This is a genomic window from Paratissierella segnis (assembly GCF_014385195.1).
In the GTDB taxonomy this organism is placed as follows: Bacteria; Bacillota; Clostridia; order Tissierellales; family Tissierellaceae; genus Paratissierella; species Paratissierella segnis.
Genome location: NZ_JACRTG010000020.1, coordinates 1 through 57671, shown reverse-complemented (window position 1 = coordinate 57671; position 57671 = coordinate 1). Strand labels below are relative to the sequence as shown.

The 57671-nt window shown below is 30.7% G+C and carries 64 protein-coding genes and 1 pseudogene (1 of these 65 running past the window's edge); 64 read left to right on the top strand and 1 reads right to left on the bottom strand.

Annotated features, from left to right (window positions below; genetic code table 11):
- From mltG to sigK, 6 genes and pseudogenes are all read left to right on the top strand, one after another.
- Positions 1 to 512: the end of an endolytic transglycosylase MltG gene (gene mltG, locus H8707_RS09530; RefSeq protein ID WP_262429921.1), read on the top strand. The gene continues 523 nt to the left of window position 1, outside the view; the window shows 512 of its 1035 coding nt (coding positions 524-1035); the start codon falls outside the window, past its left edge; its stop codon occupies positions 510 to 512.
- Positions 513 to 581: 69 nt separating this feature from the next.
- Positions 582 to 1229, top strand: a complete 648-nt coding sequence (locus H8707_RS09525) for an O-methyltransferase (RefSeq protein ID WP_262429920.1) — start codon at positions 582 to 584, stop codon at positions 1227 to 1229.
- Positions 1230 to 1235: 6 nt separating this feature from the next.
- Positions 1236 to 2465, top strand: coding sequence for a peptidase U32 family protein (locus H8707_RS09520; protein ID WP_262429919.1), 1230 nt, complete (start codon positions 1236 to 1238; stop codon positions 2463 to 2465).
- 4 nt (positions 2466 to 2469) lie between these two features.
- Positions 2470 to 3091: pseudogene (udk, locus tag H8707_RS09515) on the top strand (uridine kinase).
- A gap of 164 nt (positions 3092 to 3255) precedes the next feature.
- The gene (locus H8707_RS09510; RefSeq protein ID WP_262429918.1) at positions 3256 to 4908 is read left to right on the top strand and encodes a peptidoglycan D,D-transpeptidase FtsI family protein; all 1653 of its coding nucleotides are present in this window, start codon (positions 3256 to 3258) and stop codon (positions 4906 to 4908) included.
- A gap of 48 nt (positions 4909 to 4956) precedes the next feature.
- Positions 4957 to 5682 carry an RNA polymerase sporulation sigma factor SigK gene (gene sigK / locus H8707_RS09505; RefSeq protein WP_262429917.1) on the top strand — a complete coding sequence of 242 codons (726 nt, stop codon included), beginning with the start codon at positions 4957 to 4959 and terminating at the stop codon, positions 5680 to 5682.
- Positions 5683 to 5695: 13 nt separating this feature from the next.
- On the opposite strand, the gene H8707_RS09500 is transcribed toward sigK, so the two are convergent.
- Positions 5696 to 6433 (bottom strand): YhcN/YlaJ family sporulation lipoprotein, encoded by a 738-nt coding sequence (locus tag H8707_RS09500; RefSeq protein ID WP_262429916.1) that lies wholly within the window; start codon positions 6431 to 6433, stop codon positions 5696 to 5698.
- A gap of 288 nt (positions 6434 to 6721) precedes the next feature.
- Here H8707_RS09500 and H8707_RS09495 point away from each other — a divergent pair, with 288 nt between their 5' ends.
- The 58 genes from H8707_RS09495 (at position 6722) to H8707_RS09210 (ending at position 57554) form a co-directional block, all read left to right on the top strand.
- Positions 6722 to 8221, top strand: a complete 1500-nt coding sequence (locus H8707_RS09495; protein ID WP_262429915.1) for a GspE/PulE family protein — start codon at positions 6722 to 6724, stop codon at positions 8219 to 8221.
- A gap of 13 nt (positions 8222 to 8234) precedes the next feature.
- Positions 8235 to 9287 carry a type IV pilus twitching motility protein PilT gene (locus tag H8707_RS09490; protein WP_262429914.1) on the top strand — a complete coding sequence of 351 codons (1053 nt, stop codon included), beginning with the start codon at positions 8235 to 8237 and terminating at the stop codon, positions 9285 to 9287.
- Positions 9288 to 9297: 10 nt separating this feature from the next.
- Entirely contained in the window at positions 9298 to 10497 is a 1200-nt protein-coding gene (locus H8707_RS09485; protein ID WP_262429913.1) for a type II secretion system F family protein, read from the top strand.
- A 65-nt stretch (positions 10498 to 10562) separates the two neighbouring features.
- Entirely contained in the window at positions 10563 to 11006 is a 444-nt protein-coding gene (locus H8707_RS09480) for a type II secretion system protein (RefSeq protein WP_262429912.1), read from the top strand.
- A 283-nt stretch (positions 11007 to 11289) separates the two neighbouring features.
- Positions 11290 to 12045 carry a prepilin peptidase gene (locus H8707_RS09475; RefSeq protein WP_262429911.1) on the top strand — a complete coding sequence of 252 codons (756 nt, stop codon included), beginning with the start codon at positions 11290 to 11292 and terminating at the stop codon, positions 12043 to 12045.
- A gap of 74 nt (positions 12046 to 12119) precedes the next feature.
- Positions 12120 to 13181, top strand: coding sequence for a pilus assembly protein PilM (gene pilM, locus H8707_RS09470; RefSeq protein WP_262429910.1), 1062 nt, complete (start codon positions 12120 to 12122; stop codon positions 13179 to 13181).
- Positions 13178 to 13750, top strand: coding sequence for a PilN domain-containing protein (locus H8707_RS09465; RefSeq protein ID WP_262429909.1), 573 nt, complete (start codon positions 13178 to 13180; stop codon positions 13748 to 13750). The genes pilM and H8707_RS09465 overlap by 4 nt, the downstream gene beginning before the upstream one ends.
- On the top strand, positions 13725 to 15146 hold the full coding sequence (locus tag H8707_RS09460) for a LysM peptidoglycan-binding domain-containing protein (protein ID WP_262429908.1): 1422 nt from the start codon (positions 13725 to 13727) through the stop codon (positions 15144 to 15146). The genes H8707_RS09465 and H8707_RS09460 overlap by 26 nt, the downstream gene beginning before the upstream one ends.
- The gene (locus tag H8707_RS09455) at positions 15143 to 16972 is read left to right on the top strand and encodes an S-layer homology domain-containing protein (RefSeq protein ID WP_262429907.1); all 1830 of its coding nucleotides are present in this window, start codon (positions 15143 to 15145) and stop codon (positions 16970 to 16972) included. The genes H8707_RS09460 and H8707_RS09455 overlap by 4 nt, the downstream gene beginning before the upstream one ends.
- Positions 16956 to 17417, top strand: a complete 462-nt coding sequence (locus H8707_RS09450) for a type II secretion system protein (protein WP_262429906.1) — start codon at positions 16956 to 16958, stop codon at positions 17415 to 17417. Before H8707_RS09455 ends, H8707_RS09450 begins: the two co-directional genes overlap by 17 nt.
- Positions 17418 to 17425: 8 nt before the next feature.
- Entirely contained in the window at positions 17426 to 17824 is a 399-nt protein-coding gene (locus H8707_RS09445) for a hypothetical protein (RefSeq protein ID WP_262429905.1), read from the top strand.
- Positions 17790 to 18362, top strand: a complete 573-nt coding sequence (locus H8707_RS09440; protein ID WP_262429904.1) for a PulJ/GspJ family protein — start codon at positions 17790 to 17792, stop codon at positions 18360 to 18362. The genes H8707_RS09445 and H8707_RS09440 overlap by 35 nt, the downstream gene beginning before the upstream one ends.
- Positions 18352 to 19359 carry a hypothetical protein gene (locus H8707_RS09435; RefSeq protein ID WP_262429903.1) on the top strand — a complete coding sequence of 336 codons (1008 nt, stop codon included), beginning with the start codon at positions 18352 to 18354 and terminating at the stop codon, positions 19357 to 19359. Before H8707_RS09440 ends, H8707_RS09435 begins: the two co-directional genes overlap by 11 nt.
- A gap of 272 nt (positions 19360 to 19631) precedes the next feature.
- Positions 19632 to 20189, top strand: coding sequence for an elongation factor P (gene efp, locus H8707_RS09430; protein WP_262429902.1), 558 nt, complete (start codon positions 19632 to 19634; stop codon positions 20187 to 20189).
- Positions 20190 to 20213: 24 nt separating this feature from the next.
- The gene (locus H8707_RS09425; protein WP_262429901.1) at positions 20214 to 20546 is read left to right on the top strand and encodes a CD1247 N-terminal domain-containing protein; all 333 of its coding nucleotides are present in this window, start codon (positions 20214 to 20216) and stop codon (positions 20544 to 20546) included.
- 101 nt (positions 20547 to 20647) lie between these two features.
- Entirely contained in the window at positions 20648 to 21628 is a 981-nt protein-coding gene (gene spoIIIAA / locus H8707_RS09420; RefSeq protein WP_262429900.1) for a stage III sporulation protein AA, read from the top strand.
- A gap of 3 nt (positions 21629 to 21631) precedes the next feature.
- Positions 21632 to 22153, top strand: a complete 522-nt coding sequence (locus tag H8707_RS09415) for a stage III sporulation protein AB (RefSeq protein WP_262429899.1) — start codon at positions 21632 to 21634, stop codon at positions 22151 to 22153.
- A gap of 12 nt (positions 22154 to 22165) precedes the next feature.
- The gene (gene spoIIIAC / locus H8707_RS09410) at positions 22166 to 22360 is read left to right on the top strand and encodes a stage III sporulation protein AC (protein WP_262429898.1); all 195 of its coding nucleotides are present in this window, start codon (positions 22166 to 22168) and stop codon (positions 22358 to 22360) included.
- A 12-nt stretch (positions 22361 to 22372) separates the two neighbouring features.
- Positions 22373 to 22759, top strand: a complete 387-nt coding sequence (gene spoIIIAD / locus H8707_RS09405; protein WP_262429897.1) for a stage III sporulation protein AD — start codon at positions 22373 to 22375, stop codon at positions 22757 to 22759.
- A gap of 10 nt (positions 22760 to 22769) precedes the next feature.
- The gene (gene spoIIIAE, locus H8707_RS09400; RefSeq protein WP_262429896.1) at positions 22770 to 23927 is read left to right on the top strand and encodes a stage III sporulation protein AE; all 1158 of its coding nucleotides are present in this window, start codon (positions 22770 to 22772) and stop codon (positions 23925 to 23927) included.
- Positions 23928 to 24539 (top strand): stage III sporulation protein AF, encoded by a 612-nt coding sequence (gene spoIIIAF / locus H8707_RS09395; RefSeq protein WP_262429895.1) that lies wholly within the window; start codon positions 23928 to 23930, stop codon positions 24537 to 24539.
- Positions 24523 to 25095 carry a sporulation stage III protein AG gene (locus H8707_RS09390; RefSeq protein ID WP_262429894.1) on the top strand — a complete coding sequence of 191 codons (573 nt, stop codon included), beginning with the start codon at positions 24523 to 24525 and terminating at the stop codon, positions 25093 to 25095. Before spoIIIAF ends, H8707_RS09390 begins: the two co-directional genes overlap by 17 nt.
- Before the next feature lie 13 nt (positions 25096 to 25108).
- On the top strand, positions 25109 to 25735 hold the full coding sequence (locus H8707_RS09385; RefSeq protein ID WP_262429893.1) for a SpoIIIAH-like family protein: 627 nt from the start codon (positions 25109 to 25111) through the stop codon (positions 25733 to 25735).
- A 66-nt stretch (positions 25736 to 25801) separates the two neighbouring features.
- On the top strand, positions 25802 to 26191 hold the full coding sequence (locus H8707_RS09380) for an Asp23/Gls24 family envelope stress response protein (protein ID WP_262429892.1): 390 nt from the start codon (positions 25802 to 25804) through the stop codon (positions 26189 to 26191).
- A 96-nt stretch (positions 26192 to 26287) separates the two neighbouring features.
- Entirely contained in the window at positions 26288 to 26701 is a 414-nt protein-coding gene (gene nusB, locus H8707_RS09375; RefSeq protein WP_262429891.1) for a transcription antitermination factor NusB, read from the top strand.
- A complete protein-coding gene (locus H8707_RS09370; protein WP_262429890.1) occupies positions 26694 to 27668 on the top strand; it encodes a Kae1-like domain-containing protein in 975 nt (324 codons plus the stop codon). The genes nusB and H8707_RS09370 overlap by 8 nt, the downstream gene beginning before the upstream one ends.
- On the top strand, positions 27665 to 28867 hold the full coding sequence (xseA, locus tag H8707_RS09365; RefSeq protein ID WP_262429889.1) for an exodeoxyribonuclease VII large subunit: 1203 nt from the start codon (positions 27665 to 27667) through the stop codon (positions 28865 to 28867). The genes H8707_RS09370 and xseA overlap by 4 nt, the downstream gene beginning before the upstream one ends.
- A 5-nt stretch (positions 28868 to 28872) precedes the next feature.
- On the top strand, positions 28873 to 29121 hold the full coding sequence (gene xseB, locus H8707_RS09360) for an exodeoxyribonuclease VII small subunit (protein ID WP_262429888.1): 249 nt from the start codon (positions 28873 to 28875) through the stop codon (positions 29119 to 29121).
- Positions 29108 to 29977, top strand: coding sequence for a polyprenyl synthetase family protein (locus H8707_RS09355; protein ID WP_262429887.1), 870 nt, complete (start codon positions 29108 to 29110; stop codon positions 29975 to 29977). The genes xseB and H8707_RS09355 overlap by 14 nt, the downstream gene beginning before the upstream one ends.
- 676 nt (positions 29978 to 30653) lie before the next feature.
- The gene (locus tag H8707_RS09350; RefSeq protein WP_262429886.1) at positions 30654 to 31247 is read left to right on the top strand and encodes a hypothetical protein; all 594 of its coding nucleotides are present in this window, start codon (positions 30654 to 30656) and stop codon (positions 31245 to 31247) included.
- A 15-nt stretch (positions 31248 to 31262) separates the two neighbouring features.
- Positions 31263 to 32060: a TlyA family RNA methyltransferase gene (locus H8707_RS09345; protein ID WP_262429885.1), complete on the top strand. Its 798-nt coding sequence runs from the start codon at positions 31263 to 31265 to the stop codon at positions 32058 to 32060.
- Positions 32061 to 32074: 14 nt separating this feature from the next.
- The gene (gene recN / locus H8707_RS09340; RefSeq protein WP_262429884.1) at positions 32075 to 33769 is read left to right on the top strand and encodes a DNA repair protein RecN; all 1695 of its coding nucleotides are present in this window, start codon (positions 32075 to 32077) and stop codon (positions 33767 to 33769) included.
- Positions 33770 to 33985: 216 nt separating this feature from the next.
- Positions 33986 to 35236, top strand: coding sequence for a SpoIVB peptidase (spoIVB, locus tag H8707_RS09335; RefSeq protein WP_262429883.1), 1251 nt, complete (start codon positions 33986 to 33988; stop codon positions 35234 to 35236).
- 166 nt (positions 35237 to 35402) lie between these two features.
- Complete coding sequence (spo0A, locus tag H8707_RS09330; protein ID WP_262429882.1) at positions 35403 to 36197, top strand: sporulation transcription factor Spo0A; 795 nt, start codon at positions 35403 to 35405, stop codon at positions 36195 to 36197.
- Between the two features lie 140 nt (positions 36198 to 36337).
- Positions 36338 to 37291, top strand: coding sequence for a tyrosine-type recombinase/integrase (locus H8707_RS09325; protein WP_262429881.1), 954 nt, complete (start codon positions 36338 to 36340; stop codon positions 37289 to 37291).
- An 11-nt stretch (positions 37292 to 37302) separates the two neighbouring features.
- Positions 37303 to 37461, top strand: a complete 159-nt coding sequence (locus tag H8707_RS09320; RefSeq protein WP_262429880.1) for a hypothetical protein — start codon at positions 37303 to 37305, stop codon at positions 37459 to 37461.
- Positions 37462 to 39328: 1867 nt separating this feature from the next.
- Positions 39329 to 39508 (top strand): helix-turn-helix domain-containing protein, encoded by a 180-nt coding sequence (locus H8707_RS09315; protein WP_262429879.1) that lies wholly within the window; start codon positions 39329 to 39331, stop codon positions 39506 to 39508.
- A 69-nt stretch (positions 39509 to 39577) separates the two neighbouring features.
- Entirely contained in the window at positions 39578 to 40024 is a 447-nt protein-coding gene (locus H8707_RS09310; protein WP_262429878.1) for a hypothetical protein, read from the top strand.
- A 105-nt stretch (positions 40025 to 40129) separates the two neighbouring features.
- Positions 40130 to 40957 carry a phage major capsid protein gene (locus tag H8707_RS09305; RefSeq protein ID WP_262429877.1) on the top strand — a complete coding sequence of 276 codons (828 nt, stop codon included), beginning with the start codon at positions 40130 to 40132 and terminating at the stop codon, positions 40955 to 40957.
- Between the two features lie 90 nt (positions 40958 to 41047).
- On the top strand, positions 41048 to 41269 hold the full coding sequence (locus H8707_RS09300) for a helix-turn-helix domain-containing protein (RefSeq protein WP_262429876.1): 222 nt from the start codon (positions 41048 to 41050) through the stop codon (positions 41267 to 41269).
- Positions 41270 to 41345: 76 nt separating this feature from the next.
- The gene (locus H8707_RS09295) at positions 41346 to 42164 is read left to right on the top strand and encodes a hypothetical protein (RefSeq protein ID WP_262429875.1); all 819 of its coding nucleotides are present in this window, start codon (positions 41346 to 41348) and stop codon (positions 42162 to 42164) included.
- A 15-nt stretch (positions 42165 to 42179) separates the two neighbouring features.
- Positions 42180 to 42359, top strand: a complete 180-nt coding sequence (locus H8707_RS09290; protein ID WP_262429874.1) for a hypothetical protein — start codon at positions 42180 to 42182, stop codon at positions 42357 to 42359.
- 22 nt (positions 42360 to 42381) lie between these two features.
- Positions 42382 to 44250: a hypothetical protein gene (locus tag H8707_RS09285; protein ID WP_262429873.1), complete on the top strand. Its 1869-nt coding sequence runs from the start codon at positions 42382 to 42384 to the stop codon at positions 44248 to 44250.
- A gap of 16 nt (positions 44251 to 44266) precedes the next feature.
- Entirely contained in the window at positions 44267 to 44647 is a 381-nt protein-coding gene (locus tag H8707_RS09280; protein WP_262429872.1) for a hypothetical protein, read from the top strand.
- The gene (locus tag H8707_RS09275; protein WP_262429871.1) at positions 44647 to 45048 is read left to right on the top strand and encodes a hypothetical protein; all 402 of its coding nucleotides are present in this window, start codon (positions 44647 to 44649) and stop codon (positions 45046 to 45048) included. Before H8707_RS09280 ends, H8707_RS09275 begins: the two co-directional genes overlap by 1 nt.
- 7 nt (positions 45049 to 45055) lie before the next feature.
- Positions 45056 to 46609, top strand: a complete 1554-nt coding sequence (locus tag H8707_RS09270; RefSeq protein ID WP_262429870.1) for a phage terminase large subunit family protein — start codon at positions 45056 to 45058, stop codon at positions 46607 to 46609.
- 12 nt (positions 46610 to 46621) lie between these two features.
- Positions 46622 to 47041, top strand: coding sequence for a phage holin family protein (locus H8707_RS09265; protein ID WP_262429869.1), 420 nt, complete (start codon positions 46622 to 46624; stop codon positions 47039 to 47041).
- Positions 47028 to 48329 (top strand): phage portal protein, encoded by a 1302-nt coding sequence (locus tag H8707_RS09260; protein ID WP_262429868.1) that lies wholly within the window; start codon positions 47028 to 47030, stop codon positions 48327 to 48329. Before H8707_RS09265 ends, H8707_RS09260 begins: the two co-directional genes overlap by 14 nt.
- A 789-nt stretch (positions 48330 to 49118) precedes the next feature.
- Positions 49119 to 49502: a hypothetical protein gene (locus tag H8707_RS09255; protein WP_262429867.1), complete on the top strand. Its 384-nt coding sequence runs from the start codon at positions 49119 to 49121 to the stop codon at positions 49500 to 49502.
- 213 nt (positions 49503 to 49715) lie between these two features.
- Positions 49716 to 50846: an Ig-like domain-containing protein gene (locus tag H8707_RS09250; protein ID WP_262429866.1), complete on the top strand. Its 1131-nt coding sequence runs from the start codon at positions 49716 to 49718 to the stop codon at positions 50844 to 50846.
- 132 nt (positions 50847 to 50978) lie between these two features.
- A complete protein-coding gene (locus tag H8707_RS09245; protein WP_262429975.1) occupies positions 50979 to 51143 on the top strand; it encodes a sporulation initiation factor Spo0A C-terminal domain-containing protein in 165 nt (54 codons plus the stop codon).
- An 82-nt stretch (positions 51144 to 51225) separates the two neighbouring features.
- Positions 51226 to 51765 (top strand): NUDIX hydrolase, encoded by a 540-nt coding sequence (locus H8707_RS09240; RefSeq protein ID WP_262429865.1) that lies wholly within the window; start codon positions 51226 to 51228, stop codon positions 51763 to 51765.
- 122 nt (positions 51766 to 51887) lie between these two features.
- Complete coding sequence (locus tag H8707_RS09235) at positions 51888 to 52514, top strand: stage II sporulation protein M (RefSeq protein WP_262429864.1); 627 nt, start codon at positions 51888 to 51890, stop codon at positions 52512 to 52514.
- A gap of 24 nt (positions 52515 to 52538) precedes the next feature.
- Positions 52539 to 53378: a tyrosine-type recombinase/integrase gene (locus H8707_RS09230; RefSeq protein WP_262429863.1), complete on the top strand. Its 840-nt coding sequence runs from the start codon at positions 52539 to 52541 to the stop codon at positions 53376 to 53378.
- A 31-nt stretch (positions 53379 to 53409) separates the two neighbouring features.
- Complete coding sequence (locus H8707_RS09225; RefSeq protein ID WP_262429862.1) at positions 53410 to 54228, top strand: purine-nucleoside phosphorylase; 819 nt, start codon at positions 53410 to 53412, stop codon at positions 54226 to 54228.
- Between the two features lie 141 nt (positions 54229 to 54369).
- Entirely contained in the window at positions 54370 to 55677 is a 1308-nt protein-coding gene (locus tag H8707_RS09220) for a pyrimidine-nucleoside phosphorylase (RefSeq protein ID WP_262429861.1), read from the top strand.
- Between the two features lie 63 nt (positions 55678 to 55740).
- Complete coding sequence (locus tag H8707_RS09215) at positions 55741 to 56892, top strand: D-alanyl-D-alanine carboxypeptidase family protein (protein WP_262429860.1); 1152 nt, start codon at positions 55741 to 55743, stop codon at positions 56890 to 56892.
- Between the two features lie 74 nt (positions 56893 to 56966).
- Positions 56967 to 57554 (top strand): site-2 protease family protein, encoded by a 588-nt coding sequence (locus H8707_RS09210; RefSeq protein ID WP_262429859.1) that lies wholly within the window; start codon positions 56967 to 56969, stop codon positions 57552 to 57554.
- The last annotated feature ends 117 nt before the right edge of the window (positions 57555 to 57671 follow it).

Sequence of the window (57671 nt, the reverse complement as noted above, 5' to 3'; positions counted from 1 at the left end):
ATTTATTTCCATCAACTTATGAAATATATAAGGATGCAAAGGAAGAAGATATTGTATCAAAAATGTTAGATGAATTTGACAAGGTCTACAAAAAGGATATTATGAATAAATTGGATGAATTGGATATTTCACTTAATGAAGCGGTTACACTAGCTTCAATTGTTGAAAGAGAAGCAAAAGTAGATAGTGAAAGACCACTAGTATCTGCAGTATTTCACAATAGACTGGATAAGGGGATGATGTTGCAATCCTGTGCAACTGTACAATATATATTGGGCGAGAGAAAAGAAAATTTATCTACTGCAGAAACTCAAACACCTTCACCTTATAACACATATATTAATAAAGGCTTACCACCTGGACCTATAGCATCTCCCGGGGAGAAGTCTTTAATTGCAGCGGTAAATCCGGCAGATGTTGATTATTTATTCTTTGTTTTAACTGGTCCCGATGGAACTCATACATTTACAACAAACTATGAGGACCACATGAATGCCAAACCAAAAAAATAATAGGTGGAAACACCTATTATTTTGTGTTGACTATTATTTTAATAGCAATTAATCAAAAAGGATGATAAAATGAGCAATATTAATGAAGAATATATTGAAGAATACATAAGAAGCATAATACCTGATAACAATGAACATTTAAAGGAATTAGAAATATATGCTAAGGAAAATCATATTCCTATAATCGAACCGGAAGTTGCACAATTACTTAAGGTAATATTAAAATCTAAAAAACCTCAAAAAATTCTCGAAGTGGGTACAGCAATTGGATATTCTGCGTTGATTATGGCTGAAGCAACAGGTGGTAAATCCTCTATACATACTATAGAACGCAACGAAAATATGATTAAATTGGCGGAAGAAAACATCTCCATAAGTCCCTATGGAGATAGAATAAAAATCATAGAAGGGGAGGCAGAAGAAATACTCTCAAATTTAGATTACATCTATGATTTTATATTTTTGGATGCAGCCAAAGGACAGTATTTAGAATTTTTCAATCTTTCGATTAAACTGTTAAAACCGGGAGGACTTTTAGTTTGTGATAATGTGTTGTTTAGGGGAATGGTGGCTACGGATTCCTTAGTTGTAAGGAGGAAAAAGACTATTGTTAAGAGATTAAGGAGTTTCTTAAAATATATAAATGATATTGAAGGCTATACATCCTGTATTATGCCATTAGGCGATGGTGTAGCCATTATATATAAGGAGAGCTGATTAAAAATGGAAAGAGTTGAGTTATTAGCGCCGGCAGGAGACTTAGAAAAGCTTAAGATGGCTGTTGTATATGGTGCAGATGCAATATATTTGGGGGGAGAGGCTTTTGGGCTTAGAAAAGCTTCTAAAAATTTTACACTTAGCGATATAGAAGAAGGTGTAAAATTTGCTCATGAAAGGGGCAGGAAAGTTTATATTACTTTAAATATAGTACCCCACAATGAAGATTTAGAAGGGTTAGAGGATTATGTAACAAGTTTAAATAATATAAATATTGATGCAGTAATAGTGTCAGATCCCGGAATGTTTTCGATTATAAGGAGAACAGTTCCAGATATGCCAATACATATAAGTACCCAAGCCAGTGTTACAAACTATGAAACCATTATGTTTTGGTATAATCTCGGCGTAAGGAGAGTTGTTTTAGCAAGGGAATTGTCCTTAGCAGAAATTGAAGAAATAAAAAAGAAGGTTCCCGAAGATTTAACAATAGAGGCATTTGTGCATGGAGCTATGTGCATGTCATATTCAGGAAGATGTTTATTAAGCAACTATATGACTGGTAGAGATGCAAACAGAGGCGATTGTGCTCATCCATGCAGGTACAAATATTATGTTGTAGAGGAAAAAAGACCGGGAGAATACTTTCCGGTGGAAGAACATAAAGATGGCACATTTATTTTCAATTCAAAAGATCTTTGTATGATAGAACACATTCCCGAACTAATAAAAGCAGGAATCAACAGCTTTAAAATAGAAGGGAGAGTGAAATCATCCTATTATGTATCCACTGTGATTAGGTCATATAAGATGGCAATAGACGAATATTATAAGGATCCGGAAGAATATAGATATGATAAAAAATGGATTGAGGAAATTAAGAAGGTAAGCTATAGGGATTTTACTACCGGATTTTATTATGGAAAACCGGATCAGGAATCTTTAAATTATGAAACAAGTTCGTATATTAGAGGATATGATTTTGTTGGCATGATTTTAGATTATGACAAGGAAAATAAAATTGCAACCATAGAGCAAAGAAATAGAATTTTTGTTGGAGATGAGATAGAAATATTTGGTCCGAATATAAATCATTTCACCCAAAAAATCGAAAATATGTGGGATGATGAGGGAAATAAAATAGATGTGGCGCCCCATCCGCAACAGATTGTAAAAATGAAAATGAAAGAAGACGTAGAGAAATTTTACCTAATAAGAAAAGAAAGAGGGGAATAAGTACATGAAGAGCCCAATTATTATTGGAATAGCTGGTGGGACAGGCTCAGGCAAATCTACAGTTACTAAAGAGATTTTAAAGGAGATAACAGAAAAAAATGTAGCTATAATTGAACAGGATTCATATTATAAAGATCAAAGCAATATATCATTTGAAGAAAGGGTCAAAACCAATTATGATCATCCCTTTGCTTTTGACAATGAATTACTGATTAAACATCTTAAGGATTTAATAAATTGTAAAGCAATTGAGAAACCCATTTATGACTTTGAGATTCACAATAGAAAATCAGAAACAGAAAAGGTTGAGCCTAAAGACATTATTATTTTAGAGGGAATATTAATCCTATTTGAAGAAGAAATCCGAAACTTATTAGATATAAAGATATTTGTAGATACGGACTCAGATGTCAGAGTAATAAGAAGAATACTTCGTTGATATAAAAGATAGAGGAAGAACTTTAGATTCAGTTATATTACAATATATGAGCACAGTACGACCTGCTCATTTACAATTTGTTGAACCCACAAAACGATATGCAGATATAATAATTCCAGAGGGCGGCTATAACAAAGTAGCTATAGATATAATAGTTGCAAAGATAAATGCAATAATAGGTAAATAGAACACAAAATGTAATTTAAGTGCAGTTACCCAAAAGTTGCTTAATGAATCTGCTTCAAATCCATAAATGTGATAGTAGTTCTTCATTCAATTGTGAATTGTGAATTGTGAATTGAACGTATATATTCCCCATGGGGTGCTAATACTAACTTATGGGGGTTTTTTATGGAAAATTTTGATAATAAAAAGATTTTAAAAAAGAGGCTGCTTATATTTGGAAGTTTAGCTACTATATTTTTTTTTATTTTAGGTTTTAGGCTGTATTTCATACAAATATATAAAAACCCGATCTATTCAGAAGAGGCACTAAAACAAAGGGGTAAAGAGATCTCTCTTTATCCTAAAAGAGGGATCATTTATGACAGAAATCTTACACCATTTACCAATATTAAAAACACACAAAATATAATATTATCTAATAAAATATTAAAGAATAACAAACATATGCTTGACATAGTCTTAGAGCATAGTACATTGAGCAGATATGAAATTTTAAACCTATTAAATCTTGATGATGAAATCATTAAAATTCCATTAAAGGATAATATTAGGATAGACAACAAACCTGAAGATGTATTTGTAGTTGATGTTGTAGAGAGGTATACAGACAAAAATATTTTATCCCACGTAATCGGCTATGTAAATAAGAAGGATAACTATGGAGAATCAGGGATTGAAAAGGTATTTGATGAGTTTCTTAAAAATAGTGAGAAACGGTCATTTTTTGTAGAATTTGATAAAGATCGCTCTATGATATTGGGAGGTTCCGAATTTGTAAATGAGATTACCGATTCAATGGATCCTACAGGTGTAAAACTTACTATTGATTATAGAATACAGGAAAGTGTGGAAAAGATTTTAGATGAAAATAATATAAATGGAGCTGCCATTGTTGTAGAAGTTGATACCGGCAAAATCATGGCATTAGCATCCAGACCCAATTATGATCAGGAAAATATCGAATATTATTTAGATACTAAAGATATGGCATTATACAATAAGGCAATCCAAGTTGGATATCCGCCAGGTTCTATTTTTAAGACTGTAGTATTATTAACAGCTATTGAGGAAGATTTATTGGGCAAAGAATACCATTGTAAGGGCTATGAAGATATTAAAAACGTACGGATAAAGTGCACAAGTGTGCATGGCGATATAAGCTTAAAAGAGGGATTTGAAAAATCTTGTAATTCGGTTTTCATACAATTGGGAAAAGAATTGGGTGGGAAAAAAATTATTGAAATGGCTGAAAGGTTAAATTTTGGTTCAAAGATAAATATAGGTTTATTAGAAGAAATAAGCGGAAATCTACCCAAAGGGAATGATCTCTTAGGTCCGGCTATAGGGAACATATCAATCGGTCAGGGGAAAATTGAAGTTACTCCTTTACAAATAGCCAATTTAATGACTATTATAGCCAACAGAGGATTGCAAAAACATTTAACTTTGATTGAAGGTATAACAAATAAAGACGGTATAATTATTAAGGAATATAATAGAGAAGATGATAAAAGGGTTCTTTCTGAGTCTTCAAGCGAATTAGCTATGGAATACTTAAATAGTGTCGTTGAAAACGGAACAGGAAAGGATCTTGATTTATATGAAGTTGGTGGTAGCGGAGGAAAAACGGGTTCTGCCGAAGCAATTATGAATAAAAATAGTACAATACACGGATGGTTTGCCGGATATTTTCCAAAAGACAATTCCAAATATGTCATAACAGTTCTTGTAGAAGGGGGACATTCAGGTTCCAAATCCGCAGCACCAATTTTTGAAAAAATAGCGAAGGAAATCAATAAAATATATCCTGTGTACTAGCACAAGAAATTACCTCCAATCATATACTTAATCATTGGGGGTAAATTTATGGATAAATTGTTTATTCTTATATTAAATTTATTTTTAAGACCATTTGTTATACTTTGCGGATATATGATAAATTCAAATTCCTTTCCAAAGCCTTTAGAAAAAGAGGAAGAAGAGAAATATTTAGAGGCTTACCATGAGGGTTCGGAGGAAGCTAAAAAAATCCTTATAGAAAGAAATTTAAGATTAGTTGCTCATATAGTAAAAAAGTATAATAATACGGGAAAAGATTTAGATGATTTGATCTCAATCGGCACGATTGGACTTATTAAGGCAATTTCAACATTTGATCCTGGTAAGGGTACAAGGCTTGCAACATATGCGGCACGATGTATCGAAAATGAAATTTTAATGACTATTAGATCATCAAAAAAATTAAAAATCGAATTATCATTACATGAACCCATTGGAACGGACAAAGAAGGAAACGAAATAAACCTTCTCGATATATTGGGATCGGACGTGGATCAAATATTGGATGAAGTAGAACTTAGAATTCAAACCAAAAAACTATATAGAGCGATAAATGAAGTCTTAAAACCTCGTGAAAAAGTTATAATTGAATTAAGATACGGACTAATAGATGGAGATTTAAAAACTCAACGAGAAATAGCAGCAATCCTTGGGATTTCCAGATCATATGTATCAAGAATTGAATCAAGAGCAATTGAAAAACTTAATAAAGCAATGTGTAAAATCGAAGATGTAAAAGAGACTCATAATTAGAGTCTCCTTTATGTTATCTAGTAATATTGTTTGTATTGGGCGTTATACTTCTCATAAGGTCTTCAAAATCATTTTTAATGGTATTTGTTACATTTCCATTTGTCATTCCATTTGACATATTTTGAATCCTTGTAAATAGATTAGGATCGGTAGTTATTGAAACATTATTTATATTGCTATTAGTATCTCTAATCATGGTTTCAATTCTTTGTCTTAATGATGCACCTAAACTTTGATTGTTGCTCAATTTTAGACCAACGACTGCATTATTATTATGAGTTGCAACAGAGCAGCTGGATACTTCAGGTAATGTAGTAATTTTTCTTGCTAATTCATTAGCATTTATATTCATATTACCTGAATTAGTCGATAGATTATTATTTACTCCATTGTTGTCTAATCCAGTGTTATACCCATCATTTAATCCTGCGTTTAATCTATTGCCGTATAATCCATCATTTACTCCATTGTTAAATCCATCGTTGAAGCCGTTGTTAAGTCCTAAATTAGTGTTATTTCTATAAAGCACTTTATCTTGACCTGTTAAATTACGGTCTTGATTTGTGCCATCTGGCCAAGCACCATTTCCTGATGGTGTATTTGTACCTGTATTGTTAAATAAACCACCGTTGCCATTTCTAGTTTGGGTACCAAGTCTTGTATTATACCCAGTATCGTTTGGTTGGCAGCCAGAAATTGCGATAAGGATCATTAAACCTAAAGCTATTAACATTATTTTTTTTGTTTTCAAATATTCCACCTCCTAATGATAGTTTTACACTTAAGGTTAAATTTATTAAGGCTAAGTTTTTGTTCTTTTGCATAAACTATCCATTTAATATCTTAATAGATATTATCATAGTTGATATGGCGAATTATGTTAACGAAAAGTTCTATCAAATTAAAGGAATTATAGAACTTTCCTATTCGTTATAAAAATAAAATTAAATATTTGAAAAATATGTAATAAAAAGAAGGGATTTTTGACATTTATGTCGAATATTACCAGATAATTTAAGTTTTTTAAGAGGATGATATAATGAAAAGGGTTGATTTAGATAAATACGATATCAATCAAGAAGCTGTTATTTCGATACCTGAAAATATAGCAAGAAAGTATAAACTTGTAGGTATAGATATTAAAGATAATGTTTTAATAGTTGCTATGGTTGACCCATTAAATATTTTTGCAAAAGATGATGTAAAATTATTTACCAAGATGGATATAGAACCTATGATGGCAACTGCGGAAGAAATAAATAAGATAATTGACAAATTTTATAGCGGTGTTAGTACAAAAAAGGTCTTGGAAGAATTTTCAGAATCTGAGATCGGATTTATAGATAATGGCGATATAGAAGAGGAAGAAGTATCGGAAGTAGCTACTGCACCGATTGTAAGGCTCATAAACTCCATAATCGAACAAGCAGTACGAACTCGCGCTTCTGATATTCATATAGAGCCATATCAAGATGAAATTAGGGTTAGATTTCGCATTGATGGTGATTTAAGAGAAATCATGACTCTTCCAAGAGCAAATCTTTCAGCTATTGTTACTAGAATAAAAATCATAGGGAAAATGGATATTGCGGAAAAAAGAATTCCTCAAGATGGAAGAATAGAAAGTAAAATTGGGGATAAAGAAATAGATATGAGGATTTCTTCATTGCCTACAGTTTATGGGGAAAAAATGGTTATAAGGCTTTTAGACAAAAGCAATTTCAATTTTTCAAAGGAAGGTTTGGGCTTAAGTAAAAAAAATTTGTCGATTTTTAATAATATTCTTTCCCAACCTTATGGCATGATATTGGCAACAGGTCCTACCGGTAGTGGAAAGACTACAACACTTTATACGGTGTTAAAGGAATTGAATGTAACAGAAAAAAATGTCATCACAGTTGAAGATCCTGTAGAATATAAATTGAATGGCGTAAATCAGGTAAATGTAAATAAAAAAACCGGATTAACTTTTGCAACAGGTCTCAGATCCATCTTAAGACAAGATCCGGATATTATTATGGTTGGAGAAATAAGGGATAATGAAACCGCTGAGATAGCTGTGAGGGCTGCTATTACAGGTCATTTGGTATTATCTACTCTTCATACCAATGACAGTCCTTCAACCATTGCAAGGTTAATAGATATGGGTATAGAGCCGTATTTAGTATCTTCAGCTGTAATAGGCGTAGTATCTCAGAGACTGGTGAAAGTGCTTTGTGATAAATGTAAAATGCCATATGAGATTGATTATACGGAAAAGAGAATGTTGGGGATGCCGATAGATGAAAAAATAACATTATTTAGACCCACTGGATGTAATTCATGTAATCAAGGTTTTAGAGGCAGAACAGCTGTACATGAAATCATGCCTATTGATGAGAGCATCAGAAGATTGATAGATTCCAATGCTACAACTGATAACATTAGAGAAAAGGCAATAGAAGAGGGAATGACTACATTGTTTCAATCAGCATTGGATTTAGCACTGCAGGGAAAGACAACTTTTTCAGAAGTTATGAGAGTAGGATTTACTTTATGATAGGAGTGGTTTAATGGACTTAACAGAGATTGTAAATTTAGGTACTTCAATGAAAGCATCCGATATTCATTTAACAGTTGGTATTCCGCCTACTTTTAGGATATCCGGAGAGCTGGTGAATATAGGGGATAAGGCTTTATCAGCAAATGATACAAAGGAACTTACTATGCAAGCATTAAATGAAAAACAATTTAAGATATTAGAAGAGATAGGAGAGATAGATTTTTCATATTCGAATCCGGGAGTGGGTAGATATAGGGTCAATGTTTATAAGCAAAGAGGGAGCTTCGGCATGGCACTTAGGATAATACCTATTGAGGTACCTACTATGGAAAGTTTGGGATTGCCCCCGGTTATAAAAGATTTATCTAGATTGAAAAGAGGTCTAATTTTGGTTACAGGGCCTACAGGAAGCGGTAAATCAACTACATTGGCTTCAATTATTAATCAAATAAATAATGAGAGAAATTGTCATATATTAACTCTTGAAGATCCTATAGAATATCTTCATAAACACAATAAAGCCATTGTAAATCAAAGGGAGATAGGAAGTGATACCCAATCTTTTGCAAATGCATTGCGTGGCGCATTGAGAGAAGATCCGGATGTAATACTTGTCGGTGAAATGAGAGATTTAGAGACTATGAGTATTGCAATTACTGCTGCTGAAACAGGGCATCTGGTTTTATCCACTCTGCATACATTAGGGGCTGCTAAAACAATTGATAGAATAATAGATGTATTTCCGCCCCATCAGCAGCAACAGATAAGAATCCAACTTTCTTCGGTAATACAAGCAATTATTTCTCAACAGCTCTTAATAAATTATGAAGGTAATGGTAGAGTTGCTGCATTTGAAATAATGGTAGCTACACAGGCAATTAGGAATCTAATTAGAGAAGATAAAATATATCAGATTGACACGGTAATTCAAACAGGTAGCAAATATAATATGCAAACTATGGATTCCTATTTGATAGATTTATACAAAAAAGGGTTCATAAGGAAAGAGACAGTATTGATGCAAGCATTTAATCAGGAAGATATCAAGAAATATTTAATATAGAGGTAATATTATGGTATTTAAGTACAAGTCGGTAAGTCAAACTGGTCAAATCATTGAGGGATTTTTTGAAGCAAATGATGAATCAGATGTTGTCTCTATGATTAAGGATAAGAACCATATGCCATTGTTGGTAGAAAGAGATATCAAGGCAGATGCCAAGGTTGAGTTATTTACTCCAAAGGTCAAGAAAAAGGATTTGGCTGTATTTTGCAGACAATTTTACACTATGATAGATGCAGGATTGGGGATTGTCAAATGTTTGGATATATTAGCTGTTCAAGCAGAAAATAAAACCTTATGTAAAGCGATAATATTCATTAATGAGGATGTTCAAAAAGGTCTTGTGCTCTCAGAGGCCATGAAAAAACATAAAAATATATTTCCCACGATTTTGACCAGTATGGTGGAAGCCGGAGAAATAAGTGGGAATTTGGATACCATCATGGAGAGAATGGCTATACATTTTGAAAAAGAAAATAAATTGGAAAACAAAATAAAATCATCTCTTATTTATCCGATGATTCTTATCATAGTTTCTGTAGCAGTAGTTATTTTTATGCTTGTCTTTGTATTACCTACTTTTATTGGGATGTTTGAAAGCAGTGATTCTCCGCTGCCGGGACCTACTAGGATTATGTTGTCCTTAAGCGAATCCCTAAATACACATTGGTATATATACGGAGTTGTTTTATTAAGCCTAATTATCGGCACGCATGTTTATAAGAAGACCAATAGTGGCAAGAGATTTTTAGATAGTCTAAAATTAAAAATACCTATTATAAATACTACAACTTCTAAGATTATCACATCAAGGTTTACTCGCACTCTTTCAACACTTATATCCTCAGGCATACCTTTGATACAAGCCTTGGAAGTGGTGGGGAGAGTTGTAAACAATGTTGTTGTTGAGAAAGGGATAAATGATGGTATAGAGAATATAAGAAAAGGCATACCTCTTTCCAGGACTATCAAAGATATAGGTATTTTTCCTCCTATGGTGGATTCAATGATAAAAGTAGGGGAAGAATCAGGGGCATTGGATGATATATTATATAAAACTGCTGATTTTTATGATGAAGAAGTTGAGACGAACCTTCAAAGGCTGACAACTCTTATTGAGCCGATACTTATAGTAGGTATGGCATTGATTATAGGGTTTATTGTAATAGCAATGGCAATGCCTATGTTTGATGTGGTAAATACGATTTAGTAGAGGAACCTCCGGCTTTAATTGTGAATTGATCAGATGAGTATCGAAATAAGGGGGGAAATAAAGTGTTAACTTGGATTGACAAAAGAAGAAAAAGAAAGGGTTTCACGCTTATTGAACTTGTAGTGGTTATCGCAATACTTGGGATTTTAGCAGCTATGGCTGTGCCGAGAGTATCAGGAGCTAGAAAGAAAGCTGCAATAACTGCCCATAATGCAAATGTAACTATGCTAAAAAGTGCCGCTAATCTTGCTATAGCGGAAAATGGCAATCCGACAGATCCAATTACTTGGACAGCAGATGAGGATGGGAAACCTTCGGGTGGTGGGGATAGTCCATACAGTGCAACAAATTATTTTGATACATGGCCGTCTCCTCCAAAGGGAGTAAATTATGAAGAAGGTGAAATAAAATCCTATACAGTAACAATTGATAAAGAAGGTGAAATCACAGTAACACCTGATAAAATTTCAGATGATGAAACTGCTGATTTACCAGAGAATCCATAAAAAGGAGATTAATAGTATCTAAAAAGACATAAAATATAGCTAAATGTTCAGGCGGGAAAGCATAGCTTTCCCTGCCACAAAAATCGTAATCGTTTTGTTATCCGGAATTCTATCCTTAAAAACAAATCAATGTTAGAGATCTCCGATTTTAATGACTCGAAAAGATGACCTCAACAGCTCTTAGTTCTTAGTTCTTCACTCTTCACTATCTTTTCAATTGTGAACTGTGCATTGTGAATTGTGAATTGCCTTTTCAATTGTGAATTGTATTTAGGAGGTTTGCATGAAAATCTTAATCTTTATATATGGATTGATTATTGGGTCATTTTTAAATGTATGTATATATCGTATTCCTAGAAATGAAAGCATAGTTTATCCATCATCACACTGTCCTAAATGTGGTATAAACCTAAGGTGGTATGATAATATACCTTTGTTTTCATTTATAGCTCTTCGAGGTAAATGCAGATATTGTAAAGCTCCGATATCAAATCGATATCCAATCGTTGAATTTTTAAATGCAATTGTTTATTTAGCTTTTTTTTATTTTTACGGATTGTCATTAGATTTTATATTTTATACAATGGTGGCTTCAGTCTTAATTGCAATATCTTTTATTGATTTAAAAGAAATGATTATTCCTGATATTTTAGTGATTATTATATTTATACTGTCCGTTTTATATAAATTATTAAATTATTATATATATGACTCTTTTGAAATATTAGATAGTCTTGGAGGGTTGGTATTAGGGGGAGGAGTATTTTTAGTAATAGTTATATTGTCAAAAGGAGGTATGGGTGATGGAGATGTAATTCTTATATCTTCTTTAGGGTTTATTTTAGGGACTAAATACATTATATTCAATATGTTTTTATCCTTTATACTAGGTGCAATCATTTCACTGATTTTACTCATTACAGGAATAAAAACCAGTAAAGATCCAATTCCCTTTGGACCCTTTATTGTGTTAGCCTTTTTCTTCACCGTACTCTGGGGGGATAGCATAATGAGATGGTATTTCAAAACTTTCATTTAGAAGAGTAATTTTTTGTCCTAAAATTTATATTACAAACATTCTTAATGGATTGAGAAATAATGGGAGGGTTTATTTTGAGTTTAATCAGTACACAAAAAACCATATCAATTGACTTTAATTCAAATGAGGTTAGGATTGTTGAGGGAAAGTTTTCTAAAAAAGGAATACAAATCAACAGATATTGCTCCATTAGTATTCCGAACGGTATATATGAAGATGGAATCATAAACGACATAGAGCAATTGGGATACATCATTAGAAATGGATTACTTAGCAATGATATACCACTAGTTAATACACATGCAGTAATCAATTCATCTGAAATTGTTCTTAGAGAAGTTTTATTCCCAAAAGTTGATACAAATGATATTGAAAACCTTATAAAATATCAGCTGGGGGATTATATTCCAATTCAACCAGAGGATTATATAGTTAAATACATAAACATGGGCAGTCAATTGGATAATGGTGTAGAAAAGCTTAATTTACTGATTATTGGTGTACCTATCAATATGGTGGAAAGTCATCTTAAATTGTTGAAAAATATAGGTTTAAAACCTTCAGTACTGGACTACAAAGGAAATTCTATATGTAAACTTTTAAGCTTTTGCACTAATATAAACAATCAGCAATATACAGATAATACTATTGCCTTTTTAGATATAAATTATGATAATATTGGACTATCTATTTTCAAAGATGAAAATATAAAAGTATCAAGGGTTGTTGAGCATAATTTTTCTAAATTTCTAGATGAATCTAAGGATAAATTTGATTGTACATATGAACATATCTTTAGAAAGATTGAATCTTTTAATTATCTAGACGCCGATATTTCTCAATCCAATGATGATTATTATTTTATAAATGGAATTAAGAGAAACATCAACGATATTATGGATAATGTAGAAATGATTTTTAAATATTATAGAACCAGAGAGATTGGGAACAATATTGATTTGATATTATTGCATGGAGACTTGACTAAAATTGAAGGTATTGAAAAGATATTTTCCGAATATTTTAATAGGCCCAGTTATAAGTTAAAATCTTTAAATAAGCTTAAATTCGATGGAGATTTGTCATTATATGCTAATGCCGTTGGTGGTCTAATTCGCCTAGGGGTGAAAGCATGAGAGATTTAAATTTCTTTGAACCATATATTGAAAAGCGTTCTTTTAAATTTGATAAAGTCTTAATTTTATATATTTTGCTCTTTTTCACTATAATAGGTGTTGTAGCTTATAGTGTATATAATTATTTTACTATAAGGAAACTTGAATCGGATATAGACTATAGAACAGGAATTAGTCAAAATTCTAAAACCATCAAAAAAGTAAATGAAATTAAAATGCTGGAAGACGAATTGACTGTGTTCAGAGAAGAAGTCACGAAAATTAAGGGATTAGATGAAATAATAGAATCGAAGGACGTAATTGATGATGAACTTTTAAGGCTTGTGGAGAATAAAATGCCAGAAGATATGTTTTTGACTACGTTTAGCGTATACGACGGAGAAATACAAATTATCGGTATATCTAAGGATAAGTATGCAATAGCTGAATTTGCAAAGGGACTTTCATCAATAGAAGAATATAATGAAGTCTTTATATCAAATATAAGTCAAATTGAGGATTATTATAATTTCAATCTAAATATAGCTTTAAAGGATGTGAGTAATGGTGGAAATGAGCCTGAAGAGTAAAAAAATTCGTCCATTAACAAAAAATGAAAAATTCTTGCTTATTACTCTAGGTTTTATACTTATTCTATGGGGTTCCTTTAGATTCATCATTGCTCCGCAGAGAGAAAGGATATTTAGCTTAAAAAATGAGAAAATGGAATTGGATACTAAAATAACGGATATGAATAACACTTTAGAAAAGGGAAAAAAGATAAAGAAAGAAAATGATATATTGGATGTGGAAAGAGAGCAAATCCTTTCACGCTATTTTCCGATTTTAGATCAATCCCAGATTATTTATTTGCTTAATGATTTAATGAAAGATGATAGAGTGGCATTTAAAGACTATAATTTTGATAGACCTTCTATAGAGAATTTGGGGGATATGGAAGTTAAACAAATGGGAATTTCAATTCCATTTAGCGGTAGCTATGATGGAATTGTTGATGTTATCCGTTCAATAGGGACAAGCCCCAGGCGAATATTAGTTGATAATATTTCTATAGACAGAAAAGATGATAATGAAATAAGTGGAAATATGTATTTGAAAATCTATGGTTTAGAAGGACTTGCGGAGACAAACCCAAATATAATACAAGTAGCCACAGTTGATAATCTGGAGGAAGGATCCCTATTTGGATCATTTGAGGATTATGTTGAAATATCAAATGAAAGTTCTGAAGACACGGATGAGTTATATAGTCCAACATACAGTTTAACAGGAGATGAGAATTTAAAAAAGGTACAATTATTAACTGACTTTGAAAGTATAAATTATACCTTTATACCATCGAATGAATATATAAAAGGCGATGTAATTCCTTCAACCATAAGAAAATCGGGGAAATATTCATTGAGGTTTGAATACAACATCATAGCTCTTGGTGATGAAAATAGGGCATATATAGATTTGCTGGGCAATAATCTGGTATTTAAATATCCTCCTGAGACAATAAGCTTGTGGGTTAACTCTTTTGGGTATTCACCGGGAATTTTGGGCATGAGATTCAGAACTCAAGACGGTAAAAATATTGATGTGAGCATGTCAGAAGGAATATCATGGGTAGGATGGTCAAATATAAATGTAAGTCCACCACAGGATTTAAACCTATATCCTTTAGAATTAACGCATATTTATTATGAATTACCTTATAATCGTGATGATTATGGTGTTATGTTGATTGATAAATTAGAAGCCTTTTACCCGCATAATGAATACGAAAATGCAAATAATGACTTAGCATATGAGTTTTATATTGTTAAAGCCGGAGATACTGTGTCAGGCATTGCACAACATTTTTATGGTAGTAACAAATATAAAAATGAAATAATGGAAAATAATGGAATAGCCTCAGGGGAAGCATTGCCTGTTGGAAAAGTCCTTGTATTAGTAAAACACGAAGGGGTGAGTAGATGAAAAAGAAAATAGGAAAAGTCCTTATATTCTTTATAATTTTATTGTTGATTTCAAATTCACTAGTAGTCTATGCAGCAAAAAGAGATTATGATTTAGGATATGATACCGGTGAAGAACTGGCTAGAGAAAATAAGGGTAAAGGTGTTTCTGCAGAATCTGCTTGGAGAAAGCATTATTCATCCGATGATTATCCTATTGATTTAATAGAGGATGAATCATCATATCGCTCAGGATTTTTTGATGGGTATAGAGAGCATATATCTGAGGAGAAAACGGAATTAGATTTTCCATTTGAGTTAGGAAAGGCATTAGGGAGTATATATGGATACCGTGATTTTCAAAATGGTGTTAAAGCCAATTGGAAGAAAGCTCTGCCTAATGAAAGAACATTAAAAAGAATGTTTAATTTAAATATGGAAAGCAGAGAATATGTTGATGAATTCTTATCACAATTTACAACATTCTTTGAAGAATGGTACAAAAAGTCTTATGAGAAGGCTATAATTAAGCCTATATTGACTTCCTTAGAACAGGGAGTAGAAGATGGAGAAAAATTGGGAGCATTGTTCGGAGGAACCTTTGGGGTAAAGGGTTATTATGAAAATAGAGATAATGACTTTACAAGGAATTTGCCATCTGATAGAGATATTATTTCGGATTATTCATTAAGAAGCGATAATAAAGAGTACATGGATGGATTTTTATCCGGGTTTAAAGATGCTTATGAAATAGAGTACAATAAAGTATTCAGAGAGGCTAATATAAGTGAAACCGTAAGAGATGAAGGAGAGGCATATATTCATGGAAAGGAAGTCGGATTAATACAGGGAGAAATTATTGCAACAGAAGATTATCTAAAATATCTAAACAATGATTGGAAGAGATCTGTTCCTGATAATTTACAAATAATAGATGATTATAATTTAAGCTTACAAAGCTCTAATTATAGGGATGGATTTATTGCGGGATTTTTTGATGGATATTCAGAAGGTTATCAAGCGAAGTTTAAGAATTTTAGTCAAGAAAGTGCAATAAATAAAAGAATTTCAGCATTAATTCCAATAAAAGGCGGAAGTTTAAATAGTTTTGACAATGCCTTTGGAATTAGCATAACTAGCGGTACATATTTTAATCCTGTAACTGTAACTATTGATACCTTATATAATAATACCAAATTTAATTCTACTTATTTCACTAAGGCAAGTGAAAGCTATAATGTAAGTATATTAAATACATCTTCCAATATGGACGACAATAAATTGATTGAGATAATTTTTGAATATTATGGCGATAAGGTCAAGGGTGGAATTTACAGATATGTTGACAATAAATGGTTGTATCTTCCTTCGGTAATTGAAGAAGGCGTAATAAAAACCTATATAAGACCTATGAGCTTAAAAAATGACGGAATATTTAGCGTATTTGTAGATAAAAATGCCTCTGTGTTTCCGGATACAAGAGGTCATTGGGCGAGGGATGAAATAAATTCTTATATTAGGAGGGGATTTATTTATGGGTATGGAGATAAAACTTTTAAACCTGAAAATAATATCTCTAAAGTAGAATTCTTAACTATTTTAAGTAGAGTATATAACTGGGATTCAGTGGAATTTAAGGATTATTCCAATAACCCTATATCATACAGAGAAGTAGAAAAGATAATGAGGAATGTAGAAAATAATTACGGTTTTAAATGGAATGATATGGCTATAAAAATGCTGCATGAAAGATTAGTAAAATCGAACAGTTTTATTAATATGGATAATAAAATAACGAGAGCGGAAGTGGTATATATGCTCTATCATTTAAATGATGATAAATACTAATAGTCATAAGGGCTATACGATTATAGAATTGCTAGCCATATTAGCCATTTTTGCAATCATTCTTTCAATTGCAGCACCTAAGATAACTATCTTAAACAGGATAAAAGAGCAACAAGAATTAAGGGAATTTAGAAAGGACATTTTATATGCTAGAAATAGGGCAATAGTTGATAATAAGAGATACACAGTTTATCTAAATTACAATGACAACAGTTACATGATTAAATGTAATATCACAGTAAATAAATGGGAAACAGTTAAAAAATATAAATTTGAATACGGAATAGAATTGATAAAAAATTCCGAGCATAATAAAATATCATTTACAGGTTCAGGAACAGCAAGTGTTGCAGATTCATTTTATATAAAAGATAGTAAGGACAGGACCTATGTATTAACCGTTGCTGTTAATACTGGTAAAGTCACTATAAGATCAATAGATTGAGGTAGAATATGATCAAAAATGGATATATATTAATTGATGTAATAGTAGGATTTTTTTTATTAGGGTTGATTTCAGTAACCTGTTTTCCAATTATAGTTTCATCTTTTAATAATTTTAATAAGATAAAAGACAGATCAGAGATGATGTATCTTGGAGAGATGGTGGTAGAAAGGTTAAAGGCAGACAAGGATTTTTCAATGGAAGTAATACCTTTAATTGAAAAGTTCGATTCAATAGATTTAAATGATATACTTATAGAAAATGAAATAGATAGTGAAAGATATGATTGCATTTTATACAAAGTAAATTCTGAAGAAAAACTAATTGACTTAAGAGTGAATGTATCTTTAAAAGATCAGGAGAATGGTTTCAATGTGGACTTCAAAGCGTCAATACCTAAAGAATAATGGATTTACCTTGATTGAACTTTTATTATCCATAGGTATATCTTCTATTTTAGTTGTAAGTTTATTTTCTATGTTAACTTTTGCCATAAATTCTTCTGTTCTTGGAGAAACATATGACGAGATATTATTAAACGGAAGATATGGGATTGAATTTATAAAAGAAGAAATCAAGAAAGCTGATAAAATCATATCTGTTCACAATATAAGTGTAATAGAGAATAATCACCGTGATAATATGGGTTTTGTTATCATGCAAGAAAATACTACTGAAATGGGAAATGTAGAGTATAGATATATTGCATATTATCTTGGAGACAAAAGCATTAATAGAGTTGCCTATAATAAAAATGATCCATCCTATCCAAATAAAAAAGATATACCCGGATATAATATTGTATGCGATAATGTAATATCAATCGAGGATATAAATATAGATTTTGAAAGTGGTATCATAGATTTAAATATAGTTGTAGGAAATAATAATGCATATCACAGGTTTAGATCTACAATAGCGGTAAGGTGTCCCGTTGATTATTAAAGACGGACACATAAATAGTAAAAAAGGTTTTATGACGGTATTTGCTTTACTAATTATGAGCATAATTATGATATTTTCTACTTATTTAATTTATATTACAAAATTTCAAAGTCTAATTACAGTATCCTCAATAAATAAGGTTCAATCCTACTATCTAGCAGAATCAAAGATAAATAAAGTACTTTATGATGATAAGTATTATTTAAATCATATATATCCTGTTATTAAAAATAAATTACAGGATATGACTATTCCAAGTTATAGGATAGATTTGGACAGCTTTGATTTAGATGAAAATGATAAATATACTACTGTAACGATCGGTTTTACAAATTATAGCACAGCATATAAGAGAAATATATTCATAGAGTCAAAATCAATATACAATGGGATAGAAACATCTTTAAAAGCATATGGACCCTTGGTGAATGATCTATATGAACAGGGAATACCCGTCTTAGACAATAATACATGTCAGGAAATAGATGATTTGATAAATTATATAAGCAATAATATTTCCATAGACGAGCTTCCGTCAGGGCCAGATTTTAAAGTGCTGAGAACATTTGATAATGATAAAATAATTATTACTAATGATAAAAAAATAGAATTATATCGTAATAATATAAAAATAAAAGAAGATTTTATGAAGAAAAAAAATATTTTTATAATTGAAAATAAGCTAAACAGGTCAATTAATTTACAAATTGGGGATAAGAATAATGATGCAAAAATTGAGTTTGAAGGATTATTATATATTGACGGAGATTTATATATAAATTCCAATATAGATTTTAAGGGGATAGTAATAGTAAATGGAAATACATATCTAAATCCTGATATCATTAAAGAGTCCAAAATTGAAGGTATTGTATTGACCAATGGGACTATAGAGGATGGCCCCTCTATATTTTATAAAAGATCTTATATATATAGATATGGAGTCTATATTCCGGGATTTATACATCCTAGGTTAGAACTTTATAAAGAATTATAATAAGCTTGTAAAAGACAATATTAATTGAATAAAGTTTGAAAAAGGATATATTATCCTATATTTGGGAAAATATATATTAATTCTGAATCGTGAAATTGATAATTTTAACTTTATAAAGCTATCCGCTAAAATTTTATTATTTATAGTAAACTTAGAGCTTGTGGTAAATAATAGATATTGGTATAATAGGGTATACCTATTTGATTGGATTATTTATATTTACCAAAGAATTGAACAATATAAAGAGGGAAATAATGTAGGGAGGTAATAATTTGATTTCGGCAGGAGAGTTTAGAAAAGGCATTACCTTTGAAATGGATGGCGATGTGTTTCAAGTTATAGATTTTCAACATGTTAAACCAGGAAAAGGAGCAGCATTTGTAAGAACAAAAATAAAGAGCGTTTTATCAGGAGGAAGTAAGGAAGTTACTTTTAATCCTACTGAAAGATTTGAACTTGCAATCATTGAAACTAAGGAAATGCAATATCTTTATAGTGACGGAGAATTATACTATTTTATGGATGTGGAAACTTATGAGCAACTTCCTTTAGAAATTGAAGCAGTTGAAGAAGCGATAAAATACTTGAGGGAAAATGATATCGCTACTATAAGATTTTATAAAGGAAAGGCTTTTGAAGTATTGGCTCCAAATTTTGTAGAACTTGAAGTGACACATACTGAGCCGGGAATAAAAGGAGATACATCTTCCGGTGCAACAAAGCCTGCAACTGTTGAGACTGGTGTAACTCTAAATGTTCCTTTGTTCGTCAATATAGGTGATAAAATTCGGATAGATACTAGAACCGGAGAGTATATGTCCAGAGTATAATATATTTAAAAATGGAGGGGTAATATGGATTATTTATTTCAGAAGGTATCTTATTTACAAGGTTTAGCAGATGGGCTGGATGTAGATGAGTCTACAAAAGAAGGTAAACTATTAGTCAATATTATTGATACTCTGGAAGAATTTGCTGATGTTTTAGATGAATTACTTGATGAACATGCAGATTTAGAAGAGTATGTAAATTATATCGACGAAGATTTAGCAGATTTAGAAGATGAGATTTATGAGTATGATGATGAATATGATGATTATGACGACGATGATTTTGACTTTGATGAGTTTATGGAATGCTGTGATGATGAAGATTGTTGTTGTAATGCTGAAGAAGATGAAGAATAAAAATTATTTTAGTTGGTCTAAAGCCATTTGGCTTTAGACCAATTTTTTTGTAATAATTATATAGCTTGTTCATACAATTTATATTAAGGAGGACAGGTTATATGAAAGATGGAATAGATGCTTTTAATCTGGTATTAAGTAATTTTATTCCGGAAATACGATTACCCCTCTCAAAGATACCAAAAGATTATAAGGAGGGAGTAGAAGAAATCAGACTAAGGGTCAATTCGCCTTTAAATATATATTATTCCGGCAAGGATTATTTTGTTTCCGGCAAAGGAGAAGTGTCTCTTAATCCAAAAGAAGGGTTGCAAATCTCCTTAAATGCAATAGAGAAAATATTTCAATTGACTACCAATTATTCTATCTACGCACTTTCTGAAGAAATAAAGTATGGTTTTATCACAATTAGAGGGGGACATAGGGTTGGCATTGGCGGGAAAATTATCTATGGGAGTTCAGACATTGAAGGGATAAAAGATATATCTTCATTAAATTTTAGAATTGCTAGGCAAAAAATTGGAATATCAAATCATATTATCCCTAAGTTAATAGACAAAGATGGTAATTTTTATAATACTCTCATTATCTCACCGCCGCAATGCGGAAAAACAACATTGCTTAGAGATATTGTCAGAAATTTAAGCAATGGAGATTTCGAAAATAAATATAGAGGCTTTAAAATCGGAGTAGTAGATGAAAGATCAGAAATAGCAGGAATTTATAATGGTATTCCTCAAAAAGATGTTGGCATAAGAACGGATATCCTAGATGGTTGTTTAAAATCCCATGGAATTATGATGTTAATAAGAGCAATGTCACCAGAAATTATAGCAGTTGATGAAATAGGAAGTGCCCAAGATGCAAAAGCAATTGATGAAGCATTAAGAGCAGGTATAAAACTTATAGCAACAGTTCACGGGCGAAATATAGCAGATATTAGGATGAGGAATGGATTGAAAAATTTTTTTCAAGAAAAAATATTTAAAAGATATATCGTTTTAGATAACAGTCTAGGAGTTGGGACTATTAGGGCAATAATTGACGGAGAAACCTATCAAAATCTATGGAGAGGAAAATAATATATGTTTTTTATAAAGGCGAGTTTATTCATTCTAATATTTATAACTTCAACATCTTTGGGGTTTCTTTATGGGAAAAAGTATTCTAAACGTGTGGAGAATCTGATAGCTTTGCAACAAGGCATCAGAATTTTACAGTCAGAAATTATAATATTTTCTAACCCGTTACCAGAGGCTCTTAAAAACACTTCAAATAAAGTCAATAAACAAATCGCGAAAATATTTCTAATAATAAGGGATAGCTTACTTAAAAACCATAGCGGTGACATATATTATAGCTTTTTAGTCAGCGAGATATATTTGAAGGATTTGTTTTTTAGAAAAGAAGATATAGATTTATTTTTATCATTAGGTAAGATGATAGGAAAAACCAATAGATTAGATCAAGAAAAGCAATTTAATTATCTATTAGTAGAGCTTGAAACCTTGATAACAGAAGCAAAAGAAGATAGAAAAAAAAATGAGAAGATGTACAGATCCTTAGGTCTTTTGTTGGGATTAGGGATAATTATTATTTTAATATAGGGAGAGAAAAAAATGGATGTTGATATAATTTTTAAAATTGCAGGAATAGGAATTTTAGCCGGTATATTACATACCGTACTTGTTAAGTTTGGGAAAGAAGAATATGCCTATCTTACTACATTAGTTGGAGTTGTCATAGTATTGGGAATGGTAATTAATTTAATAAGCAAGCTTTTTAATGATGTCAAGGTATTATTTAGGCTCTAACAGGAGGTAATTATGGAGATATTTCAAGTAGTGGGATTAGGGATATTAGCCACAATAATAGTTGTTATACTAAAGGGATTAAGACCTGAATTCGCAATTCTTGTTTCCATAGTAACCGGTGTGATTATATTCACTCTAGTACTTAGTAAACTAATTTATGTTGTAGATACAATAAGCACATTGCAATCAAAAGTTGATGTAAATATAAGTTATTTTAATACCATATTAAAAATTATTGGTATGGCTTATATAGTGGAATTTGCATCCCAAATATCAAGAGATGCCGGAGAAGCATCTATAGCGATGAAAATTGAATTTGCTGGTAAAGTATTGATTATGGTTTTAGCAATACCGATTATACTAGCGCTAATGGATTTAATTGTAAAAATACTACCCTAAGGGTGAGATGATGAAAAAAGCAATTTTAATATTTATTGTAATTATTTTTATCCCCAATATTGTCTTTGGAAATGAAGAAATAAATGATTTTATTATTGAAGAACAATTGGATTTATTTAATACAAAAGAACTTGATTCTTTGCTTGAAGATGTATTGGGAAATAACAATTTGATGCCGAAAATGAGCTTTAAGGAATATTTAAGCAAGTTTTTAAAAGGTGAAATGATAATCGATGGTAAGTCTTTTATTAAGTCTATAGCAAATAAATTTATTGAAGAAATCAAAATTAATTTAGGCTTTTTATCAAAAATACTTATTATAGCCTTGATATCTGCATTGCTTACAAATATTCAAAGTACATTTGAGAATGCTTCTGTAGCTAGCTTTGCAAACTATGTTACCTATATTCTCATAGCAATACTAGTAATAGGAAGTTTTTATCAATTAATGGAAACTGTAAAAATAACTATTAATTCGATGATTGAGTTTATGGAAATATTGTTGCCCATATTATTGACATTTTTAGTGTTGACAGGTGGACCTAATACCAAGTTAATTTTCCATCCAATGATATTGGGAACTGTTAATGTTATAGGAATCGTAGTAAAGAGTGTCATTCTGCCACTGATAAACTTTTCTTTTATTATAAGTATTTTATCCAATTTATCTGAAAGAGCCGAGCTGAGAAAGCTATCAGAATTTGGGAATCAAATTGTTACATTTATTATATCAGCTGCATTTACAGTATTTGTTGGCATTATCACTATACATGGGCTTTCAACAAAAATAGATGGCATTTCAATAAGAACTGCAAAATTTGCTGTTGATAGATTTGTTCCTGTGGTGGGAGGATTTTTGTCTGATGCGGTGGAAACAGTTATTGGTTCTTCGGCAATATTAAAAAATGGGATAGGTATTATTGGATTGTTTATAATAATTTTTATTACTATATTGCCATTAATAAAAATTGGGACTTTATTACTTATATACAAAATAGTCGGCGTGGTAATTGAACCGATAGTTTCAAAGAATATTTCAAATTTTTTTAGCGATGTAAGTAAAACCCTTTTGTTGATATTGATTAGTATGGTTTCTGTAGCAATGATGTTTTTTATTACCATAACGATTATAGTGGACACCGGTAACAGTTTAATAATGCTAAGGTAGGTGATAAATATTGTAGCTAATTTTATACGGGAATGGTTGAAGGATATTGTAGTCTTATTCGTAATTATATCTTTAGTGGAATTGATAATTCCTAAGGGCAATATGAAGAAATATGTGGATTTTATAATCGGTATAATTATTGTGTTTACAGTGATAAGCCCTTTCACAAAACTAATCAATTTTGACATAAATCTTGATGAAAAAATCGAAACTTTCTCAAATGACATAACAATGAAGGAAGATGTTGTCAGTACGCAAAATGAACAAATAGAAGAGATTTTTAAAACTAACCTATCCAGTGAAATAAAAAAAATAGTAAAGGAGAATAGCTATTATAAAGTAAAAGATATATATATATCTACAAAACCGGATGATCAGAATCTTTTATTAATAGAATACATCAATATTATTTTGGATACGGATAAACAATCAAAAGATAGTGAAATCAAAATAGAGAAAATTAATCTTGGAAATGAATCAATACCAGTTAGTAGCAGTGCTAACGACTTCGAGGAATTAAAAAATTTGATTATAGACTATTTACAGATAGACGAAGAAAGATTAATAATTTCAGTTAAAAAGGGGGAGGAAAGATATGGAAGAAATAATTGATAAAATAAAGAAACATATAGAAAACTTAAATAATAAAAAGTTTATTAATTATTTATTCATAATATTGGTCGCATCAATCATACTTTTAATTGGAGTAAACTTTTTGATTGAGGATAAAAAGGCAGTAGAAAAAGAAGAAGTAATAATACGTGAAAATATTCTTGAAGATGATTATAGTTCTTATTTAGAGAAAAAGTTGGAAAATATTTTAGGAAAATTAAATGGCGTAGGGGAGATAAGCGTGATGATCACATTGGAGGATTCAAGTGAAAAAGTACCTGCAACCAATACAACAAAAACGACAGAGACTACAAAAGAATTGGATTCAGAAGGGGGGACAAGGGAAGTAAACAGAGAGGATATTACTTCGCAAATGGTGAGTAAGTCAAATGATGGGTCATTGGTTCTTTTAAAAGAAGTTAAGCCAAATGTCAAAGGTGTAATAGTTGTTGCCGAAGGCGCAAATGACCTCATAATAATGGAAAAACTCTATGAAGCAGTTAAGACAGTATTGGGGATAAGTGGAAATAGGGTTCAAGTATATTCTAGTAAATAGGGGGGATGGTTTGATGTTTAAGATAAAAAGACCTGCAATCATAGGAATCTTGTTAGTACTTTTAGTATTTACCGGATACTTAAATTACCGATTAACACAAGATGCACTTACAAAGGTATCAAAGGATTATCAGAATTATGAAGTTATGCAAATGGAGAATAATGAATATATGTCATCTGAAGAAGATTTTGATATAGTGGACTCTCTTCCAAATGAAGAAAATATAACAAATGCAATTACAACTAGCAATAATGAATTGGGTGAATTAAGTAAAACAGTTTCCGATTCAAATATAAATTATTTTGTTGAATACAGGCTTTCTAGAGATAAATTGAGAGCTGGATTGGTTGATAGGCTTGATGGAATTATTAAAAATACACAGACAACTGATGATGTCAGAACTAAAGCACAAGAAGAAATAATGAAGATTGGTGAGACTTCTGAAAAAGAACTGCAAATAGAAGGGCTGGTTAAAGCAAAGGGTTTTGAGGATGCATTAGCATTTATTACAAGTGATGAAATAAAGGTAGTTGTTTCCACAGATGAATTAACTCAACAGGATATGGTAAAGATATTGGATATAGTAAAATCTGAAACCAAATTTGACACAGAAAGTATTAAAATAATGAAAAAGCAATAGAATTGTTGTAATGATTGTATTCCTTTGATATAATAGCTTTAGAATTTAAGCTTGGAGGTGTTTTAAATGGGGGATACAATAATCAATGATGCAGATAAAGGCAATGTAAAGATTTCTGATGATGTAATTGCTATTATTGCCGGTATAGCTGCAACAGAAGTAAAAGGCGTAGTAGGTATGAGTGGTGGTATTACCGGCGGTATTACTGAACTTTTGGGTATGAAAAATATGTCAAAGGGAGTAAAAGTTGAGTTAAATGAAAATATTGCTAAAGTTGATTTATTTATCATAGTGGAATTTGGATCAAATTTAGCAAAAGTAGGTAAAGAAGTACAAAGTAATGTAAAGGCTTCAATAGAGAATATGACTGCATTGAATGTAAATGAAATCAATGTCAATATTCAAGGAGTTAGTTTGCCAAAGGAAGATAAAAAAGAAGAGAAGAAGCAAGATTAAAAGATTTAAATATATACCCTCTGATAATCAGGGGGTAATTTTAAATTATAAAAATCCTTAGATAAACATGAAATTATGAGCTTTAGGGGGATTATAATGGGTAGAAAGCAAGCAAGAGAAGGCGCGATGATGGTTTTATTTCAAATGGAAAGCACCAATGATTATTCTGATGAAGCACTTGAATTGTTTTTAAGCAATTTTGAATACGATAATAAAGAAACTTCTTATATAATAGATGCTGTACATGCAATTACCGATAATCTTGAAGAGATTGATAATTATATCAAACCTTATTTGGAGGGTTGGAATATTTCGAGATTGGCCAAAGTTGATTTAGTGGCTTTAAGAATAGCTATTTACGAGATTTTATACAGAAAAGATATTCCACTAGAAGTTTCCATTAATGAAGCTATCGAAATCGTTAAAAAATTCAGTTCGGAAGATTCATTTAAATTTGTAAATGGAGTTTTAGGTGGCTTTGTAAGAGCCCTGGATAAAGATTATGAGTAGATATTATTTAGGTATTGATACAAGTTGCTATACAACATCGTTGGGGGTAATAGACGAAAATAACAATATTTTGTTGGACTTAAGGAAGGTATTGGAGGTTAAGGACAGAGAAAAAGGACTTAGACAACAACAAGCCTTATTTCAACATGTTAGCAATATTCCATTTCTTATAGAAAGATTGTCTAAAAATATAGACATAAATAAAATTGATACTATATCAGTAAGCTCAAAACCAAGGGATTCGATTGATTCGTATATGCCTGTTTTTATTGTTGGAAAAAATCAAGCGTTGATCCTCTCTATGATACTTAAAAAGAATTATAAGGAATTCAGTCATCAGGAAGGGCATATAGGGTCTCTGTTACTTGAACATGAAAAAGTAATAGGGAAGCAAGAGGAATTTTTGGCATTGCATATTTCAGGGGGTACAAGTGAATTATTATATGTCAAAAATATAGTTTATAACATGGAAATAGAAATAGTGGGAGGCAGTCTGGATATAAGCTTTGGACAACTTATTGACAGAATTGGAGTGTATTTGGGGCTTAAATTCCCTTGTGGTGAAGAGATGGAAAAGCTCTCTGACAAAGGTAAACTAATTGATATAAAAATTCCCATAAGTATTAAGAATAAATATTGGACAAATTTATCAGGGCTGGAAAATTATTTTTTAAGGCTAATTTATTCAAAGAATTACCCTGTTGAGGATATTATACATACCTTATTTCATACAGTTTCAATGGTAATAGAAAAAATGATTAGAAATTTTATAAAGGATACAAATATAAACAAAGTATTATTTACCGGCGGAGTATCTGCAAACAATTATATTAGAAAATATTTGATAAATGCTTTTACTGATGAAGCCATTATAATATTTCCTAAAAGGGAGTTATCAACAGATAACGCTATAGGAATAGCCTATTTAGGGATGACTAGAAAAGGGCATATGGAGGTGAATGAATGAAGCCTTTAAAGGTTAGTGAAGTTAATAATTATATAAAGAGAGTATTTGCAGGAGATATAGTTTTATCCAATTTAGAGATTGAAGGAGAAGTATCCAATTTTAAACACCATAATAGCGGACATATGTATTTTTCTTTAAAAGATGATAAAAGTAAAATTCGGTGTGTATTTTTTAAACGAGATAATGAAAATGGAGCGATAAAATTATCTGAAGGAATGAAGGTAGTGGCTTCAGGCTACATATCAGTCTATGACAGAGACGGCGATTATCAACTTTATGTAAGAAGCATTAGAGATAAAGGAATTGGTGATTTATATAAATCTTTTGATGATTTAAAGAGAAAATTAGAAAAGGAAGGCTTATTCCAAGAAAAATACAAAAAAGATTTGCCCTTTTTACCTAAAAAAATTGGGGTTGTAACTTCGAAAACCGGAGCTGCTATCAGAGACATAGTAACTATATTAAAGAGAAGATATCCTCCGTGTGAAATCTTAATTTATCCGGCATCGGTGCAGGGAGCAAATGCCGCGAGAGAAATATCTAAAGGGTTAAAGTATTTAGACAACAGAGGGGATATTGATTTAATAATTACCGGCAGGGGAGGAGGCTCATATGAGGAATTGTTTGCATTTAATGATGAAGAATTAGCTCGTATAATTTTCTCATTAAAAACTCCGATTATATCTGCTGTCGGACATGAGACTGATTATACAATAACGGACTTTGTTTCTGATTTAAGGGCTCCTACACCGTCAGCAGCGGCAGAGTTAGCGGTGCCGGATTTTAGCTATTTAAGCAATAATTTAAGAAATAAATATGAGACTCTTCTAAGTCATCTCAATAAATATATATTGGCCAACGATAATCAATTGAAATTCTTAAACAAATCCTTGTCCTATAACAATCCGATTTTAAAGCTTAAAAACAGACAACAGGATATTGATAATATGTTAAGAGACTTAAATTATTCATTGGAAAAAAAGATTTCCAAAGAATTGAAACGACTTCTCATACTGGAAAATAGGCTTAGACTTCTTGACCCCAGGTATTCTTTGGATAAAGGATATGGTATATTGTATGATGTAGACGGTAATATCGTGAAATCAATTGACGAATTAAAAATAGGTTATGAAATAAATATTTTGCTTAAGGATGGAACTATTAGGACTGTAATAATTGATTTGGAAAAGGAGGCATAAAAAAATTGGAAGATAATAAAAAGTTAAGTTATGAAGAAGCTATGTCGGAATTGGAAAAGATATTAGTTGAATTGGAAGATGATGACTGTACTCTTCAAGAGTCTATAGAAAAATTTAAAAAAGGTATTGAACTGTATAAATATTGCAATAATATATTAAAAGCTGCAGAAGGAGAAGTTAAGGTACTGTTAGGCGACGAAGAATCTTTGGCGGAATTCAATTTTTTCAAGGAGGATGAGGATGAGTATTACTAGAGAACTTAAGTGTTATATGGACTTAATAGACGATTATCTTAAGACTTCGATGGATCACAAGAATTCATATCAAAAGAAAATATACGAAGCAATGGAATATAGTTTATTTACAGGTGGGAAGAGATTAAGACCGATTATTGCGCTTAAAGCATATGAGATATTTGATGCTAATCTTGAAAAAATTTTACCATTTGCGGCAGCAATAGAGATGATACATACATATTCTTTAATACATGATGATTTACCATCTATGGATGATGACGATTTCAGAAGGGGTAAGCCGACTAATCACAAGGTCTTTGGTGAAGCAATGGCGATACTTACTGGAGATGGACTTCTAAATCTAGCATTTGAAACCATGTTAAATTATACTATCAATAATTCCCATTCTATTGATGAGTATAAATGTTATGTGAGGGCTATGGAAGAAATCAGTATTTATTCCGGCACAAATGGAATGATCGGAGGACAAGTGCTGGATGTTTTAGGTGGATTTGAGAATATGGATGAGCTGAAATTAATTTATATGTATAGAACTAAAACAGCTGGGTTAATTCAGGCAAGTTTAGTATCAGGTGCAATAATTGGCGGTGCAAATGATGAATATATCGAAAAACTTAGGAAATTTGGGTTAAATCTGGGATTGGCATATCAAATAAAGGATGATATACTTGATTATGCTGAAGATGAATCCATAAATAAAATGACATATCTAAAATATTTTGATTTAAATACTTGCAAAGAAGAAGTTGAAATTCTTAGCAAAAAAGCAATGGACATTCTTGATTCCTTTAATGGTATTGACATAGACTTTTTCAAGGATTTAACCAAATTTTTGATTAATAGGAATGAATAAGATTATTGTAATTTACATAATTTCATGTTATAATAAAATCAGCATGTAAGTGGTACAGTATTCTAGTCAGTACAGCTATTCTAGAGGGCGGGGCTAAAAATCCGTCGAAGGGCATATCGATGAAGTTCTTTGTGTTAGGCTTGCGACGCCCAGTCGTGGGTTTTCACAGGGAGTAAGAAAGATGGGGCGATCTGCAATGGCATGCGGGCGTAGACCCTACTTTCGTGGAGACATAGTATATTTATATAATATATTATGATAAACCTGCATTTAAGATTTTAAGCAGAAGTAGTCTGCCTTGAGCGAGGTAGTGCGGATGATAAGTTCAACTTATAAGATCAGAGGCCTAGTATCAATTAAGTTCTGTTATCGAAACCTATTTTGCAAAAGAGGCTAAGGAATAGACTGGCTGTTGAGGAAAACTCCTAGACTGTTCATTATGAAATAAATTGAGGATTACAGTGCGGACTAAGTGGCAATCCAGTTGCACCTTTGGCAACAGGGTATTGGTAAAATTAAAGGGAAACCACTGTTATGGCGACAGACAGTTTTTATCAGGGAAAACCTACTGGACCTAAAGCCGTAAGATTTACTTAGTTTATTGCCACTACTCACGCTGGTAGCTATTGCTATCAGCTTTTTTTATAAAAAATAGGAAAGTTTTGAGGAGGATTTTATGTCAAAAAAAGAAGGCGAAGATTTTTCCAAACGGTATAATTCTAAATGGGTAGTAGGAATTTCCCTTTGGACATTTTTTTTAGCAATTATTATTTCTGTACTTACTGAAAACCTAGTAAAGAGTTTAAATATACTTATAGCTTTTGTAATACTATTAATTATTATTTTAATAGGGATTATATTTGATATAATTGGTACATCAGTTACTACGGCCGATGAAAAACCTTTCCATGCTATGGCAGCAAATAAAATAAGCGAAGCAAAAGTAGCTATTAAATTAGTCAGAAATGCAGGAGAAGTATCAAACTTCTGTAATGATGTTATTGGGGATATAAGCGGAATCATTTCCGGAGCTGTTGGAACAAATATAATTTATAAATTATTGAATACGTATGGGTTTAAAAACGGAACATTATTATCTATAATGCTTACAGCTATTACTGCTTCATTGACTGTTGGAGGAAAAGCAATAGGTAAATCAATAGCTCTATATAATTATGAAAAAATAATATTTCAGGTAGCAAAATTTTTTAATTTTATAGAAGTGAAATTTAATGTTGAATTGTTTCCCAATAAAAAGAAAAAAAAGTAAGAAAAAGGAGCTGCAATGGGGAAAAAAAGAGCGGATATATTGTTATTTGAAAAAGGGTTAGTCGATTCAAGGGAAAAGGGGAAAAGAGTAATAATGGAAGGTTCTGTTTATATAGGTACCAGAAGGATTGACAAACCCGGTGAGTATATCGAAGAATCCGAGAACATTATAATCAAAACAAATCCGATTATATATGTTAGCCGAGGCGGATTGAAACTTGAAAAGGCCATAGAATCCTTTGATTTAGATTTGTCAAATCTAATAGCCATGGATATTGGTGCCTCAACAGGAGGATTTACTGATTGTATGTTAAAAAACGGTGCTAAAAAAGTATTTGCAGTTGATGTAGGTTATGGGCAATTAGATTGGAAATTGAGAAATGACCCCAGAGTTATAGTAATGGAAAGAACAAATATCAGAAATGTAACAAGTGATGATATTGGTGAAGAAATTGATTTCATATCGATTGATGTTTCATTTATTTCGTTGACACTTGTATTACCTGTAGCAAAAAAATTATTAGCGCATGATGGCAAAATAGTTGCTTTAGTGAAACCCCAATTTGAGGCTGGAAGAGAAAGAGTAGGAAAAAAAGGAATTGTTAGGGACAAAAAAACTCACTTTGATACAATAAAAAAGGTGGTCGAATTTTCGAAGGAAATTGGGCTTATAGCAAATTCATTGGTTTTTTCGCCTATAACAGGAACTACTGGAAATATAGAATTTCTTTTGTATTTAAAAAATAGCGGTGATTATATAAATGATGATTTTATTTTAAAGACAATAGTAGAGGCGCATAATATTCTTAGATAATCGGGGGTTTATTTATGCTCAAAGAATTAAGCATTAAAAATTTCGCTATAATTGATGATCTTAAAATAGAATTTGACTACGGTCTAAATTTACTAACTGGTGAGACAGGCTCCGGTAAATCGATTATAATTGAAGCTTTGGGACTTGTTTTGGGAGGCAGAAGCAGCAAAGATTTGATACGTACCGGACAAGAGAAAGCATTTGTTGAAGCTTTATTTTGCATTGATAATAATATTAAGTCTTTGCTATCCAAATATGGTTTTGATACCGGAGAAGATATTTTGGTTATATCCAGAGAAATATCAGAAAATTATCCCAGCATATCTAGGCTAAACGGAAGACCAATTACACTAAATATATTGAGCAAGATAACACCGAATTTAGTTGATATCTTTGGACAACATGAGCATCAGTCCATTTTAAATACACAAAATCATTTGTTATTAATAGATAGTCTCGGTGATAAGGGACACCGAGGGTTATTGGAGAAAATTGATTCAAATTATGAGAAATATATAGACGAAAAGAAAAAACTTGATGAAATGAGGATATCATCAGCAGAGAGAGAAAGGGAAATAGACCTATTAAAATATCAAATAGAAGAAATAGATAACGCAAATCTTTCACCTGAGGATGACTTTGAAATTGAAAACAATTTTAAAAAATATTCCAATATACAGAGCATACAAATGGGATTAGGTAACGTATTAGAAAATTTGGATGGTTCAGATTATGAAAAAGATTCCATTTTAAACTTATTGAGCAATTGTATAAGTTTTCTTAACAATATAAAATCCTTTGATGAAGATATTGTTAAGTATTTAAATAGATTTGATGAATTAAGGTATGAACTACAGGATTTGGCTAGAGATATAAATTATTATTTAGAGTCTCTGGAAATAGATGAGGAAAAATTAATATATTATAGGGATAGGTTAGATTTAGTAAATAAATTGAAAAAGAAATATGGCGGTACCATAGAAAAAATATTTGATTATAGAAATAAAATTTTTGATGAATATGAAAATCTTATAAATTATGAAAAGAAAATTGAAGAAATTAATAATAATTTAAAAAAATATGAAGAAATGTTAACAAATGACTCCATATTACTGAGGGACAAAAGAATTAAAATTGCAAAAACATTAGAGAAGAGATTAACTGAAGAACTAAAAGAGTTAAATATGACAAATGTGGTGTTTAAGGTAAATTTCAAAGAAAAAGATTTAAGCTATAATGGCTTGGATGATATCGAATTTTTAATAGCAACAAATCCCGGAGAATCTTTGAAATCATTGTCCAAGATTATATCGGGCGGAGAAATGTCAAGAATAATGTTGGGATTTAAAAATATTTTAGCAGATAATGATAAAATACCCACCTTAATATTCGATGAAATAGATACAGGAATTAGCGGCAGGACTGCTCAGATAGTAGGAGAAAAAATATGCAAAATATCAAAAAATCACCAGATTATATCTATTTCTCATTTGCCTCAAATAACAGCTTTGGCGGACAGTCATTTTAAGATCTATAAACAATCACAAAATGGTACAACAGTAACTAAAGTTAAAAAATTAACCTTTGATGAAAAAATACAAGAAATGGCTAGATTATTAGGTGGCGTGAACGTTACTGAAACTACAGTAAATCATGCAAAAGAAATGCTAAGCATGTCAAAAAAAATAAAATCTGAATTGAGGAAATGAGAATAAAAAATTTTAATTTAAATTTTTAATAAATTTCAAAGACTTCTATTAAATGAAATGTTTTAATAGAAGTCTTTTTTTCTTTGGAATTGTAGAATGTACTTTACAATTTTCATAAATTTTGATTAGAATAATTCTCTTTAAAAAGGCTAAATTATATATGCAATAAATTTTTATGGAGGTGAGGAAAGAAAATTAAAAGGAGAGTGATTTTATTTGGGGAAATTTAGGCTTAAAACTAAATATTTACTATTATTTATAATTATTTTTGTATTATTTTATTCATTGAGTTTAAGTCAAAGTTTATTTTATCCCTCAGACTTTAAAATAATTAAAGGTGAAAATAAGAATCTAAATATATCATTCCCATTCTCGTTGGATAATAGAGATGTCTCAATAGTTGAAACGATCTTTAATGAAGGTAAAAAATCTATAACATTGAATGGAATAGACGAAGGTGAAACAAATCTGCAGATAAAGCTCTTGGGCTTGATTCCGGTTAAAAACTACAATGTGAATGTTGTAAACAGACCTGAATTGGTGCCCGGCGGAAATGCTATTGGCGTAAGAATGAATACCAAAGGAGTTTTAGTTGTGGCGGTAACAGAAGTTATAAATATAAAAGGCAACAGAATAAGTCCAGCAAGAGAATCGGGGTTGAAGGTCGGAGATAGTATTATAGAAATAAATGGAGAAAAAATTTCAAGTGCAGAACAAGTAGTCAGAATTTTAAATAATGTAAAAGAAGAAGCAGTAAATATTGTAGTTTTAAGAAATAAAGAGGAAATAAAGATTACAGCTACACCAATTCAATGCCTGCAGGACAATTCTTATAGATTAGGAATATGGGTTAGAGATAAAACCTCCGGAATTGGTACTATGACATTTTACGATAAGAAAAGCAACAAATTCGGAGCATTAGGTCATGGCATATCAGATATGGATACGGGGAAACTTTTAAATGTGGATAATGGGCTGGTAATGAACGCAAAGATATCAGATATAGAGCAAGGTAAAAAAGGAACACCTGGAGAAATAAAAGGTGTTTTTTATAAAACAGATGACATCTTAGGCGAAATATACGATAATAATGATTATGGGATTTATGGAGTTTTGAAAGACAATGACGATATAAAAATTAAAAATTCAATTCCAATTGGCTATAAAGAAGAGGTAAAACCAGGAAAAGCTTATATACTAAGCACTTTAGATGACAATATAGTTGATAAATATGAAATTGAGATATTAAAAGTTGAACCGCAAGAAAAGCCTCAGCAAAAAAGCATGATAATTAAGGTTACTGATGAAAGACTATTGAATAAAACAGGTGGGATAATACAAGGTATGAGCGGTAGTCCAATCATACAGGATGATAAACTAATTGGTGCTATAACACATGTTTTTGTAAATGATCCGACAAAAGGATATGGTATATATATAGAGTGGATGCTTGAAAATATAAAGTAGATAAAAGTGAAGGCTTCTATTTGAATTAGGTAATTCAATAGAAGCCTTTTAAATACATTATTTTGCAAAAGAAGATTTTTTTAAAAAATTTTATAAAAAAGAAGGAGTTTTTGAATTTTTGTCGAAATAAAACAAGGTAGAGATATAAAAATCAGGGGGGTATATTATGAAGAAAATTACTGTTGCTATTGCGGATGATAATAGAGAGTTTTGTCAAATCATTACTCAATTTTTATCTGCTCAGGAAGAATTTGAAGTTGTAGGTATTGCAAAAGATGGCATAGAGGCTCTTGAAATTGTTAAAAAAGAGAAACCTCAAATATTGATATTGGATATAATTATGCCACACTTAGATGGATTGGGAGTATTGGAAAAGTTACATGAATCAGAGGATGATTTCTTTCCACGGGTTATTATATTATCTGCTGTTGGACAGGATAAAATAACTCAAAGGGCAATTGAATTGGGAGCTTCCTATTATGTAGTAAAACCTTTTGATTTCCAAATATTTATAAAAAGATTGAAGCAAACTGTTGAGAATGATCTTATTTTAGAACCTAAGCTAGATATAGCAGCTACCTATAAGAAAAATGTAAATAATGAAAATAATATGGAGACCAAAATTACAAAAATTATACAGGAAATTGGTGTACCGGCACATATAAAAGGTTATTTATATTTGAGAGAAGCTATACACATGGTTATTGACGATATGGATTATTTAGGTGCTGTAACAAAAGAATTGTACCCAAGTGTTGCTGAAAAGTTTAATACCACACCTAGCAGGGTAGAAAGGGCAATCAGGCATGCTATTGAAGTAGCATGGAATAGAGGTAAAATTGATACAATAGATAAGATATTTGGGTATACAGTAAATAATAATAAAGGAAAACCAACAAATAGCGAATTTATTGCTCTAATTGCAGATAAACTAAGATTGGAGCAAGATGATATCGCATAGTGCTAATCAGTGGGTTTGAGGTGTTTCTATATCCAATAAAGTGTATGAAAGTATATATGGAAAATTTCCATAATCCTACAAATTATAAACTTGTTGCCAACTAACTTTTTATCCTCCACCTAAAAAATGGAGGGGTTAAAGTGAAAGATTTTGACTATTATATTGAGGATTTTATGCTTTATTGCGTAAGTAAAAACTTGTCTAAAAAGACCATGAAATCTTACGAGCAAACATTAAAATTGTTCCAACTGTACATGGAAAAGGAACAGGACACCAAGGAAGTTGATAAGGTCGACACAAAACAAATTAGAGAGTATATATCTTATCTAAGGGAAAGAGGAAAGTATACTGTACAAGTTGCCAATGCTGATATTAATAGACCACACAATCGCACTGATAATGGTAAAAATATCTCTATGGTTACAATTAACAATTATATCAGAAATATAAAGGTATTCTTTAATTATCTTGACGAGGAACATATTATTAAAGTTAATCCTGTAACCAGAATTAAGCAATTAAAGGTATATGAAGAGAAAAAAGAGCCATTACAACGAGAAGATGTAAAAAGGTTGCTTAATTCGTTTAATATAGCGACATTCTATGGTTATAGGGACTATATGACAACTAAATTATTATTAAGCACTGGTGCAAGGATAGGGGAAACTTTATCATTGGAAATGGATGATTTGAATTTTAGAAACAACACAATATTGTTCAGAGATACTAAAAATAAAAAGGAAAAATTATCTTATCTTACACCTAAATTATCTAGTGAATTAAAAAAGTGGTGTAATTTTAAAGAAAGATATTCAAAGAGCCAATTTCTATTTCCAACCACAAGGCATACTAAAATGTCAGTTTCAAACTTTGAACAAAATCTTAGAAGAATATGCGACAGTACAGGGTTAGAAGTAACGCCCCATCGCCTTAGAAGAACATTTGCTACTGACTTCTTAAAAGCAGGAGGGTCAATATACGTTTTATCTCAACTTCTCGACCATAGTGATGTAAAAGTGACTGAATTATATTTGAACCTAGATAGGGAAGATTTAAGAAGAGAATATCTAAAGCACGCCACATTGGATTATTAGGTGGTGTTGATATGATGAAATTAGATGTTTTAAAAACTATTAACAAAATCAAAGATGCAGAAATAAGAAAATTGTTTATACTTGAACATGAAAAACTTGATAAAAGTCACGAGGAAACGATTAAAAGAGATAAGGAAATAATGGAAATGATAGAGTATACATGTAAATAGGTAATAAATTATAGTCGGCTTAGGTCGGCTATTTTTTGTTTTACACGAAAAAGGGGGGTAAAACTTCACTTTCTTAACAAATATAGTGAGAAGTAGGACTTATGTCCTAGAAAAAAAAGACGTTTTAATGAAAAAAAGACGATTCAAAGTCCTTTATACTTATGAGGGAAGTTAATGGCGGTTGGATAATGTGTGAGGTTTGTGGTGAGAGGTTCTATAAAGAGAATAATGCCGATAAATATTGTTGTAATGAATGTTTTGTAAAATCTAGAAGACAATATAAAACGGAAAAGCAAAGACAGTATAGAAGCGTGGATTGTGTGGACAATTAGACATTTGTGTAACCTAGTAATTCCAATATTTACAGCACTTTTTACAATTCATTAAATCCCTAAAACCCACTAAAATAGCCAAAGTCAAAAAGACCTATGGGGGATATGGAACTGGTAGCGAAAGTTTCAAAACTTGTAATGGCTTAATTTCAATACTTACAACAATTACTAAATTAATCAAATCCCTATAACCCACTAAAATAGCCAAATACTAACTGACCTATAGGGGTATAACAAAATTCTAATCAATCTTACTTTTTTGTATTATAGTAATTTCAATACTTACAACAATTATTAAACTTATCAAATCCATACAACATAGCAAAAAAGCCAAACACTAACTGTCACTAAGGGAATATAGAAAGTTTTTGAAATAGAAATTTTCTGTAATCAAGTAATATCAAGATCTACAAGGATTATTATATCCATCAAATCCTTATAACATAGCAAAATACACAAAGTCAAACTGACCTATAGGGGACATTATAAAATGTGAAGTAGCGAACAAGTTTTGTATTCAAGTATTTGCAATAGATACAACGATTTTTGATTTTACTAAATTCCTATAACATAGTAAAATGCACAAACACTAAAAGACCTATAGGGAACACCCTTATATTAATAAAAAGTTAGTTTTAATGTATTAATAAAATGTGGGAAAAGGGGGGGTAAAACAGCACATTTCGGACAAATATAGTGAAGGATAATAGAAAAGGCAAAATTTAGAATGCAGAAAATTAGAGCAAATGTTCGAAGTTAAAAAATCATATAAACCTGTAATTTCAACGACTACAAGGTTTGATGTCTAAAACCTCTATATGGAGAGGAAGTGTAGTGGTTGGATAATGTGTGAGGTTTGTGGGTGTATAGAAAAAATGAATAGTAATAGTATGAAGTATTGTAACAAATGCTTTGAAGAATATAGAAGAAAATATAAAACGGAAAAGCAAAGACAGTATAGAAGCGTGGATTGTGTGGACAATTAAGAAAGCCATCAACACTAGTAATTCCAATGGTTACAACCGAATGTGTTGAAAATTAAATAATAGAAGGGTAAGACATGTGTAAATGTTAGAAAGCAAACAATCCCTTGAACAATAGTAATATCAATACCTATAGAAGTTTTATAATTTTGGTTATATGGTACTATAACAATTTAGGAAAGCAACCAAACCGTGAATCTTAGTAATACCAACAATTACATCAATCACCATTGAAAATTAAATAATGGAAGGTTAAGAACTATCAGTATTAAGTACATTTACATAAGTGTATTTAGTAGTGCTAGTTTGATGCTTTAATTGAAGTTTTTATCAATATAATTGGATAAGTTTGTATATTTCCTTACAAGGTCGGAACTTGCTCTCCTCTAAAAATACTGAAATATACTGAATGTAGGGAATAATGCTACATAGTGTTCATAGTATGGACACTTACTTTTTAAAACTAAGATGCAACTAATAATTGTGTCTTTTTTTATATATTTTTTTAAGCAACTTTTGTTACTAAATTAATCTAAAAAAGGGGTAAACGAGGTGAATGAAAAAGTAAAGGAAATTTTACAAGAAAGAGGTATTAAACACAAATGGCTTTATGACCAAATAGGTATAAGTAAAAGTCAATTTAGTTATTGGATTAATGGTAAAAGGAATCTTACCACAGACCAAGTAGAACAAATTAAACAAGTATTAATTTTATTAGGGGCTAACGTATAAGAAACATATTAAAATGCCTTACAAGGGCAATATGGGGCTTATATGAGCAACTAGAAAGGGGAATGTAATATGGAATGGAAAGAAAACATGACAAAAGAGGAATTTGAAAAGGCAATACAGAGTGCGGAGGATACTATTAGAACCGATTATGTAAAGAAATTAAAAGCACTAGAAAGCAAACTACCTACACAAAAAACAGAAAAGGAATTAGCACTTGAACAGAAAGAGAAAGAGTTACTTGCAAAAGAAAGAGAATACAAGATAAAGGATATGTTGGAAATAAACCAACTACCAACAGGACTATCTAAATATATTAGTGCTGAAGATATTGATGTAGCAGGTCAAGAAATATCAACTATCTTAAATGAATACCTATTAAACAATTCTCATAAGCCAACTAAACATAATAATGGTGGAGATACAGTTACCAAGGATCAATTTAAGTCAATGAATTATTCAGAACGTTTGAAGTTAGAGCAAACTAATCCTGAATTATATAAGAAGTTATCAAATTAAATATAATCAAGACACTTGATAGAGTTGTCTTGTTTACATAGATTTGGGCAGTGCAATTAAGCACTGTCCTTTTTTAGTGCAAAAATTTAGAAAGGAATGATACATATGAGTTTTATTAAAGCGACGATTTACGCAGATATGGTAAGAGAAAAATTTGAAGGTAAAGTTAAGGTTCTAAACCTTGCTACTGATTTAGGAAAGTTAGAAAACGTAGGTAGAGGTGACACAATATCTTTCCCTAAATGGTCACTAATAGGTGACGCAAGTGAAATGACTAAAGGCACTCCACTTGAAACAGAAGAATTACAATCAACTGAACAAACTGTAAAAGTAAAACAAATTGGTAAGGCAGTAAGAGTTTATGATTCTGAAAATCTTACATCTTTAGGAAATCAAATTGACGAGGGAGCAACACAAACTGCTATGGTAATGGCTAGAAAGATTGACAGTGACCTATTAGCAAATGCAAAATTAGCACCTTTTCAAGCACCTGTAGCAGATGGTAAGAAAATAACAAGTGCAGAAATTGAAACTGCAATGTTGAACTTTGGAGATGAAAGGGATATTGAGGAATTTGCAGGAATAGTAATTAACTCTCTATTAATTCCTTCATTCTATGCAATGCCAGAGTTTACAGATGCAAATAACACTACTACTGCACAAGGAAATGGACTTATAAGAAACGGTTTATTAGGATCCTATAGAGGAATACCTGTATATATTTCTGATAAAGAAACTTTTGACGATGCAACTCAAACTTGTATAACTTTAATCGTCAAAGTTGGAGCATTAGGTTATATGTTTGCCAAGGATTTAGATGTTGAATTAGAGAGAGAAGCAAAATTAAAAGCAACTGATGTTGTTGCTGATGCAATATATGCTACTGCTTTGGTTAAAGACGATGGAGTTGTTGTACTTAAATTTACTGCATAGTTAATTTATGGGAGGGATAATACCCTTCCTTTTATATTTTTTTTATTGTGAGGTTTAATAAACATAACAATTATTAGGAGGTAATAGAAAATGTTGAGAGGTAGCCAGTTAAAACGAATGAGGATATTAAAGAACATGACGCAACAAGAGATAGCAGACCATTTAGGTGTAAAGGTCAATTACATATCCATGCTTGAAAATGAACATAGGGACATACCAAAAGATAAATACGATAAATGGTTAAAATATCTTAATTCTGATGAGGCAAAGAAGATTAGAGATAAAAGATTAGAAAAAAAGGCAAATAAGTAATAAAAAATTCTAATAAAAAGGGGAGAAAGATAGTGGAAGATATTTAGATTATCGCTATACCACATAATCGTAGTTTATGAAAAAAGATATAAAAGAGAAATTTCCAAGTTGGTGTGATTTAGGTGAGGTTTATACTTTATGTTTGAGCAATGACCTAGATTCTTTATTGAGTTGTATATTTCTAAAACAAATAAAAGGATATGAAATTAGTCACTTCTACAAATTTGATACTATTGGTAAAATTCAAGGACATAAACATACTGCTGGTAGTTTAATAGGTGTAGATATTTCATTAACTAAAGGGAAAACATGGGACAATCATGTAGCCATGCTAAGTAAAGATGATAAATTTAATATAAATAGTGCTAATCTTAATATTGTAAATCGAATTAGTAGAGATAATTATACATCTAAATATTGTGGCAGCACCGTACTACAAATATTGTCCTATTATGATTATGACATATCACAATTCAGTGAAGAAGCACTTATGATATTAATGTGTATAGATTCATCTTATTTACCTTTCTATACGAGTTTTAAGGACACTGGTACATATTACATGGAAGAAATATTAGAATTTCCACAACTGGTTGAATTGACCGAGAAATATTCAAAGAATGACTTTGATTTACTTAATATTAAATATAATCTAAAAGCACCAATTACAATTAAAAAAGGATTTTTACATACTAACATAAACCTTGCAGAATTAAGCGAGGTTTTTTTAATGCCTATAAATCTTCCTACAGATAGTTTTGAATTATTGGCAAACTTCAACGAACAAACTCAATATATACCTAAAAGTAATCATAATTTTACTCAACCATTAGATGCCTTTAGTATTGCATTTACATATAAAAACAGTTTTGTATATTCAACTGTAAAAAATTAAGAAAGGGGAGTTATTATGCTAAAAGATTATATTACTGTATTTGATCCTGCACTTGCAAGACACTTACTAAAACTAAGATATAAGATAATTGATATTAAACCTAATAGGGATAAGGAAAATGCTAGTATATTTGTTTTCTTAAATGAGGAAGGATTATTTGAAAAAATTAAGAATTATAATGCAGATAAAAAATAATAAAAAAAGGGGAATAAAACATATGAATATAAAATGTATGGTAGATAAGACCTACTACAATAATAAACCTACTGGAGCCGAAGTAGGGGCTATACAAAATAGATTAAAGGCAACAGATATTACAATTAAAGATTTAGCAAAAGAATTAGTAGTAGGTTGTAGTTTTAGACCTGCTTTTTTAAATGGGAAGAGCAATGATGATTGGATAAGTCAACAAATAATAGCACTTGACTTTGATAAAGATACTACCATAGATGAAGAATTGAATAGATGTAAGGAATTAAATATATTACCTTCATTTGGCTATACTTCATTTAGTCATACTAAAAATCATCATAAGTTTAGATTGGTATTTGTACTAGATAAAGAGGTAACTGATATAGAAACTATGAATAATATTATATCTATATTTAAAGGATTATTTACCAAGGCAGATAAACAAACATTCCATTTAGGTAGATTATTCTTTGGTGGTAAGGAATTGATATATGAGAATTATGATAATGTAGTTTTTATTGATGATATATTGACAAAATATACTGATATGATGTATGATAATAGGTTGGAGAGAAAAGGGGTACCTAATAAAGATAATATATATAATATTAATTATATTAGGTACCCCAAAAACCCTCCTACTGATAATAAAGATATGAATTACAATATACAAGCAATTAGAGAGCATAATATTATATACCTTAAAACTATATTAAATATAAATAATGATACTTTAATATTTGAAACACAACAACAATTCTTAGATTATATATTTAAAATAGACCTACCTGAATTATTAGGTATAGATAATCCTAGAAGTTTTAATTGTATATTTCATAATGACAATAGTCCTTCAGCAAGTATATTTAATGATGAAGATACTGGTAACTATATCTATAAATGTAATAGTAATAGTTGTGGAGTATCATATAATATTATAGGCATCATTGAAAGATTAGGTAATTTTAAAAGTAGACCTAAGACATATAAATTCATTAAGGATTTATATAATTTGCAAATAATGGAAACTGATTGGCAAAAAGAACAAAAGGAAATATTAATAGAAAATCTAAAGGCAATACATAATGGAGAATTAGAAAGTAATTGTCCACAAGCATATAAAAACAATAAAAGAATCCTAAAATATTTAGAGCAAATGCACTTAATCGCATTAGATAATATCTATAATGAAAAATTAACTGATGATGATGGAAATGTTGTTTTCTTTGCAAGTAGGAGTTATATAGCAAATAAATTAAATATTAGTCCTAATTCATTGGGTAAAATATCGGACAAGTTGGTTGTTTTAGCATATCATAAATTATTGAATAAACTTGATGATGTAGAAATACCTGAAAGTTTATTGGACAAGTCAAAACATATTAACGCAAAGGAAAAGAATGAAAATTATAAACGAATAAACTACTTTTCCATACCTTCATACACATATAATTTATATCGTGAAATAGAAGAACAGGGTGTTAGGTGGAAAGATAATAATTATACTATGAAGGGTGTAAGTAGAGAAATGTTTTTTAGGGTAGAGGGAAAGGAAGTTGCTGATGATCTCTATCCACAATACAAGAAAATAACTACTAAAGATGGTAGGGAAATTAATAGGACAACTTCTAAGGCAAGTGATGAAAGAACAAACGAGATAGCAATTATTATAATAAATATGATTAATGATAAGGGCTATGCAATAGAAAAAGATGTAATTGGAGTATTACAAGATAAATATAGTAAGACCTTTGCACAAACACAATTTAAAAGAAGTTTACAAGAGATTTTAGATAATTATGATTTACATAGAGTAAGAGCCAACAAACAAATAAAAAAAGATTTAGGGATAACCAATGAGGGCTATCCTTTTTTATTGCAAAAAAACAACTAAGAAAGGGGATTTTATAATGGAAAGTTTAGTAAAGACAATCGAATTACAAAAAAAGAGAATGGATATTTATGAGGTTGAGGAAGAAAGTGGTAAAACACTTGAAGTAATGGATGAAATCAAAGAAGTGTTGCAAGATTTTAAATTAGATTCAAATGACTTAAGAAAAGAAATACACAATTTAAAGGAAAAAAGCAAGAAATATAGAGAAGAAAGTAAAATTCATTATGAGAATATGAATAATCAACTTGCAGAAATAAAAAGTTTGGTTAAATATACATTGACAGAGCAAGAAGAACAGAGAATTTCTCAAATGTCCATGAGTGAATTGTTGATTGAAATGCAGAAGAATGTTGAGGATATAAAAAGTACTATTCATAAATTGGGTGGTGATAGATAATGGCTAAAACATTAATGACTACACTAGATGAATTAACAGGTACTAGACGATACTCAATGTTTGTTGTTTGGTTTTGTAGTGACAAAGACAAAAGGGAAACATGGGAGGAATTTACAAGCAAGAACAATTATAAGAATATGGATTATAAATATGCAGAGGAAAATTGGTTACTTGATGAGGGAATCCAAAAAGGGATTAAGTATTATATGAAGTTGCAGCACTCTGAAAAGATGAAAAATATCTATGATAAAATGTATCAACAAGCATTAAATGGTGATGTACAGTCGGCTAAATATTTGATGGACTTTAGTAAGGACTTCTTTGCAAGTGATAAGACAAGCGAACTTGATAATTTATTGAGTGGTATTGATTTAGGTGAAGAAGTTGATGATGATGAGTAGAAGGGTTATGACTAACGAGGAAAAATTAAAAAAGATACTTAATAATCCTAAGTTATGGATAGAGAACTTTTTACATATAGTCGACAAGCGTGGTAATTTAGTACCGTTTAAATTGAATGAGTTGCAAGATGATTTTTTAGGTAGTATGGATAAGTATAATATCATTTTAAAATCAAGACAATTAGGGTTTTCTGTATTAATGTTGGCTTATTCCTTGTGGATTGCAACTACACAATCTAATAGCACTTGCTTATTAATGAGTTATAGTATTGATAGTGCTACTGGAATTTTCGAGAAATTGAAACAGATGTATTATACTATACCTGATGTGATAAGACCTGAACTTATTAATAACAATAAAAAGGAATTAAAATTTAAAAACGGATCACGTATTATTGTTTCGACTTGTGGTAATAAAGATGTTGCCAGGGGACTAACTTTAAAGTTTTGTCACTTATCAGAAGTGGCTTTTATGAAAGATACATTACCTAAACAGTTACTTGCTATTGAACAAGCACTTGTACCTGATGGTAAAATTGTACTTGAATCTACTGCAAATGGCTTTAATTATTTTAGTGAGTTGTGGCAGAAGGCAAAGAATGGTGAGAATATGTATAAACCTTACTTTGCTAACTGGTATGATAATAAAACTATGTTTGCTGATGATTATACAAATGCAGTAGAGATTTGGAAAGCAAGAAATAATGGTAAAGTATTAACTGTAGGTGAATTAGACAGTGAAGAATTAGATTTACATAGTAAAGGTGCTACCATAGAGCAATTAACATGGAGAAGGTTAAAGATTGCAAATGCAGGGGGTGGAGATAAAGGATTAAACAACTTTTATCAAGAGTACCCTTCAACAGATATTCAAGCATTTATCACCACTGGTAATTCTGTATTTGACAGTAAAAAGATTGATGAACGTGAAAGGTATTTACCTAAACATCTTAATAGAAACGATTTAAAGGAACTTAACAATGTACTTAAACAATACATTAATAGTTCCTTATTTATTTGGGAAAAAGTTAAACCTGATACTAAGTATTTTTTGGGTGTGGATTCTGCCGAGGGCGTCGGACAAGATGCAAGTGTACTTGAAGTGTTTTCAGAGGAAGGAATCCAAGTTGCAGAGTTCAGAAATAACAAAATAGCACCACACTTATTTGCAGAAGTAGTTTATTATTTGGGACTTTATTATAACTATGGCTATTTAGTCATTGAAAAAGCAAGTGCAGGGCATACAGTTGTTTCTAAGTTGAGGTTTGATTATAAATATAGAAATATGCATATGCACAAAGAATATGATGCTAGAGGTAGGGCAAAGAAGAAAGTCGGCTATGTAACCAATAGCACCACTAAACCAATGATGATTAACGGATTTAGAGAAAAGTTTGAGGAAGGGCAAATAGTTATAAATAGTAAGACCTTATTGGAAGAGATGAAAGTATTTAAGATTGATGGTGATAAGATGGGTGCAATTAAAGGGCGACATGATGATACTGTAATGGCTACTGCGATGGCATTGGTTGGACTTGATAGAGGAATTTGGTATATATAGTGAGGTGATAGTATGAACAATACAAGAACAATATTTAATACCATTATTGCAACTTTAGGAATATATATAACATGGTTATTTGGTAGTTGGGATATAGCAATCCAAGTATTGGTTGCATTTATGATTATTGATTATGTAACTGGTGTAATTGTGGCTTATATAAATGGTGAAGTAGATAGTCGAATTGGATTTAAAGGTATTTTAAAGAAGGTATTGATACTTATAGCATTAATAGTCGGAGTGCTACTTGATAGATTAGTTGGCATTGAATGGACTTTTAGAACGGTGGTTTGCTATTTCTTTATTGGGAATGAAGGTTGGTCAATATTAGAAAATATCGGTAAAACTGGACTACCTATACCTGAAAGATTAAAAGATGGATTGGCACAATTAAAGAGTGAAGAAGGGGGTAATATAGATGAGTTTAGATAGATACATAAGTGAAGTTTATAATAATAATCCTTACTGGTTTGTAGAGGAAGTACAACAAGCACATCATATTAGTAGAATCTCTAAGGTATTGAATAATAAGGTATATCTTAATGGTAGACACTCAATATTGGAGAAAGAGGATATAAAGTATAAGGAAAAGGAATTAGTAACTGCTAAGACAATATTACAAACTGCAAAGAGCATTATTAAGTTTCATAATTCCTATATCATGGGTAAGAGGACTTCCATTATTGGTAGTGACGAGATGATAAAACATTATAATAATGTATTTAGACATGGTAAATTTAATCTTACTAATTATAAGATAGTTGATACTCTTAATTGCTATGGTGATTGCTATGAGTATGTATATTATAATGGCAGCAAGATTACAAGCAAACTTATAGCAAGTGAAGATGGCTATCCAATATATGATGATGAGGGTAATTATGTTGGATTTATTGAACATTGGACAGATGCAATAAGCAATATCAGTTATTATTATATATATAGTGATAATAAAGTTGATAAAATTACTAATCGTGGTGGTAAGTATCTATTAGAGGAAAGTACAATTAATCTTACTGGACTACCGATACACTATATAAACGGTGAAAACAAGGAAAGTGAGAACTTTGGTAGAAGTATATTAGAAGATATTAGACCTATACTGGATAGGTTGGAGTATTTGATTAATAAAATGGATGACGCTATTACAGTGTTGTCACTTAATCCATTGGCTTATACTACAGGGCAAAGAATAGAAGGTACTGTATCAGCAGATGCCATAGGGTATGTACTTAATTTAGACGATGGTGAGTTTAAGTATGCAGTTGCTAATCTTGATAGTACTAGTATTAAACTGTTGTATGATGCACTGATTCAGCAATTACAAATGGTTGCAAGTGTACCATCTATTGCATTTGGACAAACTAATATAGCCAATGTAAGTGAGGTTAGTTTAAAGTTGATATATCAAAATTTAGATAATCATTGTAAACAACTTGAAGTATATCTAAGAGATGGATTTAATGAGAGATTTGATAAGATAGAAGTATTGCTTAATAAGAAAGGTATTAAGTTTAGTGATGAGGACTATTTAGATGTTCAATTTAATTATAATAGACCTATTGACAACTCTGAACAAATAGACCAATTATCTAAACAGTATGCAGATGGTGCTATTAGTAAACGTACCTACATAGAAAAGTCACCACTAACAGATAATGTAGATGTAGAGTTAGAAAGGATTGCAGAAGAAGGAAGGACAGTTGAGGTTGTAGAGTAGGATTGGTTGTTGGGGTATGGTGTGTGTAGATGGGTTGTTTAGTGGGTTGTGGGGATATACGGTGTAGGGGTATGTATTAGTAAATATCTAAATGATAGGCGTTATCAATTAGGATATTAATAATAGGATAACATAATTGTTAAGATATTGTAATATTTCAGTTACAGAAATTCGGCTGTTAAATATACAATATATGGTATATGGAAATAACTGTATACTATATATTGTAACAAAACTGTAATAACTTTGTAACAATTCTGTAACATATCCATAATATACCATATTATTAACCTACTAATAATGGAAATAACTGTAATAATAACTAGATATAATGGCTATTATAAGTTATTATTAAGTAGATGAAATCATTATAAGTTGATAAATAATTAACTAAATACTTTAACATACTAACTTGCAATTAACTTTAAATTGATGTAAGTATTGAAATTCCAACGTTTGCTTGATATATGCCTAACCCAACAAATACTATATTTATAGGTATGAGCATATGGGAATAGTTTAATCAGTGGCAGGGGTGCAGTAATAATCTTTACCCCTCTTTGGGATTTATGCCCATAGCAAACTCACATTTTTTCTACCAACCACTTTTTGACATTGTGTCTTGCTACCAAGATTATCTTTGCTCCATTGATTATCCTGACCACCATTCACCAACAAATCTAGTAAAATACACTATTACAAGAGAATAACTAATAAAAGTCGGTAGTCCTTTTTTATTGCCCCTTAAATCGAGGGCGACTCATTTCAATATTGATTAACTGTGACAAGTTGTCACGATTATTACCCAACTACAAAATAGAAAGGAATGATTATATGGATAATTTAGATAGATTAAAATTAGAATTAAACAATAAAGAATATTTTACTGATGATGAATACATAACTTTTTTGGATGAAAATAATCTAGGAAATGATGAAATATATAATAAAGCAAATAACCAACGTAATTTACTTTGGACAGTAGTAGATGTACTGGAGGCAGTTGCAAATGATGTTGACTTAATGCGTAAAGTTGAAACTGAATTTGCTACAACATCTGATGCAGTAAAACATATAAATGATAGAATAGAGCGTATTAAAAATAGAATACAAACTATTCCTGATGCCGAGGAAGAGTATTCTAATATATCTTTATTTTGGACTAGAAAATAGTACCCTACCCCCTAAAAACAGTGAAAAAGTGATTTCTGGAACCCTTGCAATTACTAAGGTGTAGAAGTCACTTTTTTGTGTTTTTGCTAAAATGTCAACCACAATCAATTTAAAAAAGTTAGTCAAGGAAATGGTCGAGTAAAAATAAACGTGTCTTAAAAACGATTTCTACAGAGAATTTAAGGCAAACTTTATAAAGAAAGGAATGATATAATGATAAATCCTTTAGAGTATCAGTTTACAAATACACTAAAAAATTATGGCTATGATGTAATAGTTAATGGACTGGATCAAGTTAGAATTTTATTAAAAGAATATGAAGAAGGAACGAGTATCACTGAATATAAATATATGTTGTTTAGAAATGGACTTATTAAACAAGGCGATATAATAAATATCTTTGATGATAACTGGATAGTATTACATGAAGATATAAGTATTAATGATGTATATACTAAGGTAATTATTAGAAGGTTGAAGTTTAGCATTAACTTTAACTTTATGGGAGATGTTCAATCAATTCCTAGTGCTATTGATGAAGGTACATATAGGTTAGATGAAGGGCAATATTTAACTTTACCTGAAGGTAGAATTATATTACATATGCAAGAGAATGATGTATCTAAGCAAATAGCAAATACACAAAGATTTTTAATTATGGGTAATTCATGGAAGGTAGTTCAGAAAACAAATGCAGAGCATGGAATATATAAGATTTATGCTGATATTGATATATTTAATGAAAATGATGATAGAGAAAATGAAATTGCTGATAGATGGCAATATGAAACTAAAGACAATTTTACTATAGCAATTAATAATGTTGTTGATAGTGCTTTACCTTTAGACAGTACACTACAACTTGATGTAACGGTTACTAATAATGGTGAGATTGTAACTGTTCCTTTAACTTATACATCAAGTAATACAAGTGTTTTAACTGTAGATAATAGTGGTTTAGTTACTTGTATTGGTGTTGGTACTGCTAATATTAGAGTTGCAGTAACTAAAGATGTAACTGTATTTGATACAATTACATTAAGTGTCGAAGAAGTTATAGAAGATAATTTTACTATTGAAATTATAGGAGAGGGTACAATTCAAATGAGTACTTCTAAGGATTATGTAGCAAACATATTAAACAATGGTGTGCTGATTGAGGGTAAGTCGGTTGTATGGACGGTAAGTGATAGCAGATTGAAGTTATCTAATATTACTGGAACGTCTTGCACCGTAACTGCTGATGTTGGTGATTATAGTTATGGTACTTATACTTTGACTGCTACTTTATCAGATGATGAAAATATATTTGTTGAGAAAACAATTGAAGTAACAACATGGTAAAAATTATTCAAAATATTTAAAATTATCCTTCCATTTATTTTGTCAATAGGGTATACTATTCATATCAGGAAACCGACTAACTGTTTTTTTGATACCGACAAACTGGTATTCTGATAAAAAAATAACAAGAGGATAAGAAGAAAAATAGAACGGCTACAACACAGTAATTGTAAAATTGATACTATTGATAGAATATTTGGGTATACTGTAAATAATAACAAAGGAAAGCCAACAAATTCTGAATTTATTGCACTAATTGCGGATAAGATAAGGTTAGAACAAGATGCAGTAGTATAATATCCTCCTTTATGGAGGATGTTTTTCTCTTTTGATTATGGTATAATAAATTAAATCTATTTTATTATTAGGAGGTAAAGAAATGGTTTATGAAGAAAAAACCATGAAATGTGATAGAATTTATGAGGGGAAAATCCTAAATCTAAGAATAGATACTGTAGAATTACCCGATAAAAAATATTCTAAAAGAGAAATTGTGGAACATCCAGGCGGAGTAGCTATTGTACCAATTACAAATGACAATAATATAATTTTGGTAAAGCAATATAGAAAGGCTGTAGATAAATTTATATTAGAAATACCAGCAGGTAAATTGGAAATTAATGAAGAACCGAGAGAGACAGCAGTTAGAGAATTGAAAGAAGAAACAGGATATGTGGCAAAGGAATTAAAATACCTATTGGAGTTTTATACATCTCCGGGATATTGTAACGAAAAAATATATATTTTTTTAGCAAAAGATATTGAAGAGGGAATAGCTACACCTGAAGTTGGAGAATTCATTAAAATAGAAAAATATGATATATTTGATCTAATCAAAATGATCGATAGAGGAGATATCGTCGATAGTAAAACAATAATAGGAATAAACTTGGCTAAAGAATACATTAATAAGATATAATGAATATATCCTATTTTGTATATATACTAGTTTACCCTTTTAAAACCTTGATTTAATTTAATGGTAATATTGTCCTCCTTTTTAGCATAGTATTTTCTAGGTAAAGCTAAGGAGGAATTATATTGAACTTGATTAGATTTAAGAATTTATTTAAAAAGCATTTTCAAAATAGTTTTTCTTTTTATTTTTTATTAATGCTTATATTTACAGTAGGTATTATTTTTGGAGCAGTTTTGATTAAAGCGCTTGGAGATAGTCCAAAGGAAATACTGTTATTGAAGTATAGTAGTGCTTATTTTTATAATGTTTTTAACAATAATTATAATAAAGGCGGTATATTTAAGAAAGCATTATTTAATAATCTTATTTTTATAGGGATTACATATCTTGCAGGATTGGCAAATTTCGGATTCATCATTACGCCGTTAATTATATTTTTAAATGGAGGGTTATTAGGATATTCTGTAGGTTATTTGACATATAACTATGGTCTCAAGGGTTTTTTTATATCTATTTTAGGATTTTATCCCCAATATATATTTTATGTCGTAGCTATAGTAAGCATAGGTGCACTTTCTATGACTATGTCCTATAAATATAAATTTTCCGGAAGTTTAAAAATTAATAAAACCAAAAAACTTGAATTAATTGATTATACATTTTTTATTATAGTATTAACGTTAATTTTAATCATCGGCTGTTCTTATGAAGGATTTATATCACCTATATTTTTAAATCTAATTAATTAATATTTATAATCTTAGGAGTATAAAATGTGGAATAAAATTATTAAAGAATATTTAGATTATATTAAAAATGAAAAAAAATTGTCACAAAATACTATAGATGCGTATATAAGCGACATAAACAAACTATATAATTATGCAAGTGTGAACAATATAACAAATTTCTTTGATATAAATAAAACAATTATAATTACATATTTATTATATTTACAAAGAAATGGAAAATCCAGTTCTACTATTTCAAGAAATTTGGCCAGCATTAGATGTTTATTTCAATATCTTTTAAACAAGAACATTATAAAAGAAGATCCTACTTTAAATTTGAAATCTCCAAAAAAAGAAAAAAAATACCCTAATATATTATCCGAAGAAGACATGGAAGAGCTATTGAATAAACCAAATATGAAAAATTGGAAAGGTGCCAGAGATAAGGCGATTTTAGAGTTAATATGTGGCACCGGTCTTAGGGTGTCTGAAATTATAAATTTAAATATTGAAGATTTAGATATTGATAACAGCCATATTATAATAAATGATGAGAACAAGATTAGATTTATACCTATAGAAAAGAACGTGATGTCATCTATAGTTTATTATATAGATGTATATAGGACAAGTAGTATAGCTACAGAGCCGCTATTTGTTAATTACAATAACACCAGATTGACAAGGCAGGGTTTTTGGAAAATCATTAAATATTATTCCATCTTGATAGATAAGGAAATTACACCTCAGACTTTAAGAAATTCATTTGCTGTAAATCAAATCAGTAATGGTATAGATATTTTTACATTACAGGAAATTATGGGGCATATCGATATCTCCACCACACATAATTATTCAATTATTGCTAATAAAATAAATTGAGGTAAGAATAAAATTATAAGGAGGTAATATTTTGAGTTATATTGAAAAAATAGAAGAAAGCGTAAAATATATAAAGAATCGGATTTCAATAAAACCCGAAATTGGGCTTGTCCTAGGTTCTGGTCTTGGAGATTTAGCGGAAAAAATTAAAGATTCAATAATTCTTAAGTACAAGGATATACCCAATTTTCCCGAATCAACAGTAGAGGGACACAAAGGACAGTTGATTGTTGGCACACTGGGTGACAAACAAGTTATTGCAATGCAAGGGAGATTTCATTATTATGAAGGATATACTTTGAAGGAAATAACCTTTCCTATAAGATGTATGATTGGATTGGGAATTGACAACTTGATTGTTACAAATGCTGCTGGTGGTGTGAATTCAACTTTTAAACCCGGAGATTTAATGATAATAAAAGATCATATAAATTTTACAGGGAATAATCCCCTAATAGGTGAAAACCTCGATGAAAAAGGACCTAGATTTGTCGATATGACCTTTGCGTATAATAAGGATCTAATGGATATAGCAATAAGATCAGGAAAGAATTTGAATATAGATTTAAAAACCGGGATTTATATGTGCTTCACCGGACCGACATATGAAACACCGGCTGAAGTCAGAATGGCTAATGTAATGGGTGCGGATGCAGTGGGAATGTCCACTGTTCCGGAAGTTATTGTAGCAAATCATGAGGGGATAAAGGTTTTGGGAATATCATGTATTACAAATATGGCATCGGGTATTTTGAATAAGCCTTTGAATCATGAAGAAGTCGTTGAAACATCAATGAAGGTTAAAAATGAGTTTGAAAATTTGATTATCGATATTATAAAAAATATATAAAATAATAAAATAAGTTATAATAAGGTAATATTTTCTGAAACTCATAAACGAAAAGTTCAAATATTAGATAAAGAAAAAGTGGAACTTTTTTATTCGTTATAAAAGGTATATAAAATAAAAAGTTAAGAGGTTGTGATCTTAATGAGAATGTACGATATTATTGAAAAGAAGAGGGATGGACTTCCTTTAAAAAGCGAAGAAATATCTTTTTTCGTAAAAAATTATACTGAAGGTAATATACCTGATTATCAGGCATCTGCTCTGTTAATGGCGATATTTTTTAATAAATTAAATGATGAAGAAACCCTACATTTAACAAAAGCTATGGTTGAATCAGGGGACACTGTTGATTTATCATACATTAATGGTATAAAGGTTGATAAACATTCCACAGGCGGTGTAGGAGATACTACTACATTGGTTTTAGGACCAATGGTGGCATCTTGTGGCGTTCCATTTGTTAAAATGTCCGGAAGAGGGTTGGGACATACAGGGGGTACCTTGGATAAATTGGAATCAATCAGTGGTTTTAATGTAAATTTGTCTAAAGAAGATTTTATGAATAATGTTAATGATATAAATATAGCGATATGTAGTCAAACGGCAAATATTACGCCCGCTGATAAAAAACTGTATTCTTTAAGAGATGTGACTGCAACTGTAGATAATCTTTCACTTATTGCCAGTAGTATAATGAGCAAGAAATTGGCTATTAAATCAGATGCAATTGTTTTAGATGTTAAAGTAGGCAGCGGAGCATTTATGAAGGATTTATCACATGCTAAAGAACTTGCCAGATTAATGGTAAATATAGGAAATAAATTTGGTAGAAAAACAGTTGCTATAGTCACCAATATGGATGAACCGTTGGGGAATGCCATAGGAAATGCTCTTGAAGTAAAAGAAGCCATTGAAACTCTTCAAGGCAACGGACCTAAGGATTTATACGAGCTTTGTATGACATTAGGAACAAAATTGTTGATATTAGCCGAAAGAGTGGATAATGAGGCTGAAGCCAGAAAACTTTTAGAAGAGTCTATTAATTCTAAAAAAGCATACAACAAATTGCTAGAGATGGTAGAAGAACAAGGCGGAGATGTGAAATATATTCAAAATCCTAATTTACTTCCTAAGACAAAATATGTAATGGAAATAAAGAGTAAAACCTCGGGATTTGTAAGGAGCATAAATGCTGAGGAAATAGGCAAATGTGTTTTATCTTTAGGAGCAGGTAGAGAAACTATTGATAGTGTAATAGATTTAGGTGCCGGGGTAATCTTAAATAAAAAAGTGGATGATGAAGTTCAAATAGGTGAAACTTTAGCATTTATTCATACAGAGGACTTGGATAAGGGAAAAGAAGTGGAAAATAGAATTTTAGACATATATAAAATAGGAGAGAAAAATATAGATGGAAAAACTCTCATATTTGATGAAATATCAAACTAATTAGAATAACATATAATTTTAATGGATACTATAATTGTAAATATAATATATATTGGAGGTATTATGTTGAAAAAGAAATTAGTATCCATCTTACTTATTATTGCAGTTATTATTTCTCCTTATATCGCATATGGAGATGTGGATATAACGAGTAAATCAGCTGTATTAATGGACTATAACACCGGTAAGTTAATTTATGCATTAAATGAGCATGAAAAATTACCACCTGCCAGTGTCACTAAGATTATGACCTTATTGCTTACTATGGAAGCAATATCCAGTGGAAAGATAAAGCTAAATGATAAAGTATCAATTAGCGAGTATGCATCAAAGATGGGTGGAACGCAAGTTTATTTAGAGCCTGGCGAAAGCCAAACAGTAGAAGACCTAATAAAAGCTGTTTCTATCAGGTCAGCAAATGATGCAGCGGTAGCTTTAGGTGAGTTTATAAGCGGAAGCAATGAAGTATTTGTAAAACTAATGAATGATAGGGCGAAATCGTTAGGCATGGAAAATACAAACTTCGTAAATACTAGTGGACTGCCGGCCGATGATCACTATACGACTGCCTATGATATAGCTTTGATGTCCAGAGAGTTGTTGAAATGTACAGAAATCCAGAAATATTTAACTACTTGGATGGAGGATTTGGCAGTAGGCAAGAAAAAGGACAATACGCAAACAATGGTAAATACAAATCGGCTTATTAGAGATTATGATGGCACTACAGGGATTAAAACCGGCTCAACAAATGCAGCTGGGTACTGTATGTCAGCTTCCGCTAAGAGGGGAGATTTACAATTTATAGCCGTTATTCTCGGCGGCAAAACTTCTGCAGTAAGATTTGAAGAAGCTAAAAAACTATTAGATTATGGATTTGCCAATTATGATTCTTTATTACTTGGGAAAAAAGGAGATGTAATGGCAACACTGTCTGTAGAGAAGGCTAAGAATATAAGTTTAGATATAGTTTTAGAGAATGATGTTTTTGCTTTATTGCCAAAAGGCAGCAATGGTAAAGTAGATACTGAGCTAATACATCCGGATAATGTTGATCCTCCGGTAAAGCAAGGAGATCTTCTTGGAGAAATGGTGGTAAGAGTTGATGGTAAAGAAGTTGAAAGAGCAAATCTGGTTGCAAAACAAGATTTAGAAAATGCAGACTTTCTAACTCTATTTACTAGGACTATTAAAAATTTCATATCGGGACGATAAAAAAGGATAATAACCTCGACTTTAATAGGTCGAGGTTGTATAATATTATGTAGTAAATGAAAGGCAGGGTTGCTATGGACATACTATTAAGTTTACCCGGATTGTTTGTTGCAATTATATTTCATGAATTAGCTCACGGATATACAGCATATAAATTAGGAGACAATACTGCTAAGGATGCGGGAAGGCTCACAATCAATCCATTAAAGCATATTGATCCAATAGGATTTATTTTTATGTTAGTTTTTAAATTTGGATGGGCCAAGCCTGTTCCGATAAATCCTAATAATTTTAAAAAGAGAAAAAGAGATACTATTTTAGTATCGATTGCAGGTCCATTGATAAATTTTATTATTGCAATAATAATGGGATTTGTTATAACTTTAATTCCAATTAAAAATTCGATTGTTTTTCAAATTATTTTAACAACTCTTTGGTATAATATAATGCTTGGGACCTTTAATCTGCTCCCATTTCCACCTTTGGATGGTTCAAAAATAGTTGCAAGCTTATTACCGGTTAAATATGAATTTTATTTTTATAAATATGAGAAATATTTTTACATTATTCTATTGATACTAATAGCTACTGATCTCATTAATAAATTATTAGGACCAATTATAAATTTTGTACTCAATATTTTAATCAGAGTTATAACTTGATAGTGTAAAGTAGCCTATGAAAAACAGAGTCAAAGAAATTAGGCTCAAATGAACCTAGAAAATTGCAAAATATATTTAAACTTGGTGCGCCGCCACCCTTGACAGCATGCCAAAACA

Coding starts and splice junctions, on each gene's coding strand:
- H8707_RS09270 (WP_262429870.1), top strand. CDS start 45,056: ATGACTAACGAGGAAAAATTAAAAAAGATACTTAATAATCCTAAGTTA.
- recN (WP_262429884.1), top strand. CDS start 32,075: ATGCTCAAAGAATTAAGCATTAAAAATTTCGCTATAATTGATGATCTT.
- H8707_RS09240 (WP_262429865.1), top strand. CDS start 51,226: ATGGTTTATGAAGAAAAAACCATGAAATGTGATAGAATTTATGAGGGG.
- H8707_RS09295 (WP_262429875.1), top strand. CDS start 41,346: ATGAAAAAAGATATAAAAGAGAAATTTCCAAGTTGGTGTGATTTAGGT.
- spoIIIAE (WP_262429896.1), top strand. CDS start 22,770: ATGAAAAAAGCAATTTTAATATTTATTGTAATTATTTTTATCCCCAAT.
- H8707_RS09380 (WP_262429892.1), top strand. CDS start 25,802: ATGGGGGATACAATAATCAATGATGCAGATAAAGGCAATGTAAAGATT.
- H8707_RS09370 (WP_262429890.1), top strand. CDS start 26,694: ATGAGTAGATATTATTTAGGTATTGATACAAGTTGCTATACAACATCG.
- spoIIIAA (WP_262429900.1), top strand. CDS start 20,648: ATGAAAGATGGAATAGATGCTTTTAATCTGGTATTAAGTAATTTTATT.
- H8707_RS09285 (WP_262429873.1), top strand. CDS start 42,382: ATGAATATAAAATGTATGGTAGATAAGACCTACTACAATAATAAACCT.
- H8707_RS09355 (WP_262429887.1), top strand. CDS start 29,108: ATGAGTATTACTAGAGAACTTAAGTGTTATATGGACTTAATAGACGAT.
- sigK (WP_262429917.1), top strand. CDS start 4,957: ATGGATAAATTGTTTATTCTTATATTAAATTTATTTTTAAGACCATTT.
- xseA (WP_262429889.1), top strand. CDS start 27,665: ATGAAGCCTTTAAAGGTTAGTGAAGTTAATAATTATATAAAGAGAGTA.
- H8707_RS09425 (WP_262429901.1), top strand. CDS start 20,214: ATGGATTATTTATTTCAGAAGGTATCTTATTTACAAGGTTTAGCAGAT.
- H8707_RS09445 (WP_262429905.1), top strand. CDS start 17,426: ATGATCAAAAATGGATATATATTAATTGATGTAATAGTAGGATTTTTT.
- H8707_RS09495 (WP_262429915.1), top strand. CDS start 6,722: ATGAAAAGGGTTGATTTAGATAAATACGATATCAATCAAGAAGCTGTT.
- H8707_RS09450 (WP_262429906.1), top strand. CDS start 16,956: ATGATGATAAATACTAATAGTCATAAGGGCTATACGATTATAGAATTG.
- H8707_RS09220 (WP_262429861.1), top strand. CDS start 54,370: ATGAGAATGTACGATATTATTGAAAAGAAGAGGGATGGACTTCCTTTA.
- H8707_RS09520 (WP_262429919.1), top strand. CDS start 1,236: ATGGAAAGAGTTGAGTTATTAGCGCCGGCAGGAGACTTAGAAAAGCTT.
- H8707_RS09345 (WP_262429885.1), top strand. CDS start 31,263: ATGGGGAAAAAAAGAGCGGATATATTGTTATTTGAAAAAGGGTTAGTC.
- nusB (WP_262429891.1), top strand. CDS start 26,288: ATGGGTAGAAAGCAAGCAAGAGAAGGCGCGATGATGGTTTTATTTCAA.
- H8707_RS09485 (WP_262429913.1), top strand. CDS start 9,298: ATGGTATTTAAGTACAAGTCGGTAAGTCAAACTGGTCAAATCATTGAG.
- H8707_RS09350 (WP_262429886.1), top strand. CDS start 30,654: ATGTCAAAAAAAGAAGGCGAAGATTTTTCCAAACGGTATAATTCTAAA.
- H8707_RS09290 (WP_262429874.1), top strand. CDS start 42,180: ATGCTAAAAGATTATATTACTGTATTTGATCCTGCACTTGCAAGACAC.
- H8707_RS09465 (WP_262429909.1), top strand. CDS start 13,178: ATGAGAGATTTAAATTTCTTTGAACCATATATTGAAAAGCGTTCTTTT.
- H8707_RS09265 (WP_262429869.1), top strand. CDS start 46,622: ATGAACAATACAAGAACAATATTTAATACCATTATTGCAACTTTAGGA.
- H8707_RS09455 (WP_262429907.1), top strand. CDS start 15,143: ATGAAAAAGAAAATAGGAAAAGTCCTTATATTCTTTATAATTTTATTG.
- H8707_RS09250 (WP_262429866.1), top strand. CDS start 49,716: ATGATAAATCCTTTAGAGTATCAGTTTACAAATACACTAAAAAATTAT.
- H8707_RS09390 (WP_262429894.1), top strand. CDS start 24,523: ATGGAAGAAATAATTGATAAAATAAAGAAACATATAGAAAACTTAAAT.
- spoIIIAD (WP_262429897.1), top strand. CDS start 22,373: ATGGAGATATTTCAAGTAGTGGGATTAGGGATATTAGCCACAATAATA.
- H8707_RS09525 (WP_262429920.1), top strand. CDS start 582: ATGAGCAATATTAATGAAGAATATATTGAAGAATACATAAGAAGCATA.
- spo0A (WP_262429882.1), top strand. CDS start 35,403: ATGAAGAAAATTACTGTTGCTATTGCGGATGATAATAGAGAGTTTTGT.
- H8707_RS09215 (WP_262429860.1), top strand. CDS start 55,741: ATGTTGAAAAAGAAATTAGTATCCATCTTACTTATTATTGCAGTTATT.
- H8707_RS09280 (WP_262429872.1), top strand. CDS start 44,267: ATGGAAAGTTTAGTAAAGACAATCGAATTACAAAAAAAGAGAATGGAT.
- H8707_RS09300 (WP_262429876.1), top strand. CDS start 41,048: ATGTTGAGAGGTAGCCAGTTAAAACGAATGAGGATATTAAAGAACATG.
- H8707_RS09210 (WP_262429859.1), top strand. CDS start 56,967: ATGGACATACTATTAAGTTTACCCGGATTGTTTGTTGCAATTATATTT.
- H8707_RS09385 (WP_262429893.1), top strand. CDS start 25,109: ATGTTTAAGATAAAAAGACCTGCAATCATAGGAATCTTGTTAGTACTT.
- H8707_RS09275 (WP_262429871.1), top strand. CDS start 44,647: ATGGCTAAAACATTAATGACTACACTAGATGAATTAACAGGTACTAGA.
- H8707_RS09230 (WP_262429863.1), top strand. CDS start 52,539: ATGTGGAATAAAATTATTAAAGAATATTTAGATTATATTAAAAATGAA.
- spoIIIAC (WP_262429898.1), top strand. CDS start 22,166: ATGGATGTTGATATAATTTTTAAAATTGCAGGAATAGGAATTTTAGCC.
- H8707_RS09320 (WP_262429880.1), top strand. CDS start 37,303: ATGATGAAATTAGATGTTTTAAAAACTATTAACAAAATCAAAGATGCA.
- H8707_RS09440 (WP_262429904.1), top strand. CDS start 17,790: ATGTGGACTTCAAAGCGTCAATACCTAAAGAATAATGGATTTACCTTG.
- H8707_RS09460 (WP_262429908.1), top strand. CDS start 13,725: ATGGTGGAAATGAGCCTGAAGAGTAAAAAAATTCGTCCATTAACAAAA.
- H8707_RS09310 (WP_262429878.1), top strand. CDS start 39,578: ATGGAATGGAAAGAAAACATGACAAAAGAGGAATTTGAAAAGGCAATA.
- H8707_RS09510 (WP_262429918.1), top strand. CDS start 3,256: ATGGAAAATTTTGATAATAAAAAGATTTTAAAAAAGAGGCTGCTTATA.
- H8707_RS09490 (WP_262429914.1), top strand. CDS start 8,235: ATGGACTTAACAGAGATTGTAAATTTAGGTACTTCAATGAAAGCATCC.
- H8707_RS09260 (WP_262429868.1), top strand. CDS start 47,028: ATGAGTTTAGATAGATACATAAGTGAAGTTTATAATAATAATCCTTAC.
- H8707_RS09415 (WP_262429899.1), top strand. CDS start 21,632: ATGTTTTTTATAAAGGCGAGTTTATTCATTCTAATATTTATAACTTCA.
- H8707_RS09475 (WP_262429911.1), top strand. CDS start 11,290: ATGAAAATCTTAATCTTTATATATGGATTGATTATTGGGTCATTTTTA.
- H8707_RS09305 (WP_262429877.1), top strand. CDS start 40,130: ATGAGTTTTATTAAAGCGACGATTTACGCAGATATGGTAAGAGAAAAA.